This window comes from Novosphingobium sp. HII-3 (assembly GCF_002916655.1).
GTDB lineage: Bacteria > Pseudomonadota > Alphaproteobacteria > Sphingomonadales > Sphingomonadaceae > Novosphingobium > Novosphingobium panipatense.
On record NZ_PPSM01000016.1, the window covers coordinates 1 to 54,157 of the forward strand.

55 protein-coding genes are annotated in these 54,157 nt (G+C 64.9%); 22 read left to right on the forward strand and 33 right to left on the reverse strand.

Annotated elements, in window-relative coordinates:
- The first annotated feature begins 270 nt into the window (after positions 1-270).
- From C2R25_RS07780 to C2R25_RS07790, 3 genes are all read left to right on the forward strand, one after another.
- Positions 271-1,029, forward strand: a complete 759-nt coding sequence (locus C2R25_RS07780; RefSeq protein WP_103728728.1) for a hypothetical protein — start codon at positions 271-273, stop codon at positions 1,027-1,029.
- 112 nt (positions 1,030-1,141) lie between these two features.
- Positions 1,142-3,124 (forward strand): TonB-dependent receptor domain-containing protein, encoded by a 1,983-nt coding sequence (locus C2R25_RS07785; RefSeq protein WP_103728684.1) that lies wholly within the window; start codon positions 1,142-1,144, stop codon positions 3,122-3,124.
- A gap of 35 nt (positions 3,125-3,159) precedes the next feature.
- On the forward strand, positions 3,160-4,155 hold the full coding sequence (locus C2R25_RS07790; protein ID WP_103728685.1) for a siderophore ABC transporter substrate-binding protein: 996 nt from the start codon (positions 3,160-3,162) through the stop codon (positions 4,153-4,155).
- A gap of 130 nt (positions 4,156-4,285) precedes the next feature.
- On the opposite strand, the gene C2R25_RS07795 is transcribed toward C2R25_RS07790, so the two are convergent.
- Positions 4,286-6,931 (reverse strand): bifunctional diguanylate cyclase/phosphodiesterase, encoded by a 2,646-nt coding sequence (locus C2R25_RS07795; protein ID WP_158250626.1) that lies wholly within the window; start codon positions 6,929-6,931, stop codon positions 4,286-4,288.
- Positions 6,932-7,248: 317 nt separating this feature from the next.
- A complete protein-coding gene (locus tag C2R25_RS20370; protein ID WP_158250627.1) occupies positions 7,249-7,422 on the reverse strand; it encodes a hypothetical protein in 174 nt (57 codons plus the stop codon).
- 374 nt (positions 7,423-7,796) lie between these two features.
- Between C2R25_RS20370 and nhaA the strand changes: the two genes are divergently transcribed.
- Positions 7,797-9,008, forward strand: a complete 1,212-nt coding sequence (gene nhaA, locus C2R25_RS07800) for a Na+/H+ antiporter NhaA (protein ID WP_103728687.1) — start codon at positions 7,797-7,799, stop codon at positions 9,006-9,008.
- Between the two features lie 79 nt (positions 9,009-9,087).
- On the opposite strand, the gene C2R25_RS07805 is transcribed toward nhaA, so the two are convergent.
- Positions 9,088-10,602: an acetyl-CoA hydrolase/transferase family protein gene (locus C2R25_RS07805; RefSeq protein WP_103728688.1), complete on the reverse strand. Its 1,515-nt coding sequence runs from the start codon at positions 10,600-10,602 to the stop codon at positions 9,088-9,090.
- A gap of 121 nt (positions 10,603-10,723) precedes the next feature.
- On the opposite strand from C2R25_RS07805, the gene C2R25_RS07810 reads away from it, so the two are divergent.
- Both C2R25_RS07810 and C2R25_RS07815 read left to right on the forward strand, forming a co-directional pair.
- Positions 10,724-11,596 (forward strand): LysR family transcriptional regulator, encoded by an 873-nt coding sequence (locus C2R25_RS07810; protein ID WP_103728729.1) that lies wholly within the window; start codon positions 10,724-10,726, stop codon positions 11,594-11,596.
- Between the two features lie 296 nt (positions 11,597-11,892).
- Positions 11,893-12,231 (forward strand): hypothetical protein, encoded by a 339-nt coding sequence (locus C2R25_RS07815; RefSeq protein WP_103728689.1) that lies wholly within the window; start codon positions 11,893-11,895, stop codon positions 12,229-12,231.
- 8 nt (positions 12,232-12,239) lie between these two features.
- On the opposite strand, the gene C2R25_RS07820 is transcribed toward C2R25_RS07815, so the two are convergent.
- The 8 genes from C2R25_RS07820 to C2R25_RS07855 form a co-directional block, all read right to left on the reverse strand.
- Complete coding sequence (locus C2R25_RS07820) at positions 12,240-12,902, reverse strand: flagellar hook assembly protein FlgD (RefSeq protein ID WP_103728690.1); 663 nt, start codon at positions 12,900-12,902, stop codon at positions 12,240-12,242.
- An 8-nt stretch (positions 12,903-12,910) separates the two neighbouring features.
- A complete protein-coding gene (locus tag C2R25_RS07825; RefSeq protein ID WP_103728691.1) occupies positions 12,911-14,443 on the reverse strand; it encodes a flagellar hook-length control protein FliK in 1,533 nt (510 codons plus the stop codon).
- Positions 14,444-14,494: 51 nt separating this feature from the next.
- Positions 14,495-16,570 (reverse strand): flagellar biosynthesis protein FlhA, encoded by a 2,076-nt coding sequence (gene flhA, locus C2R25_RS07830; protein WP_103728730.1) that lies wholly within the window; start codon positions 16,568-16,570, stop codon positions 14,495-14,497.
- 91 nt (positions 16,571-16,661) lie between these two features.
- The gene (locus tag C2R25_RS07835; RefSeq protein WP_103728692.1) at positions 16,662-17,123 is read right to left on the reverse strand and encodes a helix-turn-helix domain-containing protein; all 462 of its coding nucleotides are present in this window, start codon (positions 17,121-17,123) and stop codon (positions 16,662-16,664) included.
- Positions 17,123-17,485 (reverse strand): flagellar motor switch protein FliN, encoded by a 363-nt coding sequence (fliN, locus tag C2R25_RS07840; protein ID WP_103728693.1) that lies wholly within the window; start codon positions 17,483-17,485, stop codon positions 17,123-17,125. Before fliN ends, C2R25_RS07835 begins: the two co-directional genes overlap by 1 nt.
- 10 nt (positions 17,486-17,495) lie before the next feature.
- Positions 17,496-19,061, reverse strand: a complete 1,566-nt coding sequence (fliF, locus tag C2R25_RS07845; RefSeq protein ID WP_103728694.1) for a flagellar basal-body MS-ring/collar protein FliF — start codon at positions 19,059-19,061, stop codon at positions 17,496-17,498.
- Between the two features lie 123 nt (positions 19,062-19,184).
- Positions 19,185-19,910 (reverse strand): FliH/SctL family protein, encoded by a 726-nt coding sequence (locus C2R25_RS07850; RefSeq protein WP_103728731.1) that lies wholly within the window; start codon positions 19,908-19,910, stop codon positions 19,185-19,187.
- A 4-nt stretch (positions 19,911-19,914) separates the two neighbouring features.
- Positions 19,915-20,943, reverse strand: a complete 1,029-nt coding sequence (locus C2R25_RS07855; RefSeq protein ID WP_103728732.1) for a flagellar motor switch protein FliG — start codon at positions 20,941-20,943, stop codon at positions 19,915-19,917.
- A 149-nt stretch (positions 20,944-21,092) separates the two neighbouring features.
- On the opposite strand from C2R25_RS07855, the gene C2R25_RS07860 reads away from it, so the two are divergent.
- The 3 genes from C2R25_RS07860 to C2R25_RS07870 all read left to right on the forward strand — a co-directional run bounded on the left by C2R25_RS07860 (position 21,093) and on the right by C2R25_RS07870 (position 25,647).
- Positions 21,093-23,768, forward strand: coding sequence for a hypothetical protein (locus C2R25_RS07860; protein WP_233203827.1), 2,676 nt, complete (start codon positions 21,093-21,095; stop codon positions 23,766-23,768).
- Between the two features lie 14 nt (positions 23,769-23,782).
- Entirely contained in the window at positions 23,783-24,208 is a 426-nt protein-coding gene (locus C2R25_RS07865; RefSeq protein ID WP_103728696.1) for a flagellar basal body protein, read from the forward strand.
- Positions 24,209-24,549: 341 nt separating this feature from the next.
- Positions 24,550-25,647: a helix-turn-helix domain-containing protein gene (locus C2R25_RS07870; RefSeq protein WP_233203828.1), complete on the forward strand. Its 1,098-nt coding sequence runs from the start codon at positions 24,550-24,552 to the stop codon at positions 25,645-25,647.
- 43 nt (positions 25,648-25,690) lie between these two features.
- On the opposite strand, the gene C2R25_RS07875 is transcribed toward C2R25_RS07870, so the two are convergent.
- The 8 genes from C2R25_RS07875 to flgC all read right to left on the reverse strand — a co-directional run bounded on the left by C2R25_RS07875 (position 25,691) and on the right by flgC (position 30,493).
- On the reverse strand, positions 25,691-26,089 hold the full coding sequence (locus C2R25_RS07875; protein ID WP_233203831.1) for a flagellar biosynthesis protein FlgN: 399 nt from the start codon (positions 26,087-26,089) through the stop codon (positions 25,691-25,693).
- Between the two features lie 13 nt (positions 26,090-26,102).
- Entirely contained in the window at positions 26,103-26,414 is a 312-nt protein-coding gene (locus C2R25_RS21295; protein ID WP_369825698.1) for a rod-binding protein, read from the reverse strand.
- A 1-nt stretch (position 26,415) separates the two neighbouring features.
- A complete protein-coding gene (locus C2R25_RS07885; protein WP_103728698.1) occupies positions 26,416-27,516 on the reverse strand; it encodes a flagellar basal body P-ring protein FlgI in 1,101 nt (366 codons plus the stop codon).
- Positions 27,517-27,605: 89 nt separating this feature from the next.
- Complete coding sequence (gene flhB, locus C2R25_RS07890) at positions 27,606-28,682, reverse strand: flagellar biosynthesis protein FlhB (protein WP_103728699.1); 1,077 nt, start codon at positions 28,680-28,682, stop codon at positions 27,606-27,608.
- A 1-nt stretch (position 28,683) separates the two neighbouring features.
- Positions 28,684-29,463, reverse strand: coding sequence for a flagellar biosynthetic protein FliR (fliR, locus tag C2R25_RS07895; protein ID WP_103728700.1), 780 nt, complete (start codon positions 29,461-29,463; stop codon positions 28,684-28,686).
- A gap of 4 nt (positions 29,464-29,467) precedes the next feature.
- A complete protein-coding gene (locus tag C2R25_RS07900; RefSeq protein WP_103728701.1) occupies positions 29,468-29,731 on the reverse strand; it encodes a flagellar biosynthetic protein FliQ in 264 nt (87 codons plus the stop codon).
- Positions 29,731-30,072 carry a flagellar hook-basal body complex protein FliE gene (locus tag C2R25_RS07905; protein ID WP_103728702.1) on the reverse strand — a complete coding sequence of 114 codons (342 nt, stop codon included), beginning with the start codon at positions 30,070-30,072 and terminating at the stop codon, positions 29,731-29,733. Before C2R25_RS07905 ends, C2R25_RS07900 begins: the two co-directional genes overlap by 1 nt.
- A gap of 10 nt (positions 30,073-30,082) precedes the next feature.
- Positions 30,083-30,493 (reverse strand): flagellar basal body rod protein FlgC, encoded by a 411-nt coding sequence (gene flgC / locus C2R25_RS07910; protein ID WP_103728703.1) that lies wholly within the window; start codon positions 30,491-30,493, stop codon positions 30,083-30,085.
- Between the two features lie 117 nt (positions 30,494-30,610).
- Here flgC and C2R25_RS07915 point away from each other — a divergent pair, with 117 nt between their 5' ends.
- The 3 genes from C2R25_RS07915 (at position 30,611) to fliP (ending at position 32,119) form a co-directional block, all read left to right on the forward strand.
- Positions 30,611-30,844 carry a FliM/FliN family flagellar motor switch protein gene (locus C2R25_RS07915; protein WP_103728704.1) on the forward strand — a complete coding sequence of 78 codons (234 nt, stop codon included), beginning with the start codon at positions 30,611-30,613 and terminating at the stop codon, positions 30,842-30,844.
- 1 nt (position 30,845) lies between these two features.
- Entirely contained in the window at positions 30,846-31,316 is a 471-nt protein-coding gene (locus C2R25_RS07920) for a flagellar biosynthetic protein FliO (protein ID WP_103728705.1), read from the forward strand.
- A 122-nt stretch (positions 31,317-31,438) separates the two neighbouring features.
- Positions 31,439-32,119: a flagellar type III secretion system pore protein FliP gene (gene fliP, locus C2R25_RS07925; RefSeq protein WP_199183795.1), complete on the forward strand. Its 681-nt coding sequence runs from the start codon at positions 31,439-31,441 to the stop codon at positions 32,117-32,119.
- Positions 32,120-32,132: 13 nt separating this feature from the next.
- Here fliP and C2R25_RS07930 read toward each other — a convergent pair whose 3' ends face one another.
- The 3 genes from C2R25_RS07930 to motA are packed head-to-tail and all read right to left on the reverse strand — an operon-like array spanning position 32,133 to position 34,362.
- The gene (locus C2R25_RS07930; protein ID WP_233203829.1) at positions 32,133-32,573 is read right to left on the reverse strand and encodes a hypothetical protein; all 441 of its coding nucleotides are present in this window, start codon (positions 32,571-32,573) and stop codon (positions 32,133-32,135) included.
- A 12-nt stretch (positions 32,574-32,585) separates the two neighbouring features.
- On the reverse strand, positions 32,586-33,464 hold the full coding sequence (locus tag C2R25_RS07935; protein WP_103728707.1) for a flagellar motor protein MotB: 879 nt from the start codon (positions 33,462-33,464) through the stop codon (positions 32,586-32,588).
- 13 nt (positions 33,465-33,477) lie between these two features.
- A complete protein-coding gene (gene motA / locus C2R25_RS07940; protein WP_103728708.1) occupies positions 33,478-34,362 on the reverse strand; it encodes a flagellar motor stator protein MotA in 885 nt (294 codons plus the stop codon).
- 161 nt (positions 34,363-34,523) lie between these two features.
- Here motA and flaF point away from each other — a divergent pair, with 161 nt between their 5' ends.
- The gene (gene flaF, locus C2R25_RS07945; protein WP_103728709.1) at positions 34,524-34,898 is read left to right on the forward strand and encodes a flagellar biosynthesis regulator FlaF; all 375 of its coding nucleotides are present in this window, start codon (positions 34,524-34,526) and stop codon (positions 34,896-34,898) included.
- Positions 34,899-34,927: 29 nt separating this feature from the next.
- On the opposite strand, the gene C2R25_RS07950 is transcribed toward flaF, so the two are convergent.
- The 5 genes from C2R25_RS07950 to C2R25_RS07970 all read right to left on the reverse strand — a co-directional run bounded on the left by C2R25_RS07950 (position 34,928) and on the right by C2R25_RS07970 (position 39,066).
- Complete coding sequence (locus C2R25_RS07950; protein WP_103728710.1) at positions 34,928-35,782, reverse strand: RNA polymerase subunit sigma-70; 855 nt, start codon at positions 35,780-35,782, stop codon at positions 34,928-34,930.
- Positions 35,783-35,925: 143 nt separating this feature from the next.
- Positions 35,926-36,879, reverse strand: coding sequence for a peptidoglycan-binding protein (locus C2R25_RS07955; RefSeq protein WP_103728711.1), 954 nt, complete (start codon positions 36,877-36,879; stop codon positions 35,926-35,928).
- On the reverse strand, positions 36,872-37,312 hold the full coding sequence (locus C2R25_RS07960) for a hypothetical protein (RefSeq protein WP_103728712.1): 441 nt from the start codon (positions 37,310-37,312) through the stop codon (positions 36,872-36,874). Before C2R25_RS07960 ends, C2R25_RS07955 begins: the two co-directional genes overlap by 8 nt.
- On the reverse strand, positions 37,309-38,634 hold the full coding sequence (gene fliI / locus C2R25_RS07965; protein ID WP_103728713.1) for a flagellar protein export ATPase FliI: 1,326 nt from the start codon (positions 38,632-38,634) through the stop codon (positions 37,309-37,311). The genes C2R25_RS07960 and fliI overlap by 4 nt, the downstream gene beginning before the upstream one ends.
- Positions 38,635-38,649: 15 nt before the next feature.
- Positions 38,650-39,066, reverse strand: coding sequence for a flagellar biosynthesis repressor FlbT (locus C2R25_RS07970; protein WP_103728714.1), 417 nt, complete (start codon positions 39,064-39,066; stop codon positions 38,650-38,652).
- Positions 39,067-39,249: 183 nt separating this feature from the next.
- Between C2R25_RS07970 and flgE the strand changes: the two genes are divergently transcribed.
- Genes flgE through C2R25_RS07985 form a run of 3 tightly spaced genes read left to right on the forward strand, consistent with a single transcriptional unit; the run spans position 39,250 to position 43,645 of the window.
- A complete protein-coding gene (flgE, locus tag C2R25_RS07975) occupies positions 39,250-40,602 on the forward strand; it encodes a flagellar hook protein FlgE (RefSeq protein ID WP_103728715.1) in 1,353 nt (450 codons plus the stop codon).
- 28 nt (positions 40,603-40,630) lie between these two features.
- The gene (locus C2R25_RS07980; protein WP_103728716.1) at positions 40,631-42,724 is read left to right on the forward strand and encodes a flagellar hook-associated protein FlgK; all 2,094 of its coding nucleotides are present in this window, start codon (positions 40,631-40,633) and stop codon (positions 42,722-42,724) included.
- Positions 42,725-42,736: 12 nt separating this feature from the next.
- Positions 42,737-43,645, forward strand: a complete 909-nt coding sequence (locus C2R25_RS07985; RefSeq protein WP_103728717.1) for a flagellin — start codon at positions 42,737-42,739, stop codon at positions 43,643-43,645.
- 19 nt (positions 43,646-43,664) lie between these two features.
- Here C2R25_RS07985 and C2R25_RS07990 read toward each other — a convergent pair whose 3' ends face one another.
- Positions 43,665-45,404: a hypothetical protein gene (locus C2R25_RS07990; protein ID WP_103728718.1), complete on the reverse strand. Its 1,740-nt coding sequence runs from the start codon at positions 45,402-45,404 to the stop codon at positions 43,665-43,667.
- Positions 45,405-45,729: 325 nt separating this feature from the next.
- Here C2R25_RS07990 and C2R25_RS07995 point away from each other — a divergent pair, with 325 nt between their 5' ends.
- Positions 45,730-46,155: a hypothetical protein gene (locus C2R25_RS07995; RefSeq protein WP_103728719.1), complete on the forward strand. Its 426-nt coding sequence runs from the start codon at positions 45,730-45,732 to the stop codon at positions 46,153-46,155.
- A 28-nt stretch (positions 46,156-46,183) separates the two neighbouring features.
- Here C2R25_RS07995 and C2R25_RS08000 read toward each other — a convergent pair whose 3' ends face one another.
- The 4 genes from C2R25_RS08000 to C2R25_RS08015 are packed head-to-tail and all read right to left on the reverse strand — an operon-like array spanning position 46,184 to position 48,727.
- Positions 46,184-46,750 carry a MotE family protein gene (locus C2R25_RS08000; RefSeq protein ID WP_233203830.1) on the reverse strand — a complete coding sequence of 189 codons (567 nt, stop codon included), beginning with the start codon at positions 46,748-46,750 and terminating at the stop codon, positions 46,184-46,186.
- Positions 46,747-47,253 (reverse strand): DUF6468 domain-containing protein, encoded by a 507-nt coding sequence (locus C2R25_RS08005; protein ID WP_103728720.1) that lies wholly within the window; start codon positions 47,251-47,253, stop codon positions 46,747-46,749. Before C2R25_RS08005 ends, C2R25_RS08000 begins: the two co-directional genes overlap by 4 nt.
- Positions 47,250-48,215: a flagellar motor switch protein FliM gene (gene fliM / locus C2R25_RS08010; RefSeq protein WP_103728721.1), complete on the reverse strand. Its 966-nt coding sequence runs from the start codon at positions 48,213-48,215 to the stop codon at positions 47,250-47,252. The genes C2R25_RS08005 and fliM overlap by 4 nt, the downstream gene beginning before the upstream one ends.
- Positions 48,212-48,727 (reverse strand): flagellar basal body-associated FliL family protein, encoded by a 516-nt coding sequence (locus C2R25_RS08015; RefSeq protein WP_103728722.1) that lies wholly within the window; start codon positions 48,725-48,727, stop codon positions 48,212-48,214. The genes fliM and C2R25_RS08015 overlap by 4 nt, the downstream gene beginning before the upstream one ends.
- A gap of 122 nt (positions 48,728-48,849) precedes the next feature.
- On the opposite strand from C2R25_RS08015, the gene C2R25_RS08020 reads away from it, so the two are divergent.
- The 5 genes from C2R25_RS08020 (at position 48,850) to C2R25_RS08040 (ending at position 52,695) form a co-directional block, all read left to right on the forward strand.
- Positions 48,850-49,593 carry a flagellar hook-basal body complex protein gene (locus C2R25_RS08020; protein ID WP_103728737.1) on the forward strand — a complete coding sequence of 248 codons (744 nt, stop codon included), beginning with the start codon at positions 48,850-48,852 and terminating at the stop codon, positions 49,591-49,593.
- Between the two features lie 25 nt (positions 49,594-49,618).
- Positions 49,619-50,404 (forward strand): flagellar basal-body rod protein FlgG, encoded by a 786-nt coding sequence (gene flgG / locus C2R25_RS08025; protein ID WP_103728723.1) that lies wholly within the window; start codon positions 49,619-49,621, stop codon positions 50,402-50,404.
- Between the two features lie 13 nt (positions 50,405-50,417).
- Positions 50,418-50,849, forward strand: coding sequence for a flagellar basal body P-ring formation chaperone FlgA (flgA, locus tag C2R25_RS08030; RefSeq protein WP_103728724.1), 432 nt, complete (start codon positions 50,418-50,420; stop codon positions 50,847-50,849).
- 36 nt (positions 50,850-50,885) lie between these two features.
- Positions 50,886-51,662 carry a flagellar basal body L-ring protein FlgH gene (flgH, locus tag C2R25_RS08035; RefSeq protein ID WP_103728725.1) on the forward strand — a complete coding sequence of 259 codons (777 nt, stop codon included), beginning with the start codon at positions 50,886-50,888 and terminating at the stop codon, positions 51,660-51,662.
- Between the two features lie 157 nt (positions 51,663-51,819).
- Positions 51,820-52,695: a flagellin gene (locus C2R25_RS08040; protein WP_103728726.1), complete on the forward strand. Its 876-nt coding sequence runs from the start codon at positions 51,820-51,822 to the stop codon at positions 52,693-52,695.
- A 120-nt stretch (positions 52,696-52,815) separates the two neighbouring features.
- Here C2R25_RS08040 and C2R25_RS08045 read toward each other — a convergent pair whose 3' ends face one another.
- Positions 52,816-53,712, reverse strand: coding sequence for a pirin family protein (locus tag C2R25_RS08045; protein ID WP_103728727.1), 897 nt, complete (start codon positions 53,710-53,712; stop codon positions 52,816-52,818).
- Between the last annotated feature and the right edge of the window lie 445 nt (positions 53,713-54,157).

Consider the following 54,157-nt stretch of genomic DNA (forward strand, 5'->3'; position numbering starts at 1 on the left):
AACCATCGCCCCCCCCTTTCTTGCGACCGGGGGAAACCAGCTGTCCGTCTCTCTTGGCGACCGCTGCAAAACCGTGTGGTCCGCTGCGGTGAAGCGCCCTCTAAGGTGACCCCGCGATTCGGTCAAACACTAATTTCAAAAATGTTTTCAACAGGGGCAACGGGACATGCGGGCGCCCGTCCGCCCGCCACCGGAGGCGGCGGAACCCTCGCGGAGGCGGCGGAACCCTCGCGGGGGCGGCTTATTTCCTCTACGAAGGAGATGCCGAACGTGGAACAACTTGCGGGAGATTTCTGGTCCATTCGCGGTGATTTCAGGATCGCCGGGATCCTGAACATCGGCACACAGATGTCGCTGGTCCGGCAGTCCAATGGTCGGTTCCTGCTCATCGACAGCTACAGACCCGAGGAAGAGGAACTGTCCGCCGTCCGGGCGCTGACGAACGGCGGCGAGGCGATTGACGCGATCGTCAACGTACACCCATTCCACACTCTGCACTGCCGAGTGCTCCATGAGCTGTTCCCGCGCGCGACGCTGATCGGCACCGAGCGGCATCATCGAGAGTATCCAGACCTTCCCTGGTCGAAGGATCGGATCGAGGTCACGTCGACGCAGGAGCGGTTCGGCGCGGATCTTGAATTTGCCATACCATCAGGCGTGGATTTCGTATGCCGGGATGAGCGGGTGCATGTGGGCTCTGTCCTGGTCCGCCACCGGGCAAGTCGCATCCTTCACGTGGACGACACGATCAACGTCTTCACCCCGCCTGCCTTGCTCAGGCCGTTGCTTCCTTCCCCACGCCTGCGATTCCACCCGATGCTCGCGAGGGCCCTCGGCGACAGGGCCGACGCAGCGGACGCCTTCGAACAATGGGTCCTGGGCCTGGCGGAGGCCTGGGCCGACACAACAGTGGTATGCGCTGCCCACTCGGCGATACATCGGCCGCGCTCCTTTCGAGAGGAGATGAAGGCTGCCCTTGCTGCGGTGAAGCCGGTGCTCGCCCTGCATCGTCGGCGGTTCGCCGGCTGAACGGCCCAAAAAGCCTGTACATAAAAAGACATAATTCTGCTGTTGCGAATTGTTAGCATTAGCCGTAGCTGAGCGCCACTTGGCCCTGGGGGGTCGCCAAAGGGGTGTTTAGATGTCGTTTGCCTATGCCGCGCTCAGAGCTTCTCGTCTGCCGCTCCTCAGCCTTGGCCTAGTTCTCTCCAGCAGTGTCTGCGCCGAAGAAGCCGCCGATGCCGCCGCAGATAGCAATGACATCGTGGTCACAGCCACCGGCTTCGAGATGCAGGCCATCGAGGCTCCGGCTTCCATCAGCGTCATTTCCCGCGAACGGCTGGAGGAGGCGCCTTACCGGCAGATCACCGATGCGCTTCTGGATGTGCCCGGTGTGTCCATCACGCCTGGTGAGGGCAACTCGCGCGATATCTCTATTCGCGGCATGGGTGCGAACTACACCCTGATCCTTGTCGACGGTCGCCGCCTCAACTCACGTCAGTCACGCACCAACGGAGGCAGCATCACCGAAAGCGGCATGCTGCCGCCGCTCGAGCAGATCGAGCGCATCGAAGTTGTACGTGGGCCGATGTCCTCGCTCTACGGCTCGGATGCGATGGGCGGCGTCATCAACGTCATCACCCGTCGCGTCGGCGATAAGTGGAGCGGAAGCGTTCGTGCCAATGGGACAGGGCAGATTTTCGGTGAGTACGGGGATTACTGGGACGCAAGCTTCTCCGCAGGCGGCCCGATCATTTCCGATGTCGTGGGGCTGCAGCTCTCGGGCGGAATGAACCGGCGCAACGAGGACACCGTCTATTACGGCACGCCGCAGCGAAAGGACGATAACCTTACGGGCCGGCTGGGCTTCAAGCTTGGCTCGGATCACGACCTTATCCTGGAAACCTCCTATTACTACCAGGAAACGCAGCAAACGCCGGGCAAGACCCTGCTGGCGACCGATACCGCCTCGCTGCAGAGCCAGGAGAGGTTCGTCTACTCGCTCAACCACACGGGCAAGTATGGTGCCGTGACGTCGCAGTCCTACGTCCAGCTGGAGGACGCCACCCGCCGCGAGACGAACGTCAACATCAAGAACTACGTGGCACAGTCCTCCTGGATCGTGCCGATCGGCCGGCACACGATTAACGCGGGTGGCTATTTCGACTACATCGACCTTTACGCGCCTTCGGGCAACGGACTTACCGTCGACGGCAAGGTCAGGGACGCGGCCGACCGCCTGCAGTGGGCTCTGTTCGGCGAAGCGGAATGGAACTTCATACCCGGCTTCGCCCTGACCACGGGCCTGCGCTTCGACGATCACGATCTCTATGGCAGCCGTCTCTCGCCGCGCATCTACGGCGTGTGGAAAGTGACCGGCGACTTGATCGTCAAGGGCGGCGTGTCCAGCGGCTTCCGCGCTCCCGACATTCGGCAGACACTGGCGGATTGGGGCCAGAACAGCCGCGGCGGCACCGTGTACGGCAACCCCGACCTGAAGGCGGAAACGTCGCTCACCTACGAAGGCAGCGTCATCTACAGCAAGGGGCGCTTCGAGGCGAGCCTGACCGCATACCAGACGGACTTCAACGACAAGATCCTGCGCGTCACGTGCGCACAAGCGGGCGCATGGTGCACCAGCGAGCCCAACAACAGCAGCGGTCGGCCGGGAACTACGTATCTCAATGTGGACAAGGCCCGCATCCGCGGCGTCGAGGCGTCCCTGCGAGCTCCGATCGGCGCGGCCTTCACTCTCAGCGCCAGCGGCACGTTCACGGATTCGAAGCAGCTAACCGGCATCAACGCCGGGGCGGCCCTCAATGAGACACCTGAACTGCAAGGAAGCCTTGCGCTGAACTACCGTCCGGAAGGCTCACGCTTCAGCGGCTTCATCCGCGGCATCTACTACGGCAAGGAACTGCAGGCCGCGACGGCGATCAGCGCCTCCAACATCATCGCTCCGGGGTATGCCACCGTCGATGTCGGCGCTGCCCTCGATGTGACTGAACGCCTCACGCTGCGCCTGGGCATCCAGAATATCCTCGATAAGCAGATGACCTATGAGGAGTATGGCTACGTCAACGATCGTGCTCGTGCGTGGGCAGGGATATCCGCGCGGTTCTGAGCTGCGTCAGGTCTGGAACAGGGAAGGAAGACAGCATGCCGACATTCTCAAGAAAAGCGCTTCTGGGTATCAGCGCCGCCATCGCGGCCCTGACCCTTGCCGGCGCCGCACCCGCCAAGGAGGTCACGATTGCCCATGCCAAGGGCCAGACCCTGCTCGAGCAGGCTCCGAAGAAGGTCGCGGTCTATGATCTCGCAACGCTCGACATCCTTAACGCGCTGGGCGTCGACGCTGTCGCGGGGGTGCCCAAGGGGGCTGACGGCAACGGCAACCTCCCGCCGCACCTGGCCCGGTACGCCGCTCCTCGCTACGCCAACGTGGGCACTCTGTTCGAACCCGATACCGCCGCGTTGGCGGCGCTCAAGCCCGACCTTGTCATCATCGGCGGGCGGTCTGCCAGGAAGTATGTCGAGCTTGCCGGTCTAGCGCCGACGATCGATCTCTCTTCGCAGGGAGGCGATCTGGCGGCGACGGTGATCGACCACACCCGCAAGCTCGGGCACCTGTTCGGCGTCGAGGAGCAGGCTGGCCAACGCGTGACCGAGTTCGAAGCGGCTGTGTCCGAACTGCACGCCGAAGCCGGGCGGCAAGGCACCGGCCTCCTCCTGTTCAGCGCTGGCCAAGGCGTTGCCGTCCATGCGCCTGGCGATCGGTTCGGCCACGTCTATGACTTCATCGGCATCCGTTCAGCCGTGCCTGCTGTCGAAGCCACAGAGCGTAGCGGACGCGCGCCCGCCGGCTCGCCCGAAGCCGAGCTGGCACACCGGCAGCAACAGCAGAAGCTCGAAGCCGGCTTATCCGCCGATCCACACTGGATCTTCGTCATCGACCGCTCTGCCGCCACGGGCACGGCGCCGAGCACTGCGCGGCAAACACTCGCCCAAGATCCGCGCATCAGCGCCACCAGCGCGTGGAAGGCCGGCCGCGTCGTCTATCTCGACCCCAAGACCTGGTACCTCGTCGGCGCCGGTATAGATGCCCTGTCGCAGAGCGCAAAGGCCACCCTCGCGTCGTTCAAGGCGGCGAATTAATCGCCACTTACTTCCTCCTGTCCCACGCAGGCCGGCTCTGCAGCGAGCAGAACCGGCCATGCAGCGGAGCAGAGAACAGGTTCGCTGGCGCAGTGCCGCAGCGGGTCTCCCGTCGGACGGTGACACGCGATCATTGAACGCCGCCCCTGAACGTCTCCAGCGCTGCAGCCGCGTCCCAGTTTTGCAGCAGTCGGGTAGCCGCTTCCGCGTCTGTAGGCCGGCCGAAGAGATAGCCTTGCGCGACATCACAATCCCACTGCGCCAGGGCGCGCGCCTGGGACGCGGTTTCGATGCCCTCGGCCACGGTCAGGATGCCTAGGCGCTTTGCCAGATCAAGGATCGTTCGCACGATCATGGCATCCTCGCTTTCACGCAGGTCGATCTGCTCGATGAACGAGCGGTCGATCTTCAGCACATCCACCGGGAACTGCTTGAGGTGGGTGAGCGAGGCATAACCCGTTCCAAAGTCGTCCAGCGCAATCGTTACACCCGCGTCCGAGAGCGTGCGCAGCGTGCTTTCCACCGAAGTGGAGAGCTGTTCCGTCAGAACGCTTTCCGTCACCTCAAGCTCGATCCTGTGGGCCGCCACCCCCGCCCTCTCCAATCTTGTGAGTATCCGCTCGGCAAAGTCGCCGCGGCTGAAATCATGGGTCGAGGAATTCACCGCGACCCGGCCGAAGCGCAGCCCTTCGGCTTCCCATGCAAGAATGTCCCCGATCACCTTGTCCAGAATGCGGTCGGTGATCTGCGTCGAAGTGCCGGGATCGGACAGGGCTGCCGCTATTTCGTCTGGCGTCCGGAAAACCTGCTCGTGGTGCCACCGCAGCAAAGCCTCGAACCCGACGCATTCGCCCGTGTGGAACGATATCTTTGGCTGATAGAAGGGTACGATCCGGTCGTGGCGCAACGCTTCGCGAGCATCATAGAGCATCTGAATCTCGCGCTCCGCCTCGAAGCCGAGCTCAGCACGATAGCAGCGGATGCGTCCGCCGCCCTCCTTCTTGGCGGCGTAGAGCGCAAGGTCTGCTCTCTTGTGGACATCGCGAGGCGCCTCACCGTGGCCGAAGGCGACCGCAACACCGACGCTGAATCCGAGATCGAGTTGCCTTCCCTTGTAGGAGACGGGCGCACGTGCGGTCGACAGAAGAGCATCGACTGCTCCGACCGGATCGGTCTCGGCGTCGAAGCCTGGTAGGATCGCGGCGAACTCGTCGCCACCGAGCCGGGCGACCGTGCCTTCGGGCGGGATGATCTGACTGAGCCGTACAGCCAGCTGCGACAGCATGGCGTCACCCGCATCGTGTCCGAGATTGTCATTGATCATCTTGAACCGGTCAAGGTCCAGGATTGCCAGGGCGACCCCTTTCCCTTCATCATGAGCTTGAGCAAGGACCGCATCCAGACGTTCCGCAAACAGCGTACGGTTAGGCAGGCCGGTGAGCGCGTCGTAATGCGCCGCACGGCGCAGGCTGCGCTCGAACAGCACCTGCTTGGTGACGTCCTGCAGCGCGCCGATCAGTCTTGTCGCCCGGCCGGAAGGATCGCGCACCACATAGCCTCTGGCATTCAGATGCAGATAGGTTCCGGACCCTGCCAGAAAACGAAAGGCAAGGCTCCAGTGCCGGAGCGAGGCATCGGTTTCCACGTCACGAAACCGTTCCAGCACATGCGGGCGGTCCTCGGGATGGATACGCTCCACCCACCAGTCGCGCGATGTGCCCGCCAGCGCCTCCGGATAGCCCAGAACGGTGGCAACCGCGCTGCTCCATTCCACGTTGCTGCCGTCCATCCGCAGATCCCAGATGACGTCATTGGTAGCAAGCGAGGCAAGCCTGTATCTCTCCTCGCTTTGTTGCAGGGCCTGTTCTGCCAGCATCTGGTCATGAATGTCCTCCAGCGTGCCATACCAGGCAAGAACCTCTCCGTTCTCGTCCCGCCGTGGAAAGCTTCGCGTCCGCATCCAGCGGTATGTGCCATCCGCATGACGCAGGCGGTAGCGTGCATCGAGATGGTCCTCCTCTCCACTCAGCGCGCGCTGCCATCTCTCACGCACCTGTGGCAGGTCGTCCGGGTGAAGGGCTGCGGCGCCTTGCCAACCCAGCCCCTCCTCGACGGAAAGGCCCGTCAGGGTCGACCAGCGAGGGCTGAGCTCGATGGTGCTGCCAGTCCTGTCCGCGATCCAGGGTATCTGAGGATTCAGAGCCACCGATTGCCGGTAGTGCTCCTGGCTGTCCCCCAGCGCGCCCACAAGGTTCCTCATCTCCGCCCGGGAGCGCAGGAGTTCGTCGAATGCGCCCCGATTGTGCGCCAGTGTCCACAGAATGAGCGCCGCCGCCAGCACGAGCGGAATACCGACACCGGCGTCGTAGGGATGGCCCGAAAAGATCAGCACGAACGTGGCCGGCATGGTGCCGAAGGCGAGAACCGCCCAGCCCGCCGCCGGAAGGGCCTGAAGACAATAGCAGCAAGTGATTGAGGAGACGAACAGGTAAAGCACGACCGCCGTGAAACGCGCAGGCTCGATCATCTGCAGCAGCAGAAGACCCCAGGCGCCGAAGGCCACCCCGAGCACCACGGCAGCGGCCAGCGTGCCGAACAGATAGCGCCGGATCCGCGGCGCCGTCGCCGTGTCCTGCCGGCGCAGCAGCCACATGATCGAGCGGAGAGCGATCGCCAGAAGAAGTACCGCCGGGAACCCGAGGCTGTAGAGGGGCGGCACGTCGTGATAAATGGCAGCTGCGAGGAACAGCACATTTATCGACAGGAGAGCGTACATGAGCGGGATCTGAACCCGCAAGAGTGCAAACTGCTCTCTTAAGGCTTCATCAGAGGCTTCCGTAATACCCCGTATGGGATGCAGGATCACCATGCCGCGCCTTCAGGTTTTTACTTGTGCAGAAACGATTTTCCCGCTCACACCCGAAATGCACACGGCAACTCCCTGTTATTATTATTAGACCTCTACCATCATGATCGTGAAATTGTTTCTATCATGGAGACATCTGTACCATCCACATCTTCATTCAACAGTCAAGCTGTTCGGCCGAGGGATACTCCTACGTTAAGGTGACGGAGTTTTTCCGTTCCGCCAGGTTACCGAACCTTCTGCTCCTCCCGGCGCAGCTCCTCGCGCAGTTCACGTGCTGACTCGTCCGAGACGGCATCGAGGCGGCGGTCCCGCCGAAAGTACTGGATCGTCGCGTACGCGATCGCGAGGCCCAGGAGGATGGGTCCGCCGATGATGACGAACGCCCACAAGTTTTCCATTCCACGACTCCTTACACGGCATGTTGCGGTGGTGAATAAGTCAGGAATGAACGGAGCACGGCAGGCGTTCCCTCCGGATGCCTGATTGTGATCCACTATGGTGCTCTTTGACGCGGGGCCACTTCATCGGCGGCAAGCCAGCAACTCGGATGACCGGGTGCCCGCCCCGAAAACCTGGCGCGGCTCGGGAAGAGACGAGCGGCGAGCCGCTTCCCCGTCCACGCTCGGCGCGGGATCTCTCGGTTAAACTGCGCCGCGCCGGTTGCGGGACCCGGGCCACCATGCCTATAAACGCCCCGGGTGCTCGCCAAGGCGGGCAGGTTTCGTAACGCTGGTCGGGCCGCCAGCGATGTTGACCCTCGCCTGGAGTACGCATGGCCATTACTCGTCTCAAGACCCCCAGTGCGCTGCGCCGTTTCCTCAATGGCCAGTCCTCAGCGGGACTTGTCCTCATGGCGACCGCGGCGCTGGCGCTGATCGTGGCAAACTCGCCTTTGGCGGGTACCTACGAGGCGATCCTGCACACCTACGTGGGACCGCTGTCCCTCGGACACTGGATCAATGACGCGCTGATGGCCGTCTTCTTCCTTCTCGTGGGGCTGGAAATCAAGCGCGAGATGCTGGATGGACAACTCTCGACATGGTCGCGGCGGATCCTGCCCGGGGTTGCGGCGCTTGGTGGCATGGTGGTGCCGGCGCTCATATTCTACGCCTTCAACACCGGCCCGACAGCGCGAGGCTGGGCGATACCCGCGGCGACGGACATCGCCTTCGCCCTGGGCGTCATCTCCCTGCTGGGCAAGCGCGCTCCGGCCTCCCTGCGCATCTTCCTGGCCGCTCTCGCGATAATCGACGACCTGGGAGCGGTCATCATCATCGCTCTGTTCTACACGGCTGACCTTTCGCTCGGCAACCTTGCGGGGGCAGGAGCGATCGTAGTCGCCCTCGTTGCGATGAACCGCTTCAAGGTCCACCGCCTCTTGCCGTATCTGCTGCTCGGTGCCGCCCTGTGGTTCTTCGTGTTCCGCTCGGGCATTCACGCCACCCTTGCGGGTGTCGTCCTCGCTCTCACCATTCCTCTCGACAGGACGCCCAGCCGCTCTGACAGCGATGCGGAGAGCCCGCTGCACCGGCTCGAGCACGCCCTGCATCTCCCGGTAGGCTTCCTCATTGTCCCGCTGTTCGCCTTCGCCAACGCCGGCGTCCCCCTGCTCGGCCTGCCCGCCGACGCCTTCACCGCGCCTGTGACGCTTGGCGTTACCCTTGGCCTGCTGCTTGGCAAGCCCATCGGCGTCTTCGGCTTGTCGATGATCGCCATCCGACTTGGACTTGCCGATGCGCCGGCCTACGCCAGCCGCATGCAGATGCTGGGCGTTTCTCTGCTGTGCGGTATTGGCTTTACCATGAGCCTGTTCATCGCGCTGCTGGCCTATCCCGATGCCGCCATCCTTCAGGCGGAGGCGAAAATCGGCATCCTCGCCGGTTCGCTGCTCTCGGGCCTGCTGGGGTACACCCTGCTCCGCATGTCCCGGCCGGAGGTATCCGGCTGCGAGGAACGGAACGTTGAGGCAGAGTTCGTGCGCTGAAAGCGGCTCGGCTCCGCGTGACCTTAAGGAACAGGGGGCGCTTTCGCGCCCCCTGTTCCTTAAGCCTTGGTCCCGTTCCTCAGCTCGGCAGCATCGTGCCGGTGTCGATGAAGCGCTGGTGCCATGACAGAGCCTCCGACGGCAGCGACGGAGCGTGCTTGCCGAACGAGGTGCGGCTGGCGCGGTCATAATAATCGCGAAGGGCATCCCGATACATGGGGTGCGCGCAGTTTTCGATCACGAGGGCGGCCCGCTTGCGCGGTGTGAGGCCGCGCAGGTCCGCCAGACCCTGCTCGGTCACCAGCACGGCCACGTCCTGCATGATATGATCCACATGCGCCGCCTGCGGCACGATGGCGGAAATCGCGCCGCCCTTGGCGATGGAGGGCGTCATGAAGATCGAGATGTAGGCGTTGCGCGCGAAATCGCCCGAACCACCGATGCCATTCTGGATGCGTGACCCCATGACACAGGTGGAGTTGACGGTGCCGTAGATATCCGCCTCAATGAGGCCATTCATGGCGATGCAGCCAAGGCGGCGCACCAGCTCCGGATGATTGCTGATCTCCTGTGGGCGCAGGATCATGCGTGAGCGATAGCGCTCCATCTCCGCGTTGATGCGCAGGGCTGCGTCCGGGCTCAGTGAGAATGCGGTGGCGGAGGCCATCCGCAGCTTCCCGGCATCGATCAGGTCGAGCATGCCGTCCTGGATCACTTCGGTGTAGGCTGTCAGATCGTCGAAGGGGCTGTCGACCAGTCCCGTGAGGACGGCATTGGCGATATTGCCGACGCCCGACTGTATCGGCAGCAAAGAAGCCGGCAGACGCCCCTTCGCCACTTCATGCGACAGGAATTCAATGATGTGATCGGCGATTGCCAGCGCCGCGCTGTCCGGCGGCGTGAACGGCAGATTGCGGTCGGGCGCGTCGGTTTCGACGATGGCGACGATCTTCGACGGATCGCAACGAAAGGCGGCTTCACCGATCCGGTCGTCGGGCCGAACAAGGGGAATCGGCACGCGATGGGGAGGAAGAGCGGTGCCGTAGTAGATGTCATGCATCCCCTCCAGCGCCGGGTTTTGCCAGGAGTTGACCTCAAGGATCACTGCCTCGGCCCGATCGAGCCAGGTCTTGTTGTTCCCGACCGACGAGGATGGCACCAGCGAACCGTCCGGACGAATGGCCGTCACCTCGACGACAGCAACGTCAAGCGGCCCGAGGAACCCCTGCCAGGCCATCGGCGCCACCTGCGACAGGTGCATGTCGAGATAGTCCATCTCGCCATTGTTGATCCGCTCGCGCGCGATCGGGTCGGAGTTGTAGGGCAGCCTCAATTCGATACCGTCCGCCTTGGCCAGCGCACCGTCCAGTTCCGGCCCCGTGGACGCCCCGGTCCAGACTTTCACGCGCATTGCGCGCCCGGCGGCGTGTTCCGCCTCGATACGGGCGGCAAGCGCGACCGGCACGGCCTTCGGGTAGCCCGAGCCGGTAAACCCGCTCATGCCGACGGTCTGCCCGTGCTTGATCAGCGCGGCAGCGTCCGCAGCGGACATGATCTTCGAACGCAGGTCGTCACGGGCGATACGCTTCGTCATGAGTTGCCTCTCAATCTCCTGGCCTTCTCGGGGCCTCGGTCCTCATCGCTTCTCCTTCGATCCGTGCGAAGGCGAAGACAATATAGCAATTCGGCACATCACTTGTGCTATGACCGTTCAAATGAGCGATCTGATCCGATCCTTGCGCCTGTTCGTTCGCCTCACGGAAGAAGGCAGCTTCTCCGCGCTCGGACGCAGCCAGAACTTAAGCCACACCACGATCGCTCGAGCCATCAGTGACCTGGAACTCCATTTCGGTGTCAGGCTGTTCCAACGCACCACCCGCCGTCAGGTTCTTACGACAGACGGCGAACGGTTGCTGGAACACGCGGTGGCGATTCTCGACCAGGTCGGCCTTGCGGAAAGCGACCTTGCGGGCGCCGTGGCAGCCCGGGGTCTGGTACGGATCGGTGTGACGACGGCACTGGGGCTGCACTATGCCGAGCGGCTCGGCCGGCTCTCCGAACAGCATCCCGAGCTGCTGGTCGAATGGCTGATGGCCGATTGGCACGATGCGACCGATCATGGCGGCCTTGATCTGTGGCTCTGGGTGGGGGAAGACGGCGCCGAAGGCACGCTTTTGGGGCACTTGCCCCGGATACTGGCCGCCTCGCCGGGGTACCTTCGCAGGCACGGTGTCCCCGTTTCCGTCAGCGACCTCGCGGGGCACCAGTGCCTGGCCTATGGCTACGCCGCCCGGCCAAGCCCATGGCTCCTTGAGGGGAAGGAATTCAGCGTCACGGGCTTCCTGCGGGCAAACAGCAGTGAAGCGATACTGCGCGCTGCACGCGGCGGTGGCGGCATCGGGCTGCTTCCGCGTATCCAGGTGGAGGAAGACCTCGCACGCGGGCTGCTCACCCACGTCCTGCCGCAGGTTGCAATTCCGCCCGTCGCCGTCCTGATCGCCCACGGCTTTCGAGGCATGAGGATGCCGATGCGAACACGCGTTGCCCTGGACTTCCTGGTCGAGCATTTCCCGCACCCGCCCGGCTGACTGATTCGCCGCCGTACGGAAGCGCCGGCAGGGTTCCAGTAGCCATGAATGCTCAGAAAGGATGGGGCCACGCCCGGTCGTCAGGGTCGATTTGCGCTGAACCGTTGTTCTACTCGCCTTTTATCAACGCTTTGTTGCTGGTGCCCGCTTTCATGCCCTCTAGGGTGATATACAGATAGACCAGACGGCTGACTGGTGAATGCATCGGACATCACTTGGCCGTTGGGGTTGACCTTACGTCGCGGGCCCGGGGGGCGGGCCGCCGTGGACTTGGTCTGAAGTGCTTGAGAGTGCGTATGGCGGATACGACAGGTTGGGGGTTGGGCAGCGGGAACGCTCCAGCCTCGGGGGCGCAGCAGGAATACTGGTTCTCTCTGAAGCTGCGGGTGGATTCACCCGAGCAGCTTTGGCAGGCGGCCGCCCTGCGGTGCCTGAGCCAGTCCAACCTCAGCCCGGCAGAGGTGGAGGAGATAATTGGCCCAATCGAGGACCCGTCCGTCTCCGATTGCCTCATGATCCTGGCTCTGCCGGAACGCATCCCCGGCTGCAGTCGGCTTGATACGATCCTTGCCCACACGAGGCCGGACGGAGACCGAACGTCCCCGGATGTCGAGCCGGTGTCGATTCTCGACTGATTTTGCCATCAATCCTCGCTGCCGGCGGTGAGAGCGACCAGTCCAGTCGCCGAGAAGCGGATGCCGTTGACGCCGAGCATGATGCTGGATCCGTCGGTCACGACATCGTCCACGCGGCCGACCGAGTTGATGGTGGTCGTGAGGCTTGATCCAGACGCGTTCACGGTGCTTATGGACAGCGTATAGGCGCCTGGCTCAGCCTTGCTGCCGTCCGACTTTGTCCCGTCCCACTCGAACGTTCCCTGAGCGTCCGGGTCCAGTGCCACGGTCGCGACCGTGGCGCCCAGCGAGTCCTTCACAGTTGCGGTGATCGTGGAGGGGGAACCGTCGACGTAGTACGTCCAGCGCGCCGGGGCATCGCCCAGACCGGAGACAGGTGAATCGAAGCGGGCCTCCCGGCCGATATAGCTGGAGGCCTGCGCCATCTGCTGGGAGAGGAGCTGGCTCATGATGTCGTCCAGCTTGCCGGTCTGCTGGATCGACTGCTCTACCTGCGAATACTGCACCAGCTGTGCCGTGTACTCCGATGTGTCCATGGGATCGAGCGGGTCCTGGTTCGTCATCTGCGTCGTGAGCAGCTTGAGGAACAGGTTGTAATCGGCCAGGAGGCCCGAGGTGGCTCCGGCCGTCGCGCTGATGCCCTTGGTCGCTGTATCGGTAACGGTGGTCATAGGCTGCCTTATGCCATGAGGTCGACTTGGCCGCTGCCTCGCAACGACGGGAGGATGGGCGCGGCGATCTCCTGCTGGTCAGGATAGACACCCCCGTCGCCTGCGGGAGATGTCGGCACATGCGGGCGAGCGCCATGGCGCTGCTGCCCGCCTGCGCCACTTTCGAAGCGGAGCGACTGCGTGTCGGCACGCACGCCCGCATCGGCCAGGGCACGATCAAGCTGGCCGCTTTCCCGCTTCATCAGGTCCAGAGCCATCGCGTTGTCCGATGAGACGACCGCGCGCAGCGTGCCATCCTCGGAAAAGGAAAGCTCCACGTCCACCCGGCCCAGATGCTGCGGCGCCAGCCGGATCAGCAAGATCTCGCCCGCGCCGCGATCGACACGGTCCACCGCCCTTGCGATCGCAACACCGATGTCATTGCCGAACCGCCCCTCCCGCAGAGCGACGGTCGCCTCGGCCCCGTGACTTGCCGGCGGACGGGCCATTGCCGGAGAGGCCGCAGACGACGAACGCTCCAGAACGGCGTTGATGTGCTGATCGAAAGAAGGCCCATCGGCAGCGGTGCCGGCCCTTGCGCCCTCAGACACCGCCAGGTCGGGGGAAGCCGGAGCAAGCGCGTCAGGTGCGTCCCGCGGCACCGACGCCGGATCGGTGGCGCTCCGCTCGTGGCTGACGGCCGAAGGCTGGATCTGTATCGCCCTTTCGCTCTGCGCGCCTGTCACCGGACGTTCGATTGCCGGTATCACGACTGCTACCGGCAAAGCGCTGGCAGCCGGAGAAGCCGCGCTGTCCTGATCCTCCGTGTGGATGGCGACAGCGTCCTCGTTCGTCGTGGCCCTCACCTCGGGCGACTCCGCAACGAGGTCGGTGGTTCCGGCAGCTTCGGCCCCCTTGCTCACGCCATCTTCACCGGGGAAAACCAGCGGCGGCTGCAACGGCAGGTCAATCGCGACCGCAGGTGTCGCGCGCGGCTCCTCCTCCTGCGAGGCAGGTGAAGCTTGCGGATCCTCCGGTGTCAGCGCCGGGGCCTGCACTGCGGGAAGAGGCTCCGGTTCCGAAACAGCTGCATCGGCAAACGGAGCAGCAAGGAAAGCGGGCGCGTCGCCACTCGATCCCTCCGGCCCAACAGCGGGCACGCTCCCAGCCTCGGCATCGACCGCGACCGGCGCCATGTCCACCCGCAGGGAGCCATCCGCCTGCTCACCGACCTGCGGTGGCCTAGGAATGGAAATAACAGGGTCAGTCACTGAACGTACGGACACCGCCGACACCGTTTCGGCTGCCTTCATCAACAGTGCGCCTGGAACGGATGACCGGGACACCCCCTCGTCCCTCGCAGCCGTCCCTTGCGGTGCCTCAGCGACACCCGGCAGCGGCGACACTGCCACCGCCCCGTCTGGCATGCCCCCTCCGCTCACCGCCTCCAGCACGGCCGCGAAGAGCACGCCCGGCTGGGCCCCGGCTGCCGATGCGGACGCCGGCATCGGCCCGGTGAGAACGGCCGTCGATACAGGAAAAGGAAACGGGGTGAGTGCCATCAGACCTCATCATAGAGGGTGCGCGACCAGAACGGTTGCAGCGCATCATCTTCATCCGATCGCGCCCAGGCTGCGCAGCCGTGCGCGCGGATGGATCTCGTTTTGCGAGAGCACAATCGTGGCGGGACGAACACGCTCGATAATGGAGCGCACGAACGGCCTCAGGCTGGGGCTGGTCAGCAGGCAGGGGATCTCGCCTTGGGCCGCAAGACGGTCGTAGGTTTCGCGAACCGCCGCGATGAACGCCTGCAACTGGGAGGGCGCCATCGCAAGGTGGCGATCGTCGCCCTGGCCGATGATCGCCTCCGAAAACGCTTCGTCCCAGACGAGCCCGAGTGCCACGATCGGTATCGTCCCGTTCAGGGTGTGCTGGGCGGAGATCTGCCGCGCCAGCCGCGCGCGGACATGCTCCGTCACCTGCGTCAGATTGGCTGTGATCGCGCTCGCCTCGGCCACACCTTCGAGAATTGTCGGCAGATCCCGGATCGACACACCCTCGGCCAGCAGATTCTGCAGGATACGCTGCACGCCCGAGATGGAAATGCGCGAGGGCACGATATCCGCGATCAATTTTGCCGATTCCTTGTGAACCTCGTCGAGCAGCTTTTGCGTTTCCGCATAGGATAGCAGATCCGCGATGTTGTCCTTGACGATCTCGGTCAGATGCGTGGTGACCACGGTGCCGCAATCGACCACCGTAAGGCCGCGGAATCCGGCCTCCTGGCGCAGTTCGCGTTCGATCCAAAGCGCGGGCAGCTTGAACACCGGCTCCTGCGTGGCCTCGCCGCTGAGGCCGGTTTCGCCGCCCCCTGCATTGATGACGAGCAGCTTCCCGATGCGCAGTTCGCCGCGCGCGATCTCCGTTTCCTTCACGAAGACGACGTACTCGTTCGGCTGAAGCGCCAGGTTGTCCAGGATGCGGACGGCAGGCAGGACAAACCCGTAGTCGATTGCAAGCTGGCGCCGCAAGGCCCGGACCTGATCGTCCAGGCGAGGCTCTGCGCTGGCGTCGTTGATGAGCGGGAGCAGGGCGTAACCCAATTCGATGCGCAAGGCGTCCATCTGCAGGGTGCGGGCGATCGGCTCCTCGGCCTGTGCGGCGTTCTGCCGCTGCAGGGCCGCCGCTTCCTCCATACGGGCGGCCGCGCTTGCGGTTTCAGCCTTGCGGCTCATCGACCATGCCAGCCAGCCGCAAAGCCCGCCCAGCAGCGCGAACGGCAGAAATGGCAGGCCCGGCATGAGCGCCAGCGCCACCATGAGGGCACCGGCTATGCCGAAGGCCTTGGGATAGCGGCCAAGCTGCTCCCCAAGCGCAGCCCCGGTCTTGCCGACGACGCCACCCTTCGAAACCAGAAGGCCCGCAGCCGTGGAAACGATCAGTGCCGGGATCTGGCTGACGAGCCCGTCGCCTACGGTAAGGATCGTGTAGGTCGTGAACGCCTCACCGAAGGGGACGCCGTGAATGACGGCACCCACGATCAGCCCGACGACAATGTTTATGCCCGTGATGAGCAAGCCGGCGACCGCATCCCCCTTCACGAACTTCGAGGCGCCGTCCATCGCGCCGTAGAAGCCGCTTTCCGCCTCGATCTCGGCCCGGCGTTCCCGGGCCTGTTCCTCGGTTATCATGCCGGCGTTCAGGTCGGCGTCGATGGCCATCTGCTTGCCGGGCATCGCGTCGAGGCTGAAGCGGGCGGCGACTTCGGCGATGCGGCCGGCGCCCTTGGTGATGACCACGAAGTTGATGACGATAAGGATCGCGAAGATGGTGAGGCCGATGACCGTCTCGCCCCCCATCAGGAATTCGCCGAAGGCGGCGATCACGCCTCCGGCAGCCTCGTGCCCCTCATGGCCGTGGCCGAGGATCAGCCGGGTCGAGGCCAGGTTGAGGCCGAGGCGCAGCATCGTCGTGATGAGGAGAATGGTCGGAAAGCTCGACAGCTGAAGCGGCTTTTCGATGAAGAGCGCCGTCATCAGGATCAGCACCGAAGCGGTAATCGACAGGGCCAGCCCCATGTCGAGCAACCAGGCCGGCATCGGCAGGATGAGCATCGCGATGATCGCGCCCACACCGAGCGCCAGCGCAAGGTCGCGGCCAGGGCCCAACCGCGCTACGAACAGGCCCAGTCTTTCAGGAAGCTGGAATTTCGAGGATGCCGTGGACGCCACAGTCAGGCCCTGCCCCTCGGCGAAGGCTGCACCGCTTCCCGCTCACCCTTCACGTCACGGCCCCATCTTGCTGCCGGGGGGCGTTGGCGGACGACGGCGGCACCTCCATTCCCTCCGCGCTGAAGGACCGGAGTTTGTTGCGCATGGTCCGCACCGAAATACCCAGCATCGCCGCCGCCGCGCTGCGATTGCCCCCGCAGTGGTGCAGCGTCTGGAGTATAAGCTCCCGCTCGACGTCGGCGATGTTCTGCCCGACGAGGCCGGAGACCGAAGCCGTCACCGAACCTCCGACGCCTCGGAGGCGGGATAGAACGTCCTTCAGGTTGACTGAAAGATCGACCACGACGACGTCCGTGCCGGAGCCGGCCCAATCGTCCAGAGTCGCCTGGTTCGCCGCACCGACGCCGATCCTGGTGGCGGACCCGCGCACCATTTCGGCCGCAAGGCGCGTCGCCTCGGTCAGTTCCCCCACCAGCCGCAGGCGCGTGGGATGAGGAGAAGGGCCGATCATCAGCCCTCCTTGCGAACGATCTCGGTCAGCGTGACGCCGAGAGTGGCATCGATCAGCACGACCTCGCCCCGCGCAATGAGGCGGTTGTTCACGAAGATGTCGACCGGCTCTCCCACACGGCGGTCCAGTTCGACGACCATGCCAGGCTTGAGGCGGAGCAGGTCGCCGATGTCCATCTTGGACCGGCCAAGCACCGCCTGCACCTTGACGGGAACATCGAAGACGGCTTGCAGATCGTCGGGCGTGGGAGGCGTTGACGGCCGGGGCGGCAGCGTGGTCGTCGCCTGATCCGCTGTATCGCCGTCCGGCTCGTCCGGCAGATGCGCAGGGGCGAGTTGCCGAGGTTCAAGCTCGTCGCTCATCGGTTACCTTTCACGTGTTCATCCACTGGCGAATGACGGAGGCGGACTCCGCCGGATTGGAGGCGATGGTTTCTCCGATCCGATTGATGGCCGAGAGCTTCACCCGCCCGTCGACATGTGCGAGCGCGATTTCCTGGTCGAGCAGGGTTTCCGGATCGGTTACCGGTTCCAGTTGGCCGAGCGTGACGAAGCCCTCGGAAGCGCCGTTGCCACCGTCCTCGGGCGCCGGCGCGGGTAACAGGGCCGGTGCATTGGGCCGCCGCAACATGCGGATAGCGAAGAGCACGATACCGCCCACCAGCAGGATCTTCAGGATGTCGAGAATGCGATCCACCGTCAGCCCGAACGGCAGGCCGCCTTCGAAGCTGTCGAGTTCCTGTGCGGCGAAGGGCATATTCTCGACGACGACGCTGTCGCCACGCTCGCTGTCGAAGCCGACGGCGTTCTCGACAAGCCGCTGAAGGCGTTCCAACTGGGGCTGGGGCAATCCTTTTTCGCCGCCGTCCACCATGACCGCCACGGTGAGGCGCTTCACCTGGCCCGGGGTGCGCACCGCCACCTTCTGCACGCGGCTGTTCTGGTACGTGACGTCCTCCGAGGTCTCGTTCTGCGCCGAGCGACGGCTGTCCCCGCCGCCGCCTGCGACGGCGCCCTCGTTCTCGGGAAGCTGCGCGGCGACGGTGGCGCCTTGCGCCCCGGCAGCGTTCTCGTTGCTCTGGTTGTTGGATTCGACCGTGACCTGGTGCTGGACGACCTGCTTGTCGGGATCGAAGGTTTCGGATTCCTCGCGCACCTGATCCCGCTCAAGAACCGCGGAAACTTCGGCACGCACCTTGCCCTGGCCGACGATCGGCTCGACCATCGTTTCGATCTGGTCGCGCAGACGCGCCTCGACGGCGGCCTGCCGGTCCTCGATGTCGCTGGCCCCGCCCTCACCCTCTCCGGCCCGTGCGAGCAGAGCCCCGGTCTGGTCCACGACGGAAACCGCTTCGGGGGACAGGTCGGGCACCGCGGAGGAAACGAGATAGCGGATCGCCTGCACGGCCTCCCCGGGAAGACGGCCGCTGGTCTTCACCGTCACCGCAGCGCTCGCCTCGCGCGGCTCCGTCTCGAACATTGCGCGCTCGGGCATGACGACATGGACGCGCGCGCGGCTGACCCGATCGAGGCTTTCAATGGAACGGACAAGTTCGCCCTCTACCGCGCGTGTCTCGTTCAGCTTGGCGCGGGACGAGGAAATGCCGAACGGCTCCTCCTCATCCAGCACTTCATAGCCGATCTTGCCGCCCAGCTTTTCGGAAGCCATGGCCATGCGCAGTTCCGGCAGCTTGTCTACAGGCGCCATGATGGCGGTCCCATCGGCTGAAAGCTGGAAGGGCACCGCCTGCGCCTTCAGCTTTTCAGTGATGGTTGCCGCCGCTGCCGGGTCGAGATCGGTGTAGAGGTAGCCCATCGCGCTTTGCGGCGTGCGCATGGCAACCCAGCCGAGCCCCGCGAGCAGGGCAAGCGCGACGGCCGCCATGGCAGCCGCCCGGCGCACGCCGATCTGCCCTACGAAATTGCGCAACGCGTCCAAGTGCCGCCTTCCTCGATGAACGGCACCGCTGCGCGACGCCTTCGAGGGTATTATAGGATAAGACTAGGCAAGACTTGCCGGGTTCATGGAAATTTGTGTCGCGGCGTCGCCCTGCAAAGGCGATCAAGCCTCGCGCGGCACCCGGCCATCTGGCATGCCGCGCTGGGTGGCAGGTCGCAGCACCCCGTCGAGTTCGGCCAGCACGGCGGCGCGGCGGGCCTGCGCGTCCACATCCAGGCCGCCCGCGTTCCAGTCGATACGCGCGTCTCCCGGTGCCACCTCCTCGTCGCTGACGACGGTAATGGACAGCGCACGACCGGCACGGCCTTCGCGGGCCTCGATCAGCGCCGCGATATCCTCGCACATCTCGGGATTGGCGCGCACGACCAGCGCGGTCCCGCGCACCACCTGATCGAGCGCACGGCCCAGAGCCTCGTCAATGGCCCTTGCCGGAGCCTCATCAATGGCATGGCCGGCCAGCATTTCCGCCGCATGAAAGGCCACGGCCCCGGCTTCACCCACCATCCGCTGCGCCGCTTCGTCAAAGCGGCACTCGACGAGATCCAAGGAGGCGTAAAGCGCGTCCGTTGCTGCAAGCAGCGCCTCGCCGCGTTCCGTCCGCGCCTGCGCGGCTCCGGCCTCAAAGCCGTCGGCGCGAGCGCGGGCAAGCTCCGCGGCATGTTCAGCCTTCATCCGCTCGACAAGCGCCTGCAGATCCTCCACCTGCTCCTGAAGCGCTTCAAAGGAAGGCTCATCCGGCAGCTGCGGCGGTGCGACCGGCGTGTCGACCTTGTGAAAGAACACCCGGTCGAAGCCGAAGGGCTGTATGGTGGCCGCAGCGTCCATCATCACCTCAGTAGATCATCGCGTCGTCGCTCTTCGGATCGGCGAGCAGGATTTCTCCCTTCTCGCCGAGATCCTTTGCGAGCGCCACGAGATTGCCCTGCGCAGCCTCGCACTCGCGCGCGCGGACGGGCCCCATGGCAGCCATGTCGTCGCGCAGAAGCTTTGCAGCACGTTCCGTCATCGCCCCAAAGAACAGGCGCCGCATATCTTCCGGCGCCCCCTTGAGGGCCAGCGCCAGCTCGCGCTTGTTGCAATTGCGCACAACGACCTGGATGGCGCTCGGCAGGAGGTTGCCCAGATCCTCGAACGTGAACATGAGCCCGCGGATGCGCTCGGCGGATTCCGGCGCGCGGTCGTCCAGCGCGCCCAGCATGGCTTCCTCGGTCGCGCGGTCCATGGCGTTGAACAGATCCGCCATGGATTCGTGCGGATCCCGACGTTGCGCGCGCGAAAGATTAGTCATGAACTCGGTTTTGAGTGTCTGCTCGACCTGAACGATCACGTCCTTCTGAACCGTCTCGGTCTTCAGCATCCGCAGGACGACTTCGGTGCTGAACTCACGGGGAAGTGCCGCCAGTACCCTCGCCGCATGGTCAGACTTCAGCTTCTGCAGGATCACGGCCACTGTCTGCGGGTGTTCGCTCTTGAGGTATCCGGCCAGCACGCCTTCGCTGACGTTCGAAAGCTTGTCCCACATGGTCCGCCCGGAAGGACCACGGATGTCTTCCATGATATCCTTCACCCTGTCGGGCGAGAGCACGCCCTCCAGCAGGCGCTCGGTGGTTTCATAGGAGCCATGCAGCGTGGTGATCGAGGAGACTTCCCCGACGAACTGCCCCAGCAGGTATTCGACCACGGGCGCCGGTACCCGGCCGAGCTGCGCGATGCTCGCCGACAGTTCCTTGATCTCGTCGTCGTTGAGTTGCTGCCAGATGGGGATGCCATGCTCCTGGCCCAGTGCCAGCAGCAGCGCAGCCGCCCGCTGCGTGCCCGAGTACTTCTTCAGCTCGGGCGGCTCACCCACCGCAGTCATCATGTTCACTGTGAGTTTCCCTGAAACGTCATGGCAATTTCGAAGCGATCCCATCCGATTCCGGCGACTCTCTTCTATTAATAGGAGAGACCCCCGCGCAACCGGCTTACGAGGCACAATTGACGATAAGTCTGAATAATGGGTTGATCGGGTTGTCCATCCTGGGCGGAACGTCCTCCTACTCCTCCTATCTCAGCACGGCGGCATCGACGGAGAGCCCGGCTGTCATCGCAGCGAAGAAGGCGTTCTCCACGCCGACCGTGACACCCCCGTGGCAGGGGCTTGGGGAGATGAGCGGAGCGACCAGCGCGCAGGTGGCCGCAGTCAAGCGCTTGGCCTCGATCATCGACACCTCCGGGGACAGCTCCCTTGACGGCTTGCCCGATGTGCAGACGGCCTTCACCGCTTACAAGGCCTTGGAGAACCTGCGGATTCTTGCCGAAGCGGGGACATCGAAAACCCTTCAGGAGGCGGAGCGCGCATCCCTTCAGAAGGCCTTCGCCAGAGGGCTGAGCGATCTTCAGTCCTATTTAGCGTCGGCGGAGACCGATCTGCTGACGCTTGCCTTCGGGTCCGCCTCCAGCACCAGCCGGACAGTGGGCCTGCCCTCGGTCTACGCTCTTGGGGCGGTGGTCGGTGCCGGCGTCTCGGCCACGCGCGCGGCATCTCTGGAGGGCCTGAGCGGGTCGGAAATTTTTTCCGTTTCCCTCACTAAGGGCAGCCTGACGGAGGTCGTGACAGTCGATCTTTCGCAGAGCAGCCAGCCGCCGACGCTCGATTCGGTGGCGGGGGCGCTCAACGCGGCCATCGCCGCAAGGCCTCTTCTCGATGCGAACGGCAGGCCGGTTCTCGATGCCGACGGAAACCCGACGAGCAAGTGGACATCGAATTTCACGGTCGAGAAGTCCGGCGGGAAATGGGGTCTTGTGTTCAACCCATCCGGCAGCGAGCAAGTATCTCTCGATCAGGTGGGCACGGCCGACGCCCTGATGATCGCCAGCGGTGAGACACGGCAGATCTCCGGCCAGGACAGCCCGGTCAGCGCGAACGTGTATCGTATTGAGGACCGCGCGGGATCGCTGAGTTGGGAGCGGTTGAATACGATAAGCGCCGTAGACGCGGCCGCCACCGCGAGAGCGCAAGCGGCCGCGATCGACAGCACGGAAGATGACGCTGCCAACCTCACGGTCAATGCCGGTACGACCACACAGGGGCTCGTCACGGATGCGCAGGGGTACAGCTACATCGTGGGCACGACCGCCGGGGACCTGGGGACGCACCTCGGGGACGGCACCGACGATCTGTTCCTCACCAAGGTGGATAGCGAAGGCAACCTCGTGTGGCAGCGCAGTCTGGGGACCGCTGGCAGCGCCCGGGGTGCGGCCGTCACCCTCGCCCCCAATGGCGAAATCGTGGTTGCGGGAACCGCCAGCAGCGGAGACGAGATCCAGGGCGACATGCTGGTGGCTCGCTTCAACGCCAAGGGGCAGGAACTTTCGAATACAGTCATCCGGCAGGTAGGAGCCGAAACAGCCAGTGCGGTCACCGTGGGCCGTGATGGTTCCATCTTCGTGGCCGGCCGCGCGTCCTCGGGCGGGGGTGACGCGGTGATCGTCAAGCTGGACAGCGCCGGCAAGCTCATCGAGCGGCGCACGATCGACAGCGGAGGATCAGATTCAGTGGCCGCGCTGGCCATCGATGGCGAGGGGCGCCTTCTTGCCCTTACGCACGAGCAGGGCATTGCTACGCTGCGCCGCTTCGGCTCCTCGCTGGGGGAGGATGCAGGCAGCCTTGAACTGGGTGCGGCCTCAGCGCGCGCGATAGCGGTATCGGAGACAGGGCAGATCGCGGTGGCGGGAACGTCCAGCAGCAGCCTGCTCGGCGACCAGGTCAACGCCCCCAGTGGGGGAATGGACGCCTTCGTCACGCTCATCGACGCTGACTTCTCCAGCCGGTCCACGACGTACATAGGAACGGCAGAGGCCGACCAGGCGGACAGCCTCACTTTTCTGAACGGCTCCCTGTATGTCGGCGGACGAACGGCCGGCACTCTGGAAGGCGAAAGGTCCGGCCGGGTGGACGGCTTTGTCGCTCGCATTGATCCGGGCAGCGGCTCGGTCCAGACCGTTTCGCAGTGGGGGCGCCTCGCCACCTCTATCGAGCCGGTGCGTCTGTCCGCCGTGTCCGGAGGCTCGACGGCGCTCGGGGCCCTTGGCCTGCACCGCGGCGTGCTCAACCAGCAGGCGACCGGCGATCTGGTCACGGAAACCTCTCTGCGGGTGGGAGACAATTTCAAGATCAGGCTCGACGGCGGGGCGGCGCGGACGGTCACCATCGAGAAAGGTGAGACCATGGCCTCTCTCGCCCAGAAGATTCGCCGGATAACCGGAACTGACGCCACGATCAGCACCCCGTTCACGGATGGTCTGTCCAGCCTCAAGATCGAGGTGAAGTCGGGCCATACCCTTGAGCTCGTTGCCGGCGTGACAGGGACCGATGCGCTGCCGAAGCTGGGCCTCGAGCCCATCCGGCTCATCCCCCCAAAGGTTGCCGCCAGAAACGAACCCAAGGTCACACCGGGCGGCCGTTACAACCTTGCCCTCGATGGCACATTGACCCTGCTTGACGTGAAAACCGCGGCGGCTGCGCTGGCAGCGGTCACTTCGGCCATATCCATGACTCAGTCCGCCTATCGCTCGCTCTACTGGGACTCAGCCAAGGCCGCTCTGGTCGACGGCGTGATGTCGGCGGGCTCGGGTTCACCGTACCAGCAGGCACAACTCGCCAACTACCAGGCCGCCCTCGCCCGGCTGACCGGCACAGCGTGACAGGAAAGCCCCTGATGTCCTCCTTGCCCGCCATATTCGACAGCATGAGCCGCGCCATGAAATCCATGGCCGAGCACCAGCGTGTTATCGCCGAGAACGTCGCCAACAGCGAAACTCCCGGGTACAAGGCACGGACGGTGGAGGCGCCGGATTTCGCCTCCCTCCTCGACGGACAGCTTGGAGCCGGCGCCCCCCCCCACGTGTCCCGGCCCAGAGTGGAGCTGTCGGGCGGCATGGCCGCTCTCGGTGCACGACCTCCGCAGACGGGCGGACGCGTGGTGCTGGACAGCGAGACGAGCGAAACCAAGCCCGACGGCAACAATGTGACGCTCGAGGACCAGCTTCTGGCGCTTGGCGAGGTGCAGCAGGACTACGCGGCGCTGACCAACCTCTATCGCAAACAGATGGCCCTGATGAAGACGGCGACCGGCAAGGGCTGAACGCCGGGCCAGTTCGACGGTCCCATTTCAAGCTCCGGATCGGATCCTTCAGGCGCCGCCTCCGTGAGGCTCCTGAAGTAAGTTCAAGGCTCAAGCGCAACCGGCGCGGGCTTTAAGGATATTTAAGGAGGGGCGCCCCAGACCCGTCTGGAACTGCACCAATGAGTAATGGTCGCGGAAAAGAACCGATTCGGCGGTTCACCCGAAAGGGTGCATTGACGCTGTCGGAGAGGCATGAAAAAGCCTGTATGGGCTTCGATCGGATACGGACAGCGATGAACGACAAGTCGCCTGGAACAAGCCTCCGGGCAGAACAACGGCACATTAAAGGAAGTGAACTGATGGAAATTGATTTCCATCGCGCTCTGGTGTTCCCGAACCGCATTCGCAAGTTCCGCAAGCAGATGAACATCGGCTCACTGCTTGAACTCTCCGAAAGACTTCCGGCGATTACCTATATTCGTCTTTCCAAGATCGAACGGGGGGAGGTCTTCGCCCGAGCCGATGAACTGCGTCTGATCGCACGTGCTCTGGGCATCACGGCCGACGAACTCCTGATCGACGTCAACGATCCTTCCTTCGACATCGCGGCATGGGCCGAACCGCTTCACGGCACCATACCGGCAGACCCGGAGGGTGAACGAGCGGCCGTCCTCCTGGCCGCTGCCTTGCGCGCTCGTCGCGGAAGCGATCCCGCCCTTACAATCGCCGCGCTGGAACAGGAATACGGCATCGCGCCCGTCGTCCTTTCACGGATCGAGAATGCACTCAAGCCGCTGGAGCGCTGGAACGAGGATGTCCGCAGCGCCCTGCGCCGCCTGTTCGGCATGGCAGACGATGCAGCGCTCGCCGCGCACCTCGAAAGATTGGCCAGCAGTGGAGCATTGGACCCGGTACTGCCGCTGGTAGCCAATCCGCAGGCGCGCCTGACGAAGTCCCGTACCCGCATCGCGGCGTTGAGGGAGGAGCTTGCCGCCGGGGATGCGCTGCGGGAGAAGCCTGCATCGAAGCCGCCGGCTCCGGTCCGCAGGGACGCGCCTCCACCGCACGGCGTCTCGGACGGGCAAACGGCTCTGGTGAGGCTCTTGCCGGTCTACGGCACCCCGCTGCCTGATGGCCTGATCGCCCGGACCCTTTCGCACGCCATTGTAGAAGCGCCCCGCTCTGCAGGCCCCCGCGCGTACGGGCTGCGCGTCGGCAGGCCCACCCTTGGTGCCGGCCTGCCCGGACGTGCGACGCTGGTCGTTGATCCCGACCGTTTCCCCGTGGCCGGCGGATTGGCTGTTGTGCGGGAGGAAGGCGGTCTGCGCGTCGTCTCCGTTGCGGTGGACCGTAATGGCCGTATGCTCGGGTACAGCCAGGTTCCTGATGTGGAGGTGGCACTTGACGCGCTGGATCCGGACGCGGTTGCCGCCGTCATTTCCGCCGTGTTCGAGTAGCAGGCCTGGCCATCTTCGCAGCCGCAGCCCGGCAGCCCGCGCGTCAGAATTCCCCGTTGACAGCGATGGGCGTGGTGAGATCCGACCGTGCCAAGGTTCCACTCGCCCCATACCCGTAGGCGCGGTTGCCGGTGAGACGCTTCGCCTCGGCCGAAATCGCCCCCATCATGTCCACGGACAGTTCGATGTGCCGCTCCAGCAGGGCCGCGTTGACCATGGAGGCAGCGCGAAGCTCGCCAAGAGCTTCCGCGAATGTGTGACGCAGTTCGGCGCCCATCCCGGTGGCCCAGCCCGGCTCCTGCCGTGTCAGGCGCGCGAGTCGTTCCTCCAGCGCCCCGGCCAGACGGGCCTTTGCTTCTGCAAGTTCACCAAGGTCCAGCGCTCGCTGGCTGGAGTCCAGCCTGGCGGTCTCCTCCCGCATGACCGCAGACAGCGAGGTCATGATGGCTATCACTTCATCGGGCACCCGGTTCATCTCCCTGCAGCCGGATGATCTGCGCCTCGACCGCCGAAGCGATGCCGAGGCCTCTACCCTGAGCAATCTGGTTGCCGATCTGCTCGGCCAGGATGCCGCGGAACATATCTTCGCCGTGCCCGCCGGAAAACTGCGGATCCTGCTCGACCGTCTCCATCAGGATCTTCGTGATCTGACCGGCGAAGACACCCTCGAACTGTCTGGCGACAGCGCCGGGGCTGCGATCCGGGTGCACAGTCGCGGGGCGCGGCGGGGGCTGCGCCCCTAAGGCTGTGACTTTCTGCTCGCTCATATCACTGCACCGCTATCTCGGCCTGAAGCGCGCCTGCGGTACGCAGCGCCTGCAGGATGGTGATCAGGTCGCGCGGGCTGACGCCCAGAGCGTTGAGGCCACCGACGAGCGTCTGAAGAGACGTTCCGCTCGTCAGCATCGCCAGCGCGGCGCCATTTCCGTCGTTGGCCTCTATCCGTGTCCGGGGGAGAACGGCGGTCTGACCCGCTGACAAGGGGCCGGGCTGCGATGCGACCGGCGTCTCGGTGACGCTGATCGTCAAGCCTCCCTGAGCGATCGCCACAGGGCTTACGCGGACGTCGGCGCCCATGACGACGGTCCCTGCCGCTTCGTTGATGACGATCCGCGCCGGCTGATCCACCGCGACGGGAAGGTTCTCCACGCGCGTAAGCAGATCGATGAGCGAGCCGCTTCCATAGGGCCGCAGTTCGACGGTTCCGGGATCGAGAACTTCGGCCGAGCCGGGCGCTTGCCGGTTCACGGTCAGCGCGATCTGCCGCGCAGTCGTGAAGTCCGGGTTCTTCAGCGCAAGCTTCAGCGTAGTGGCCGAACGCAGGTCATAAGGCACTTCCCGCTCGATGATGGCACCTCCTGCGATCCGGGCCGTGGTCATCACGCCCCGGCTCAGCCTGGCGCCGGCGCCCTGGGCCTTGAAACCCGAAACCGCCACCGGCCCTTGTGCGACCGCGTAGATTTCCCCGTCGAGAGCACGCAGCGAGGACACGAGCAGGATGCCACCTTGCAGGCTGCTCGCATCGCCGAGCGCCGAAACTTGCACATCTATGGTCGAGCCTGCACGCGCGAAAGGCGGCATCGTGGCCGTCACGGTCACGGCGGCAACGTTCTGCGTCAACATCTGGCTACCCCGGATGTTGACGCCCATACGCTCGAGCATGGCCTGCAGCGTTTCCTCGGTGAACGGCACGTTGCGGGTGCGATCCCCTGTCCCCTGCAGGCCCACGACCAGACCGTAGCCGACCAGTTGGTTTGGCCGCACGTTCTCGATGTTGACGATGTCCTTGATACGCGGCTGCGGCCCGGCCATGGCCGGCACGGGGGCAAGCAGCAGGGCCGCCAGCAGGAAGAACAGAAGCCTCGGCATTCCCGTACTTATAGGAAGGGGATGGCCAGAACCGTCGCGGCGTGACCGATTTCTTGCCACTGGTGGTGAGCCCCTCTTGAGCGCTGCCCTCACTGTGCGCGGCCCCGGGCCAGGCGCATCACGTAGCCGATGATCTCTGCGACGGCGGAATAGTGTTCGATGGGTATCGGCTGATCAATTTCCACCGCGGCGAAGAGGGCCCGCGCCAACGCAGGGCTTTCGAAGATCGGCACGCCTGCTTCCTGCGCGATCTCGCGGATGCGCAGCGCCACCGCGTCCGTGCCTTTCGCGAGGACGGACGGTGCCGCCATGGCGCCATGTTCGTACTTCAGTGCAACGGCGTAGTGGGTCGGGTTGGTGATGATCACGCTGGCGGCAGGCACGGCCGCCATCATCCGTTTTCGGGCGCGCTGCATCTGGATCTGGCGGATCTTCGCCTTGATCTTGGGATCGCCTTCGCTCTGTTTGTGTTCGTCCTTCACCTCCTGAAGCGTCATGCGCATGCGTTGAAGGAACGAACGCCGTTGCCAGAGGAAATCCAGCAGCGCCAAGACGACGATCAGCACTACCACCGCGCGCAGGACGCGGAAGGCAAGTCCTGCCGCTACGGCTCCCACGGCGCCCGGGGAGCGCCCGACGAGGCCATCGACCCCCTGCAGGCCGGGCGCAAGGACCAGCCACACGACCAGCCCTATGGCGCTGATCTTGGCCAGCGTCTTCGTGAACTCCACCAGCGCCCTTGTGCCGAAAAGCCTTTTCACGCCTGCGGCCGGAGACAGCTTCGACCATTTCGGACTAACGCGGGACCAACTCAGCGAGGGACGGCCCTGCAGGAACGCCGTGCCCACCGCGCAGGCCAGCAGCACGGCGAAGACGGGAAGCAGTGAGACGAACGTGTGCCAGACCACGCCGGTCGCAAGGTTCTGCGCGCCGTCTGGCTCGATCCGGAAGGTCTGGGCATCGCCCCACAGGCGGGTCAGCATGGTGCCGAGCCGCTCCATGGCCGAGAGCCCCAGCCACCCCGTGACCGCGAGCGCGCCAGCCATCATCGTGGCATGACGAACCTCCGGAGCCATCGGCACTTCACCGCGACGGCGGGCGTCCTCCAGCTTCTTGGGAGTCGGCTCGTGAGTCCGCTGATCTTTGTCGGATGGATCGTCGGCCATATCAGTACGTCCAGCCGTTCTGCATGAATGTGGCCATGGCGCGCGCGAAAGTCGTCAGCACCGCACCGATCGTCATGGCCAGCACGGAAAGGCCGAGCAGGAGGTTGAGGGGCTGCGCTATGAAGAAGACCTGGATCGCCGGCGCGACGCGGGCGGCAAGACCCAAACCGAGGTTGAACAACAAGCCGTAAAGCATGAGCGGCGCACACAGGCTGACGCCCAGCGCCATGGCCTGCCCCATGACGGAGACCGCGAGGTGTGCGAAGTCTGCCGCCGGTGGTAGCCCGCCGGTGGGGAAACTCGCGTAGGACGTGAAGATGGACGCGATCCATAGATGATGGACACCCAACCCCAGGCACACCACGATAGCGCCCAGCCCCACGAACCGGGACAGCAGCGGCGCCTGACCGCCCATCGCGGGGTCGAAGACCAGGGCGGAGGAGAGCCCGACCTGTTGCGATGCGATCGCGCCTGCCATGGCGGCGGCGCTGAACATGATCCGCACGATCATACCAAGGGACAGCCCGACCATGACTTCGCTCATCACCAGCAAGGGCATCGACACGCCCGATGTCGTGGCTGGAAGCACGCGCGCTTCCAGCATGCCGTACATGCCGAAAGTGAAAGCGAGGGCCATGACGAGACGGATCTGAGGCGGGATGGCGTTATCCGAAAACGCCGGCAACAGCATCACCACTGCGCCCACCCGGCAGAACAGCAACAGGAAGCATGCCACATCAATCGGCAGCCGGAGCAATGTCGCCACGTCGACGGCGTTCACAGCCTCACCGCGCGATGATCGCGTCAGCCACACGATCCATGAAGGCCCCTAACGCATGCCCCATCATCGGCAGGCTCACCAGCATGACCAATCCCAGGACCAGCAGCTTGGGAACGAAGGTCAGCGTCATCTCCTGAACTTGCGTAAGGGCCTGCAGCAGACCGATCAGGACACCCACGATCAAGGCCGCGATCAGCATCGGCCCTGAGATCGTGAGCATAAGCATCAGCGCGGCACGGGCCACTTCGATCGCTTGGTCCGGGGTCATCAGATCTGCATTCGCATGATCTCGGAGTAGGCCGACACCACCCGATCCCGCACCGCGACGACAGTGTCGAGGGCCGTTTCCGCCGCCCCTATCGCTGTCACGACATCGATCAGGTCACCCTTGCCGCTGATCTGCTTGATGCTTTGCGCTTCTGCGCTGCGCAGGGCGCCTGCGGTTTCCGACACCATGTTCTCGACCATGGTGCCAAAGCCGCTTCCCCCGGAAGCCATGCCAGCCGACGCGGCCGCGCCGGCCGGAGGCGAAGCGGGAGTGGCCAGAGGCGCGGTCGCTCGCATCGCCCGCGCGTAGGCCGAGACGCCATCAAGGGCTCCGATCGACATCCGCCTTCCCTTACTTCAGCAGATCGACGGTGCGCATGGTCATGCCACGTGCCGCCTCGATGGCATTGAGATTCGCTTCGTAAGAACGCTGCGCCGCCTTCATGTCCGCCGCTTCGATCAACGGATTGACGTTCGGCTGCTCGACATAGCCCTGCGCATCCGCTGCCGGATTCCCAGGCTGGTAGATCCGTCCAAAGGCGCTGCGATCGGCTTCGATGGCCTTGACGGCCACTTGTGTCGCACCGCTTGCACGATCGACTTCGGCAGCGAAGGTTGCCACCCGGCGCCGGTAGGGATCTCCATCGGCCGTCGTCGCAACGGAGTTCGAATTGGCAAGGTTTTCGGCAATGACGCGCATGCGCAAGGCCTGGGCGCGCAGCCCCGACGCCGACACCTCGATTGAATTGCCCAGTTCCGCCACGGCTGCCTCACGCTCCCGGCCACACCGGGCCTCCTTGTCCTCTTATAGGCAACTTTTTCCTAGTGGGACTCCGATCCTATAAATTTTCCTATAAGGCTTGCTGAAAGGAGACCTGCCGTGTCGGTTCTTGAAGGCATACCCATCGATCTCTCGATCGTGCTGGGCTCGACCCGCATTCCGATCCGGCAGGTCCTCAAGATGAGCCGCGGCGCCATGATCCCGCTCGACTGCGGACAGGACGATCCCACGCGCCTTTACGTGAACGACCGCCTCGTCGCCGAAGGGCGCATCCTGGTCAACGGAGAGTCCATGTCGCTCGAAATCACCCGTGTCATGGAACGCGAGGGCTGAGTTGGACGCGCTTTCTCTTCTTCGGATGCTCGGTGCGCTGCTGCTGGTGCTGGGCCTCCTCGCCGCCGCCTTGTGGACCGTGCGCCGTTATGATCTCACCCTGCCTCAGGCCTGGCTGGGCCGCTTGGCGGGGCCTGCATCCGACAAGCGCCTTCACGTGGTGGAACGGCTGGCCATCGATCAGAAGCGTTCCTTGCTGCTGGTTCGGCGTGATGAGACCGAATTCAGCCTGGTGATCGGCCCCGAAGGCGTAACTGTTCTCGAAACCGGCATGAAAGTGAAGCGTATCGGCGATGCCGCGGCCCCTCATCCGGTAGAAACGCCGCAGCCGCAATCGCGTCCAGCCCCCCTGCCGGAGCCGCCGAACTCCTTTGCGGAGCGGATTCCCGTGCTGCCCGAGGTCTGGTTTACACAGGACGGCAACATGGCCGACCTTTCCAGAAGCACGCGCGCAGGCCCGGACTTCCACTGATGCAATCTAACGCAATGCGGGCGGGCTCCGTGCGACGTGATTATCGCTTCCTGAAGTTCTGCGCCGTCACCCTTGGCTTCGCCCTGGGGATTGGTGTCCTCGCCGCCTGCCCGCAAGCCGCCATGGCCCAGAGCGAAGGCGCGGCAGCGGCCCTGACCGGCGGTGGTTCGATGTCGGGGCGCGTGCTGCAATTGGTGATGATCCTGACGGTGCTGAGCCTCGCGCCCGGCATCCTCATGACGATCACGTCCTTCACCCGCATCGTCGTCGCGCTGTCGCTGCTTCGTTCGGGCCTGGGTGTCCAGGGCGTCCCTCCCAATCCCATCGTCATCAGTCTTGCGCTCTTCCTCAGCTTCTTCGTCATGGCGCCGACCTTCGATGCCGCCTGGAAGCAGGGAATGGAGCCCTACAGCGCGGGTCAGATCACCGAAACCCAGGCACTCGAAAGCGCGAGCAGGCCGTTCCACTCCTTCATGCTCAGCCAGGTTCGCGAAGACGACGTGAAGCTTTTCGTGCAGTTGTCCGGCAAGACGCCCCGGACCCGCGCGGATCTCACGATGACGACATTGATGCCCGCCTTCATGATTTCGGAGCTGCGGCGCGCCTTCGAGATCGGCTTCCTGCTGCTTCTCCCGTTCCTGGTGATCGACCTTGCGGTGGCAGCGGTTCTGATGGCCATGGGCATGATGATGCTGCCGCCCGCGACCGTGTCGCTGCCGATGAAGATCATCTTCTTCGTTCTGGTCGATGGGTGGGCTCTGGTCGCCGGGTCACTCGTCAAGAGTTTCGGCGCGGGAGGGTAGCCAGCGTTGACCGTCAGCCCGGCGATGCCCGGGTCACGGCAACGCTGCGCACCACATCCTTGCCATAGACCTCGGCGGCCGCTTCCATCACCACCCGCCGAAAGGGCTCCAGACCCGGTACGAGCCCGTCCTTGCCGCTCGCCAGGGGCGTACGGTACGTCCGCAGATTCACCGCGTTCATGAGCAGGGGCATGGTCGTTCCGACGTCCTCGCCAGCGCCTTCGCTGACCTCAAGCTGGATCTCGAAGTTCGCATAGCCCGCGAGCCTGCCATCCGGAAAGACAAGCGGCGCCAGCATCTGCACCGGCGGCACGAACTCCGTCGGGCCTTTGCGACTGGCCTTGTGGTGAGGCAACTGCTGGGGAAAGTACTGCAGCACGCCCCATGCGCCACCTGCACCGATGCCGAGCCCGGCCACAATGGCGACAAGGCCGAACGCTGCCCGCTTCATCATGGCCGGCACTCCTCAGAACTTGAAGCTGGCGTCATGGGGCAGCGCCCCCGGCGCCGCCATGACGACGATCGTGATACGCCGGTTTTCGGGTCTGTCCGGATCGTCGGGATAAACCGGCTCGGTACCGGCTTTGGCGACGATTTCCGCAAACCGGTCAGGACGCAGACCGGCCGCGACCAGTGCCGCGCGCGCAGCCAGCGCTCGCTGTGCAGACAGCTGCCAGTTCGCCTCGCTGTCGCCACCGGCACCGTCCGTGTGCCCTTCGATGGCAATGCGGGCATCCATCGCGCCCAGTTTGTGCGCCGCACGCGCAAGCATGGCGCGCGCGAAGTCGTTCAGCTCCGCCGTACCGCCCTTGAACATCGATCGCTGCGGGCTGTCGACAAGGTGGATACGCATGCCTTCGCGACTTGGCCGGACGTCTATGTTGCCAGCGCCCTCATTCCCTTTTTCGCCTGAATCCAGCGGAGGTTCGAGCGCGACGCGCATCTCCTGTGCCATCACCCGCAGCGCCGCTTCAGGTATGTTCGCCGTCCCGCCACGCGAGACACCCACGGTTCCGGCTTCCGCTGCAGGCTGGCCGCGCGGCTCCTGATCATCCGACTGGTTGTTCCGCCCGTTGCCCCCTGTTCCCGGTTGCATGCCCGGCTGATTTGTCAGCGTGGTGGACAGGTTGGCCTTTGCACTGTCGGCGGAAAAATACTCGGCAAGACCCTTCAGCTGGACCTCATCGGGGTTGGCGAGAAGCCAGAGGAGCATGAAGAAGGCCATCATCGCCGTCACGAAGTCCGCGTAGGCGACCTTCCAGGCGCCGCCATGATGCCCTCCACCGGTCACCTTCTTGACCTTGCGGATGACGATCGGACGCTTTTCGTTGCCCCTTGTTGCCACTGCCCGTTCTCCGTCAGGCCGGAGCGCCGTTAAGCTGCTGCTTCACCGCCTCCAGCGCCGTTTCCATTTCCTGAAAGCTTGGTGCGTAGGGGGACGGGGTCATGCGGCGGGCAAGCTCGATGGCGATCTCGGTGGGCTGCTCCTGCGCATGGCCGACGATGGCGGTCTTGACGATAAGGTAGGGCTTGAAGTCCGCGTCGATGATCTGCTGCAATTTTTGGGCGATCGGCCCGACGAGACAGTATGCCAGCAGAACCCCGAGGAACGTGCCTACCAGAGCGCCACCAATCATCGCTCCCAGCACTTCGGTGGGCTGGTCAATCGAACTCATGGTCTTGATGACGCCCAGAACCGCAGCGACGATGCCGATGGCAGGAAGGCCATCGGCCATCATCTGGATGGCGTGCTGAGGTGCCAGTTCCTCATGGTGATGGCGCTCCATGTCCCCTTCCATGGCCTCGGCGATCTGGTGCGGATCCTCGAAGTTGACGGTCATCATCCTCAGATAATCGCAGATGAACTCGATCAGTTCATGATCGGCCAGAAGACGGGGGTAGCGCGAGAAGATCGAGCTTTCGGCGGGCGCGTCCAGATGAGGCTCGATGGCATTGGCGCCGCCCTTCCTGAAGGTCGCGAGCAGAGTAAAGAGGAGCGCCAGCAGGTCGCGGTAGTCCGCCTCCTTCCAGCGGTCGCCCTTGAAAACACGCGCAATACCGGAACCGGCCTTCTTCAGCGTGGTCATCGAATTGCCGAGGGCGAAAGCCCCCAGCGCCGCCCCGCCGATCGCCATCAGTTCGTGCGGAAGGGCATGGAGAATGACCCCGAGGCTTCCGCCCGACATCAGGAAGCTCCCGAATACGCACAGCAGAATGACGACGAGGCCGATGACGTTTAGCATTAAAGGTCCGCAATAATGGCACCCGCGCGTGCGGGCTGTGACCGAATTATAGAACGTCGCCGCCCGCCGCGGTGTGTCCGCGCACAATTTCCCGACGCGCGACCACCCCTCCGGCTTTCATCCTATATGGTCTGAGCGACACGCCCAAAGCCGGAGCCCCAATGTCCGTCAACGCCTACGTCCGCGCCCAGAAGGTCGCCGCGACGCCACGCAGCACCGAATACCGGTTGATGAGCGAAATCACCGGTGAGATGCTGGCTGCACACGAGGCCGGCCTGTCCGGCGTGAAGCTGGCGCCCGTCCTTCACCGCAACCGGCAGGTCTGGAGCGCCTTTCGCAATCTGTGCATCGACCCTGCGAACGCCCTGCCCGAAGAACTGCGCGCGGGCATCATCTCGCTGGGCCTGTGGGTGGACCGGTATACCTCGCTCGTCATCACCGGGCGCGAAAGCGTGGATCAGCTGATCGAGGTAAACCGGACCGTCATGAGCGGCCTCGCCAATGAAAACGGCACCGCGGCCCACGAACCTGCGTGAAAGGTGACGCGGCGGCAACGTCACCTCACTCAGCAGGCGAGCATGGTCTGCCGGTACTCTGCCATAAGCGCGAACCGTGGGTCGATGCACGCCAGGTCGCCCATGGCCTTGGCGGCACGCTTCGCCACCTGCCGCATGCGTTCGCGCGCACCCTCGTCATGGTCTCCGTCAAGAGGAGCCATGTCGAAGAGCCGGCCCTCCACCACCTGACGGTTGTGCTCAAGACGCTGCTCAAGCTCGGTGATTTCGCTGGGGTCAAGCGAGGGGCGTCGAGGCACAACGACACCGGCGGCGCGCTCGGCGCGGGTCAACTTCCGGGGTTGCGCGCGCCGTCGGATGCGGTCGAGACCCGCGTTGCGCAGGTGTTCGACATAGCTGTCCGTCAGCGCGCTCATGGCGGCGCGGGCCAGATACTCGCTCGCCCCTGCTTCCGTGCGGCCCAGCGCATCCTCGTCGGCAATTGCCGCAAGGATGGATAGGCCCTCGCCATCATCACCGCCGGCAATCGCGTCCAGCGACACCGTGGTCGCCTCCACCTTCTTCGCCGAAGGCCGCTGGTCCGTCATCACCCGGAAGCGCAGGCTCTGCAGCTCACCGCGAATCTGCCAGTTCACGAACGTCGTGAACTGGGCCTTTTCCGGCTCGTAAGCAAGGATGGCGCGATGGACGGCGATTGCGCAGACTTGCTCGGCATCGTCCCAGTGCCCGACAAGCCCGTACTGGCGGATGAAGTGCCGGATGCGCGGCGCGATCAGCTTGAGGATCCGCGCAAAAGCGCGGTCGATTTCCGCCCTCTGCCGCCGCGTCTGCGGAGCATCATCGGACGGCGTATTTGCCCGTACAGTCGCGACTGCGGACTCCAGGGCAGCAGTGATTTTCGACATGGCGAACCCCCGTGGCGCAGGCGGCTTTTTGCCACTGCTCCATGAAAGGCAAAATATTCCTATAATGCGGGAACCATCAATCCTATATGGAAGTTATCCACTGACGGGTAGCTGGGCGCCCTTCGCGCAGGCTCTGGGCGGCCCTAGCCGAACCGTTCGGGCCTGATATGCTCCCCGACATAGCCAAGGAGCCATGTGCGATGCGCCGCCACGGCTCCGCCCGCCTGGGCGATTCGGCGCTCCGCCGCCGCTGCCCCGACCTGCGCACCAAGCAGCTTGCGGGCCCGGTCAGGAGCGAGACCGCCAGCCAGAAAACGCCGGGCATCTCCAAGTCCGAGATGATGGCCGAGGTAAGCCGCGCGCGCGATATCGGCCACGCCGCTCTCGATCGGCACTCCGGCCTTCCGCAGCGACTGCACGTTCGCGGATGCGTAGTCGGCTACAGCCTCGATCGAAGCGCGGGGATCATAGCGCAGAGCGAGGAGGGCACCCCTCTTGTCGCCGCGCACCCGCCCATCCGAATCAAGCCAGCCGTTCTCCCGCGCCCGGCCGTTAAGCCAGGTGCCTGCCCGCTCAGCCTCCCCTTCCCAGGTTCCGTTGAGGAACTGGCCCAGCCCCGCCGCACTGGAGCGAGGGTTTCGCGAATAAGGCTGCCACGCGCCGCCCGGCCCCTTCGCCGCTTCCGCGTCGATGATCGCCGCGAGCGCAGGGGCGGGAATGCCGCTGCGCGCAGCCGCGTCGTTGAGCATAGGGGTGTAGCGTGCGTTGGCCCCATCCCCATCCACATCCACAGTGCGCAGGGCAGCGGGCGCCGGGCCCGGCTTCTCGACAGCGTTTTCGCCTGTAGCACCCGAAGGCGGTGACGGGCTGGCGTCTTCCGTACTGAGGAGAGACAGAAGGCGTTCGAGCCCGATGGAATGAGCCTCTTCGGGCATAGCCGCCGTGGAGGCCGGAACATCGGCGTTCTCTGTCGAGCCAAGCGCCGCGCGCCACAGCCGACCCGCCATCTGCGAACGCGCCTCATCATAGATCAGACGCGACTTCTGCGTCGCATCCAGGCGAGAGAGCCCCGCCGTAGCGGACGTGCGGTCAATCACCGCTTGCCCTGCGGCGCTGGATGCGGAGGGTCTTCAGGAACGCCGCCGCGCTCATATCATCACTGGTCGCCTGCTCGGCTGCCGCCACTTTTCGGCCCAGATCCGCACGATAGTCCTGGGCCGCCGTTTCGATGCCGCGCAGAACGCCATATCCATCGATGGCGACTTCTCGCAGCGCCTCAAGCCGATGCTGGAGTTCGGCCTGGCGGTCGGAAAGGGACTGCTGCGCGTTCTGCACCCGCCGCTGCCAGCCCGGCGATATCAGGGTCACGTCCGCAGTGGCAAGGAGCGCCTCATCGCGCACTGCAGCACGCATCCGCACCTGCTCGCGCTCCACCTGCCCCAGTTCCCTGGCCTCCCGGCGAATAGCGGCGCTGACTTCGTCAAGGTCGCGCTGGCGCACACGCATGGCCGTATCATACGGTGTTTTCATGAAGTCCCTTCCAGGATTGCCCGCAAGGCTGCGAAGTCAGCCGCGACAAAGCTACGGTCACGCTGGTCCTGCGGGAGAAGATCCTCAATGCGCGGGGCAAGGGCCACGGCGCGATCGACTTCGGCGTTGGCACCGGGGCGGTAGGCGCCCAGCCGCACCATCTCCTCCATGTCCTTCCACATCGCCAATTCCCGCCGCGCCGCGAGGCGTGTGCCATTGTCCTCCGCGGGCAGGCAATGCGGCAAAGTGCGGGAAACGGACCGGAGCACGTCGATAGCAGGATAACGCCCCCGCTCGGCGATCTGGCGCGTGATCACCACGTGCCCGTCAAGGATACCGCGAACGGCATCCGCCACCGGCTCGTTGTGATCGTCGCCATCGACAAGAACGGTAAACAGGCCCGTTATCGCCCCCTGGCCCGGCAAACCCGGTCCCGCGCGCTCCAGCAGACGCGGCAGTTCGGCAAAGACTGTCGGGGTGTACCCCTTGGTGGCGGGGGGCTCGCCCGCCGCCAGGCCGATCTCGCGCTGCGCCATGGCAAAGCGCGTCACCGAATCCATCAGACACAGAACGTCGAGCCCGGCGTCACGGAAATGCTCGGCTATGGCGAGCGTGGTCCACGCAGCCTGCCGCCGCAACAACGCCGGCTCGTCGGACGTCGCGACGACGACGACGCTGCGGGCAAGCCCCTCCTCGCCAAGGTCATCCTGAATGAATTCCTGAACCTCGCGGCCGCGTTCGCCGATGAGGCCGATGACGGCCACGTCACACTCCGTCCACCGCGCGAGCATCGACAGCAACGTCGACTTACCGACACCCGAGCCGGCGAAAAGGCCGAGGCGCTGTCCCCGGCACAGCGGCGCAAAGAGGTCGAGCGCACGCACGCCCGTTTCAATGCGGGCGCCCACCCGGGCGCGGGCGGAGGCGGCGGGCGGAGCGGCCTTCATGCGTCGGTGCTCCGGTCCCTGCACGAGAGGGCCCTTCCCGTCGACGGGACGGCCGAGGCCATCAACAACGCGGCCCAGCCACTGCGGCGCCACTCTCAAGCCCAGCTGACCGGCGGACAGGTCCGCTCTTGAACCCGAAGCAATGCCTTCGGGTTCATGGAACGGCATGCAATGCGCGATGCCGTGATCGAGACCGACGACCTCCGCCTCGATCGCGCCGGTCGTTGACTGCAGACTTATGCGTGAACCGATGCGCGCGGCACCGGCGAGGCCATCCACCTCAATGAGAGCGCCGCGAACCGCCACCACCCGGCCATACCGCCGGTCGGGGGCCAGCATGCGCAACCCCGCAGCGGCAGCGGCCAGACTCGACATCCGCGAACGCCCCCGTCAGCCTGCGGCTTCGGCGCCAGCGGGAACGAGACGGGCGATCGCTTCCGCCTCGTAAGCGATAAGCCAGCGGCAATCTGCAAGCGCCTGATAGAATTCGCCCATTGCGACCTTTTCGGCGAAGGTGACGCATACTGCCTTCGCCTCGGCGGAGACGAGTGCCCCCATCAGCGCTTCCAGCTTCTCCAGCAGCACATGCTGGTGTCGCGCGATATCGGCGGGATCGATATAGGCCATCATGCAGGCGAAATAGAGCTGCTTCGCCGGCGTAACTGCGTCCTGCGGCTTCATGACATCGCGCCCGCGCAGGATCGTGGCACTGTTCTCCAGCACAAGATCAGTGCGGCCCACCGAGCGCAGGACCGCGCCGTTGACGATGACAGGCTCGCCGTTGCGGAGCGATATGCGAAGGGTCATGTGGAGATCAGCCTGCTAGGTGTGCCCCTATTATAGGATGAAAGCCGGTGGGCAGGCACCACGCCTTCCGAATTTTTCGTCCGCGAGTCGCGACCGTCACCCGTTTCTTTATCCTACAATGCCTGTGTCCGGTGCGAGAGGTGCGCCGCCCAAGGTACGACCGTTGCACCACAGGAGATTGTCATGAGCCTTTATTCCGCTCTCTATGCCGGTGTGTCGGGCCTTAACGCGCAGTCGAGCGCGATGGCGACGGTGGCCGACAACATCACGAACGTGAACACGGTCGGCTACAAGGGCACCTCGGCCCAGTTCCAGTCGTTGGTGACTGGCGGCAGCATGACCAGCAACTATTCCGCAGGCGGCGTCACAGCCACGCCCAAGGCGCTCATCTCCAAGCAGGGCATGCTTCAGGCGTCTTCCAGCCTGACCGACGTGGGCATCGACGGCGCGGGCTTCTTCGTCGTACGCTCCAGCGCGGATTCCAGCGGTGCCATCGCCTATACCCGCGCCGGTTCCTTCACCACGGATTCCTCGGGGTACCTACGCAACACCGCCGGCTTCTACCTGATGGGCTGGCCGCTCGACGAAGCGGGGAAGTACGTCAACAACGGCAGCCTGACCTCGCTCCAGCCGATCCGTCCCAATGCACTGACGGGGGCCGCTGCGGCCACCACCTCCGTCCAGCTTCGCGCCAACCTTGACGCCACTGCGGCCCCGGTGGCCAGCTACGGGGCAGGCGACATGGCGAGCGGAAAGGTCCTGCCTCAGTTCGCCCGCAGCGTCGAAGTCTTCGACGCACAAGGCGGCGCCCACACGCTGACCTTCAACTTCGTCAAGACGGACGGGAATACGTGGCACGCCGAAATCACTGCGGATCCGAACGATTTGGCGAGCTTCGTCGATCCCCAGAACATCGGCAAGGAAGCGGCCGCTCTTCAGGCGGCCAGGGACGCAGGCACCCCCGTCACGCTGCGCAGCGGCATGGTTGAATTCAACGGCGACGGCAGCCTGAAAACCGCAGGCAGCGATCTTTTCAGCGCGCTCGATCTCAGCTGGGGCAATGGCGCGGAAGCGCCGCTCATCAAGCTCGACCTCGGCTCACCTGACGGCTTCGCCGGTCTGACGCAGTTCGGCAGCGATTCAGCGCTGCTCTCCTCGACCGTCGATGGCGGCATGCTGGGCACGGTCGCATCGGTCAGCATCTCCGACAACGGGATCGTCAGCGCGGTCTTCGATGACGGCACGTCGCGGCCGATCTACCAGTTGCCCCTGGCCACGTTCCAGAACCCGGATGGCCTGACCCGCATCAGCGGCAACGCCTACATCGTTTCGGAGCAGTCGGGTAACGTCGCCATCAACGAGCCCGGCCTCGTCGGCGGCGGAAAGATCTCGGCCAGCATGCTGGAAACCTCCAACGTCGATCTCGCCGCCGAGTTCTCCAACATGATCCTCTTTCAGCGTGCCTACAGCGCTTCGTCGAAGATCATCACCACGGTGGACGACATGCTTCAGGAAGTGGGCAACCTGAAGCGCTGATACAACAGCAAGCCGGACGGTCTGATCCATGTCCCTCAGTTCAATCCTGAACTCCGCCAAGTCGGGGCTTGCCGCCTCGCAGGCGGGGATGCAGACCGTCTCCACCAATATCGCCAACGTCGGCACGGCGGGCTATGCGCGCCAGACGGTCTCGCAGAGCGCGTCGATAGCCGGCGGGAACGTCACCGGCGTCGTGGTGGGGGAGCCCGCCCGCGTAGCCGACAAGTTCCTCGAGAACACCGTCTATCAGCGAGGCGGCGAAGCCGGCCGGACGGAGGCCGTTTCAACGTACCTGGATCGCCTGCAGTCGCTGCTCGGCACGCCTGGCGCTGACAGCGGGCTGTCAGCCCGTCTGACCGCCATCTCGACATCGATCTCCGAAGTCGGCGGCCTGCAGGGCTCGCCGGAAGCGATCGCGATGTTCACCGGCAACGTAGCGGACGCGATCTACGCGCTCGATGCCCTTCAATCCGATGTCGGCGCCCTCCGGGCCGATGTGGAGAGCGAGGTTTCAGACACCGTGGAGCGGGTCAACGTCCTGCTGCGCAAGGTCCACGGCCTCAACGCCGAGGTGTCGCGCCTGCAGGGCCTCGGTCTGAGCGCCTCCGGCCCAGCCGACGAGCGGATGAACGCGCTGCAGGAACTCAGCGGGCTCGTCGAGGTGAAGGTGCGCGAGCAGCCGGACGGGCGCGTCACGATCGACACGGCCTCCGGCCAGGTCCTTCTGGACAAGCGCCTGCGCCAGCTGAATTATGCGTCCGGCGCCGGGGCCTCGGCGGGGATGTACAAAGGCATCAGCATTCACTTCGCCGCAGACAACGGGGCGCTGGGCGCCTCGGCGGGGGAGACCATCGAGACCAGCGGCGTCGGAGGCAAGCTGGGTGGCCTCATCGACATGCGCGACCGCGTGCTGCCCGGCTTCACCGACCAGCTGGGCCAGTTGTTTGGCGGTCTGGCGGGCACGCTCAACAAGGTCGCTAACGAAGGGACCGCATCTCCACCGCCGCAGACGCTTACCGGTCAGCCCAATGGCCTTGTCGCTGCCGACCGGCTCGGCTTCACCGGCAAGGTGACATTCGCCGTCGTCGGGCAGGACGGTATCCTTGTCGCGAAGACAACGCTCGACTTCGACAGTCCTCCGCCGCTTTCGACCGTCGCCGACGCTGTGGCGGCCATCAACGACGGGCTGGCCCCGGCCGGATCGGCGTCCTTCGAGAACGGCGTCCTGTCCATCAGCGCCGCCTCGGGCAAGAACGGCATCGCCATCGGGCAGGACCCCGATAGCCCAAGCGACCGGGCGGGCATCGGTTTCTCGCAGTTCTTCGGCCTGAACAATCTGATCCGTTCGGATCGGAACGCCCTGGCACCCTCCGGCTTCGCGTCCGACGACCCCCACGGGTTCAGCGCGGATGACGCAGCGCAGATCGTCCTGCGCGATCCGTCCGGCAAGTTGCTCGCCAGCCATGAACTCGACGTCTCCGCCGGAGGCACCTGGGGCGACCTTGTCGATGGCCTGAACGGAAGCGACCTGGGCAGCTTCGGGCGTTTTGCCCTCGACGATACCGGCCGCATCACCTTTACCGCCAATACGGCAAACGCGGGGGCGGCGATCACCATCCCCTCCGACGCGACGGACCGCTTCGACACGGGGCTTTCGTTCTCGGCCCTTTCGGGTCTCGGCGGCGCAAGTGCCGCGCTCGCGACCGCCCATGTCTCGTCCGAGATGGCGACGGACACATCGCGCCTTCCGCTGGCGCGGCTCCAGCTCGATGCCACCCCCGGCCAACAGGCGATCGGCGCCGCGGATATCCGAGGGGCAAACGCTTTCGTCGATGCGCTTGCCTCCACGATCGACTTTGGCAAGGACGGTCGTTCCACCATCGACATGTTCGCAAGCCGCTTGCTTGGCGGGGCCGGCGCGCAGGCGTCACTCGCCAAGACCTCGGCCCTCGATGCAAGCGCGCGGCTCGGGGATGCGGTGAACCGTCGGGACTCCTTCTCCGGCGTCAACATCGACGAGGAACTGGCCCAGATGGTCGTCCTGCAGAACAGCTACTCCGCCTCCGCACGGGTAATCAGCACCGCCTCGCAGATGTACGACACTCTGCTCAACATGGTCTAAGGACGACGCTCGATGACCCGCGTAGCCACCATTCCGCTGCAGCAGACACTTTCGAGCGCCATCCAGCGCACACAGCAGAACCTTGCCGAAAGCCAACTGCAGCTGGCGACGGAAAAGAAGGTCAACGACTACGCCGGGCTCGGTCTCGATGCCGTGAGGACCCTTTCGGCGCGTTCGATGGTCGCCACGCAGGAGGCGTACAAGAACAACATCAAGCGGGTCTCCACCACCCTCTCGATGTACCAGGGACACCTCGAGCAGATCGACGCGTCCTTGCTGGACCTGCGGGAAGAACTGTTCAGCGCGGTCGGCACCGGAAATGCGCCGGGGCTGCAAGGTATGATCGAGGAGGCGTTCCTTCAGATCCGCTCCTCGCTCAACGCGCAGGAATCCGGCGTCCCGATGTTCGCCGGCTCGCGGACCACTCCCCTGCCATTTGTGCCTGAAACGCTGCAGGACACGATCGGCCTCGATGCCGACGCTGCCTTCGCGAACGACACGGTGCGCCAGGCCGTCCGGGCAGGAGACGGGATGGACGTGCAGTATGGCCTCGTCGCGAGCGATATCGCGACGGGTCTTGTCCCGGCTTTCCGCGCCCTTGCCGAGGCGGGACCCTTCGGGGAAACGCTGACCGAGGAGCAGGCCGAGGCCATCACCGCGGCCCTGGCACTGCTGGATGAAGGGATCACCGGCGTTCGTTCGGTCAATGGAGCGAACGGCCGGCGCCAAGCGCAGGTTGAAGCGCTGGAAACGCGGGCGGATGAGCGCATCAAGCTTCTCAGTCAGGCGATTGGCGAGGTGGAGGACGCCGACCTTGGCCAGATCGCAATCGACATAACGCAGCGCCAGACGATCCTGCAGGCCAGTTACTCGGTGTTCTCGCAGTTGAACGCCATGTCGCTGGCCAATTATCTGGACTGAGGCCGGTCCTGTCGGGGGACTACGGCGTCTTCCTCGCTCCCAGAAGGTCCGCGAAGGTGCCGGCCGGGCTCGCGGAGGGGATCGCTGCCATCGCCCGTGCGAGTTTCGCCGCATCGACGGCGCCCGGCGCACCGGTCAGCATCTCGAAGACGGGCGCCGAAGGCAGGCCCTTGAAGGCGGCGGCATAACGCGAATGAAGCCAGGCAAGCGCGTCCTCCCGCCCGAGCATCGCCTGGGAGATGGCATGCCGCAGGACCTGCGCCTGAGCGACGGCGTCCAGCGACTTGCCTTTCGGCAGACTTTCTCCCGTCGCCTGGGCATAGCGGCCCCAATCCCGGCGTTGCCAGAGTATCTCCGCCTGCAGGGGAGCGGAACCAGGCAGATCCTGCAGCACAGCCAGCGCCTCTTCGGCCCGTCCGACCTGTGCGAGAGCGGCGGCCTCCACCCGCTTGCGGTCACCGACCATGCTGTCCGGCAGGCCTGGATCCTCTGTTTCCCGCAGCGTCCTGAGCGCACGTTCCGGCCGGCCCGCGAGGATGTAGAGGCTCGCGACGCGAGCCGATAGCGGCCCTCGGGCAAGGTCGCCCGCACGTTGCATCAACTGGTGCGACAGAAGATCCGCGGCACGCTCGTAGAGGCCTGCCTGCTGCAACCGCGCCGCAAGGCGGCTTACCAGGAGGTCGCCCTGAGCACCTGATGGCGCGACGTCCCGATAGTCCCAGTAGAGGCTTGCCGCCCGCTCCAGCGGCAACTTTCTTTCCGGATCGAGGGCCGCCGCCAGCTTCGCCTGCACGTCCGGGAGAAGCGCTGCGGCACCTTGTGTATCGTGGTAGCGCACCAGCGCCGCCCCTGCCGAGAGGGCTCCGGCCAGATCGTTCCGTCCGTCCGCGAGGCTGTACGACAACCGCAGGGCACGTTCCTCGATCGCATCGCCCCGCCAGGAGTAGCGTATCTCCGCCAGCTTCCCAAGCGCCTCCTCCGGACGCATCGCCTTGCGGGCGACATCGCCTTCGATACGGCTGAGCCGGGCGTCCATCCGCTGCGCCGCAGTGCCCGATTGCTCCACCCTCGCGAGGCGAAGACGCGCCGCGTCGTGGCGACCCAAAGCCAGATCCGCCCTGCCTCGCAGCAGGTTCGCCGCCGGGTCTCGGTCCGGCAGCCAAGACAGCCAGTGCAGTGCCTTCTGCGGTGCACCGCCCTCTATACCGGCGCGGGCCGCCGCCAGCACGAATGGAGCCGCACGCGGCTTGGCCAAGGCAGGTGCGGCGCATTCCAGCTGCTGTAGCGCCTGCTCTGCCAGACCTTCGCCCGCAAGCGCCCGCGAACGCCACAGGCAGGCCTCCGGATTGATGCGCAGGCCCGGCATATCCAACTCAGTGAGCGCAGCGTCGGCGCGGCCTACCAGGGTCAGTGCTGCGCCATGGGCCAGGCGCCAGGCATCCACCATGCCGAGGTCCGGATCATCCTGGCGCATCACTTCCAGCACGCCCAGGGCATCCGGGCCCCGTTCCTGCGCGATCAGGCTGCGCGCGTAATCCCAGCGAGCAGACTGTCGCCCTGCCGCCTCGACCGTCGAGAGCTGAAGCCAGGCGCTCTTGTCCGGCATCGCCTTCCACGCGTTCCCGTCGACCAGCGGCGGGCGTTGCGCCAGTTCCGCCGCAAAACCGGGAAGCCGCGCTGTGTACGCACCGTCGGTCGCGGAAAGAAGCGAGGCGCTGGCGGCGAGCACGACACCGCAAGGAAGGCGAACACGGCTCATGCCGCCCCCGCGCCGACAACGCCGCTCAGGACCAGCAGGGCTCCGCCGAGAAGGCAACTCACAAGGAAGAGCAGAAACCCCAGAAGGGGCCATAGCAGACTCGCCCCCCGCGGCCGGACGGCTGGCGCAGCCTTGGCGCTGTCTGAGGGCTGATCGGTACGCCGGCGGGCAGGTGCCGCACCCGGAGCCGGTGCCTGTGCCGGGCCTGAGGCCACGACACGGACCTTGCCCGGTTTCCGATCACTGCTCATTCCGACGCGACTCCTCGAATTTCATCCTATTATAGAACCACCCAGCCTTGTGCGGACCGCTCACCGGAGTTCCCATGCTTTCGCTGCGCCCCTGTCGCGCCGTTTTTTCTGCCCTGATGTTGTTGTGGACTGCGCCCGCGTTTGCAGCCAACACCGAACCGCGCCAGGCGGAGGAACTGCCGCCGCCTGATCCTATTTTCGTCAGTCTCGAGCCGATCGCGGCGCCTATCGTCGATGGAGGACGAGTGGACGGGGTCCTCCACCTGTCCATCGTCATCAAGGCCAAGTCTGCGGATGATGCCGCCGCCCTGGGCAAGAACATCCCGAAACTTCGTGCGGCCGCGCTTTCAGCCGCCATCGAGTTTGCTCGCCTCTGGACGTCGCGCTTCACGCCTGTGAATGTCGGACGGTTGGCCGCGATGCTGAAGACCTCGGTGAAGCGAGCGGACAACGCTGTCGACACGGTGCTGATCGTCAAGGTATCTGCAAGGGAGCAATAGCCGCTGTTTCCCGATCGAGGCGCGCTGCTTATTTAGGCGCGACCGGGCGGCCAGCGCCGGGCCTGGTCGCCGCAGGAGCCGGCATGACCTTGCGTCCGGCCATCGCCATCGACAGTGCCACCGCGCCATTGGGTGACATGTTGGCCATGATTTGCGCCGTTGCCTGTTCGCGCATGCGGGCCGCTACCTCCCGCTGGACGTCAAGATCGAGCTTCTCGAAGATCGGTCCCGCGCGGTTGGGCTTCATCCGCTGATAGATACGGGCGAGGTTATCGTAGGGCACAGCCGGAGCCTGCGCGCCGGCAGCACCCTTCGCCGTCCCGGCGGCCGCCTCTTCCTGCTGCTGCTTCAACTGGCTGGCGAGCCGCGCCTCGCTGGCCCGAACCGCCTGCTCGCGCATGTCGAGCCTGCGCTTGTCGGCGGCGGAAACCCGGTCCCTCTGCGCGGTCGCATCGCGAAGCGAGGCACCCAGACGCCCGGTGTCCGGCCCGCCGGCAAGGTCAGCGGACGCTGCGAAGGCAATCGCATTGGCAACAGCCGCGGCGGCTGCCACCCCGAGCATCAGGCGGGTAGGCCGGGTCAACGCCTTGATCATGCGACCGCGCTACCTCGCGACCCTCGGGCGGCTGTAAGGTCAAGCACGATGCTGCTGAGATCCCGCTTCGCGGCCGGCTCTCCACCCGCGGGCGAGCTTTCACGGCGCACGGCCTCGTCGGCGCGAAGCGCGGCGTCCGCCTCTTCCCGCCATCGGGCGGGGCGGCGGCGTGCGCCGGCCTCGGCGGCCCGCGCCTTGTCTGCGGCATCCACAATGCGCTCCGCCACCGAATTGCCGACGCCGACCATCACGGAGAGCTCGTCGCGCAATTCACGCGCGGCGAGAAGGATTTCCCCCTGCGCCGCGACATCGCTGGACAAAACGCGCTTGAGATCGGCCAGCACGATACGCGCCTGCTGAGTTGCGTTATCGAGCTTCTCGACGGCCTGATCGAGATGCCCGTCGCGCAAAGCCCGGATGCGGCGGTCCATCCGGATGGCCTGGACCATCACGCACAGACACAGGAGAACCAGAGCGAAATTGATTGCCGTCGCAACAGTCATTTCGAGTATCCCTTCGCGATGTCAGTTGCCATGCGGATGGCGATATTGCTTGAACGCTGGCCGATATGCGCACGCCCGAGCGGCACGCCGCCACATTGCAGATGCAGCGGATCCTCAGGGCTGTGGCTGAGGGCGATCGTATGGCCCACCTTCAGATCGCGCACGTCCCGCAGCGACATCATCTTTTCGCCCAGGACCACATCCACGGTGACTTCGGTGTTGTAGAGCTCCGAAGCCATGTGCTGCGACCATATGCGATCACGGCCGAGTTTCTCGCCCATGAAGCGCTGCAGGAGCTTGTCGCGCACCGGTTCGAGCGTGGCGTAGGGCAGCAGGATCGAGAACACGCCGCCGCGCCCCTCCATCGACACGCGGTAGGTTGCGACTGCAGCCGCGTTGCTGGGTTCCGCGATCGCGGCGAACCGCGGGCTCAATTCCATCCGTTCCAGGCCCATCGCCACAGAAGCGATTTCCTCGAAGGCAGCGGCGAGCTCGTCCAGAGCCATCTGGACGACCCGAGACACCAGGCTGGACTCGATCGTGGTGAACGTGCGGCCCTCCGGCGGCAGCGCCCGGCTTCCGCCACGGCCGCCCAGCAGCGCGTCGACGATGCCATAGATCAGCCCGGCGTCCACCGTGACCACGCCGTAGCTTTCCCAGGGCTTCACCTGGAACACCCCGAACATGGCCGGCAGCGCCACGTGGTCCATGAAATCGCCGAACCGCACGGAGGTGATCGCCTCAAGGTTCACTTCGATCGCATCCGAAGTGAGGTTGCGCATCGAGGTTGCGAACGTGCGAACCATGCGCTCACAGACCACCTCGAGCATCGGGAGACGCTCATGGCTGATGACGTTCGATTCCAGCACCGCCTTGAGCCCCCGGCGCGGCAGCGCCTCACCATCTACGGCCGCCAGCCGCACGGTCTCCGGACGAGACGGATCCTCGCGGTCCATGCTCATTGCTGGATGAGATCCTGAATCAGCACGTCACGAACCATGCCCTTGCCTAGAGCTTCGGTGGAGCGCCGCATCATCTCTTCCTTTATGCGGAATACGGCGGCCGAGCCGTTGAGGTCGTCCGGGCGCAATTCGCGCAGGAACGGCTGCAAGGCGTCGAGAACCACGGGGAGGCGTGCCTTCACCGCATCCGTCTTGCCCGGCGCCGCGACGATCACGAACCGCAGCTTCACGAATTTCGACTGCGCCCCGCCTCCACGCAGGTTCACCATCATCGGCGGCACTTCGATGTAGGAGGCCGACACATCGCCTTCCTCCGCCTCCGCCTCTTCGGAAGATGCCTCTGCCTGCTTCTCCTCGGCATGCTCCTCCGCCGGGCGCATGTACCAGTAGACGCCTCCGGCGCCTGCAAGCAGCCCGACCACGACGACGGCGATGGCAATCAGGCGGCCCTTGCCCGCCTTTTTCGCCACATCGGCCCCGTCCGGCGGGGTTTCGCCTGTCGTCTCGCTCACGCCTTGTCCCTCAAAATTCCGCACCAGAATCCATGCGCGGGATTTCTTCCTATATATAGGATTGTAGCCGGCAGGGGTGCGCCTTGCGGGTTTATGCCGAGTTTTTTTGCAAGGGCCTGAAGATGGACGTCTCCTCCTTCGTGCTGCTGAGCCACGAGCAGGCCCTGCGTCGTCAGCTCGACGTGGCCGCCAACAACATGGCGAACGTCTCCACGCCAGGCTACAAGCGCGAACAGGCGCTCTTTCATGAATACGTCGAGGCGGCCCAGGAGGGACCGGTCGAGGACGCCCGCAGGACATCCTACGTCCTCGATTACGGTGCCGTTCACGATATCTCCCAGGGCGCATTCCAGGCGACCGGCAACCCTCTCGACATCATGATCGAAGGGCCGGGTTACCTTAACGTGGAGATGGCGGACGGCTCGACCGGCTACACGCGTGTCGGCTTCGTCAAGGTGCTGGAAAGCGGCGAACTCGCAACCTCCGGCGGCCAGCGGCTGCTGGATGAGAATGGCCGGCCGCTCGCCGTCGCCGTAGACCAGCTGGCGCTGGTGAAAATCACAAGCGACGGCACCGTCATGGCCGGTGAGGAGCCGGTCGGCCGGCTAGCGGTGACCGGTTTCGCGGATGAGAACCTGCTGGAGGTCCGGGGCGACGGGCTTCTGACCGGCGCGGGCGGTACGGTGCTTACCGCTGCGCAGACGAAGCTGCGCACGGGCGGCGTCGAAGCGTCGAACGTGGAGCCGATCTCGGAAACCACGCACATGGTGGAGATCCTGCGCTCCTACCAGACCAGTCAGCGCCTCTCCGCCGACCTCGCCGACATGCGCCGCCGCGCGATCGACCGTCTCAGCAAGCTGGGCTGAGCCCTCTTACGTCAAGGAACCCTGCATGCGTTCTCTTTCCATCGCTTCCACCGGCATGCTGGCCCAGCAGACCAATGTCGATGTCACCTCCAACAACATTGCCAACATGAACACAACCGGGTTCAAGCGGCAGCGTGCGGAGTTTCAGGACCTCCTGTACCAGCAGGTATCCCGCCCCGGCGCGGCCACCAGTGCTGACGGCACGAAAGTGCCCTCGGGCATCCAGATCGGTGCAGGCGTGAAAACCGGCGGCGTCTACCGCATCACCGAACAGGGCGCCCTCACCAGCACCGGCAATCCCTATGACCTCGCGATCGACGGCCCCGGCTACTTCCAGGTAATGCTGCCGAGCGGTGATCTCGGCTACACCCGCGCCGGATCGTTCCAGCTGTCGGACCAGGGCGAACTCGTCACGGCCGACGGCTACCGCGTGCAGCCCGACATCACCGTGCCGCAGGGAGCGCTCAGCGTTTCAGTTTCAAAGACGGGCGAAGTGCAGGTGAAGCTGGCGGGCCAGGCCGAACTGCAGACGGTGGGCCAACTCGAACTGGCGACCTTCATCAACGAGGCGGGACTCGAGGCGATCGGCGATAGTCTGTTCATCGAAACCGGCGCATCGGGCCAGCCAATGGTCTCCACCCCCGGTCAGCCCGCATACGGGACGCTGAGTCAGGGCTTCATCGAAGCCTCCAACGTCAATCCGGTCTCGGAAATCACCTCGCTCATCACCGCGCAGCGCGCTTACGAAATGAACAGCCGCGTGCTGAAGACGGCAGACGAAATGCTGCAGACTTCAACCCAGACGGTCTGAGGCGACCGAAAGGATGCTGACCGCCGCCCTTCTCATGTTGACGGCAGCCGCGCCGCAGCCCGCGAACGCGCCGGTGCCGGTTCTCGCGCGCGCAGTGGAGCGCGGCGACGTGCTGTCCAGCGCCGACTTCGAGACGGCGCGTGTGGCACCCGCCGTCGCGCGGGGCGCTCTTTCTCCCTCGGAAGCAGCGGGGCAGGAAACGACCCGTCGCCTCTCGGCCGGCAGCCCCGTTCGCGCCAACGACGTCGCCCCGCCGCGAATGGTACGCCGGGGAGAGACGGTGACGATCGCCCTCATTTCCGGAGCCCTGCGCATCACCTCGCCGGGCCGGGCCCTGGCCGATGCGGGTCGGGGCGATCCGGTGCGAGTGTTGAACCTTGCCACGAACCGGACACTCGAAGGCGTCGCCACATCGAGCGGCGAAGTGCAAATAGCTGCACCTTGACCACCGCCACCGCGCCTGCCGCGTAGGATATTCAGCATGAACAACCGTTTCCTCATCGTTGCCGCGGCTCTTGCCTGCTCCTCGGTCCTTACCGGCTGCGGCGCTGTCGGCCGACTTCAGAACGTCGGCAAAGCGCCCCGGATGAGCGACCCTGGCGCCCCTGTCGCGCCCCGTGTGGAGCCCTCGCTCGGCAACCATGCAAGGGCCGAGCACGGCCCCGACGGAAGCGATCCGCAGATCGCCGAGGGTTCGCGCGGGGCCTCCCTGTTCCGAACAGGAGGCGGCGCCTTCTTCCGTGACCAGCGTGCCTCCCGCGTGGGTGACATCGTCACGATCCGCATCAACATCGCCGACAGCGCCCGCGTGGATAACGCCACGACCCGCACCCGCACCGGCAGCGAGAACAGCGGTATCGCCGCCCTGCTCGGCCTCGAAAGCCAGATCGGGAAGATCCTGCCGGGCGATCCGGACCCGGGCAATCTCACCAGCACAAGCTCGAAGTCGAGCTCGGTCGGCGCCGGGAACACCGCACGCTCGGAACAGATCAACATGACAATCGCGGCCACCGTCGTCGGCGTGCTGCCCAACGGCAACCTGGCCATTCGCGGCAAGCAGGAAGTTCGCGTCAACTTCGAGCTGCGCGAACTGGTCGTCTCCGGCGTGATCCGGCCCGAGGATATCGCACGCGACAACTCGATCCGGCACAGCCAGATCGCGGAAGCGCGGATCAGCTATGGCGGGCGTGGGCAGCTCACCGATGCGCAGCAGGCCCGCTGGGGTCAGCAGATCTACGACGCGCTGTTTCCGTTCTGACGTCATGCCGGCTGCGTAGTTTTTCCACAGGCTGCGACCGAGGGCGGCGCCTGCCTTCTAGAATGATCCTGCACCCGGAATTGTCGGGAGTACGGGCGGCAGCGTTTCCTGCCGTCGAGGCCGCAGAATCGGCCGGTAACCTAGAAGGGAAATTGAAATGGCGTTTTCGGTAAACACCAACGCTGGTGCCATGGCAGCTCTCCAGAGCCTCAATGCCACCAACCGTTCGATGGAAACCACCCAGAGCCGTATCACCACGGGTCTGAACGTGGCATCCACGAAGGACGACTCGGCGAAGTACACTGTCGCCCAGACGCTCCGCGGCGACCTTGGCAAGTTGAACGCAGTCACCAGCTCGCTCAACAACGCCAAGAGCGTCACGGACGTTGCTGTTGCCGGTGCCGAACAGATCTCCGACCTCGTCAACCAGATGAAGTCGAAGGCTCTCGAAGCATCGGACGAAGGTCTGGACGTAGAAAGCCGCACCGCGATCTCCAACGACCTGCTTGCTCTTAAGAAGCAGATCTTCACGGTCATCGACGGTTCGGATTTCAACGACGTCAACCTGCTGAAGAGCGGCGCTACCGCTCCTGCCACCGACGGCAAGGTCAGCGCTCTGCAGTCGATCGCGGGCGACACGCTCACGGTCGCCAACCAGGGCTTGACCACCAAGGCCGGCACGGCAATGGGCGCTTCGGGAACCGACACCAGCATCACCGATCTTGCCGGTGATACGTCGGCAACTGCGGCGGCTGCAGCCAAGGCGCTGGGCACCAAGCTCGACGCCTTCTTCAAGGAAGTGAAGACCAGCCTTTCCGATCTCGGCGCAGCTTCGCGTCAGATCGAAGGGCAGCTTAACTTCAACAGCAACCTGAACGACGTGATCACGACCGGCGTCGGCAACCTTGTCGATGCCGATCTCGCCAAGGAGTCCGCGAACCTTCAGGCCCTGCAGGTCCAGCAGCAGCTGGGTGTGCAGGCCCTGTCGATCGCCAACCAGGCACCGCAAACGCTCCTGTCGCTCTTCCGTTAAGCGGTATCGGCAGGTTTCCCGGCTCGCCGGGGGCATTTTGGAAAGGCCGGTGCGGTTCGCCGCTCCGGCCTTTTTCCTTGCGCAGTCAGCCGAGGAACCTCAATCGCGTTTCCCGGGGTATCAGGACATTGCGGGTGGCTTGAGAAAGGGATCGTCAGGCAGAGGAATGAACTCCGCGTCATCGGCGTCGGGAAGTTTCATCCGCCCCGCCCTCCAGTCCTCCGCAGCCTGGCGGAGGCGCTCCTGAGAGGACGAGACGAAATTCCAGTAGAGGAAGCGCTCACCCACGGGTTCCCCGCCCAGCACCATCACCGTCGACGGCGCCAAAGCTTTCAGGCTGGATGTCCCGGCACCCAGAACAAGCATCTGTCCGGGACCGTAGGGCGTCCCGTTTACCTCGACGAGCCCGGTGGCGATGTACGCCGCTCGCTCCGGATGGTCGTCCGGAACTTCCGCGCGTGCATTGGCTTCCAGATCAAGATGAGCGTAGAACAGCGGTGAATGGGTCCGCACGCCTGCGGTCAGGCCATAGGCACGGCCGGCGATCAGGTGGCCGCTCACGCCTCCTTCGCGCCATTGCGGCAGATCGGCCCCTTCATGATGGGAAAAGGCAGGGCCGACCTCCTCGGCGCCGTCCGGAAGAGCCACCCAGGCTTGGATGCCGTGCAGGTGATCTCCCTCGGCCCGCGCCTTTTCGAAGCGCTCGCTATGGGTGATGCCGCTGCCTGCGGTCATCCAGTTCACTTCCCTCGGACGCACGGGCTGGTGCGAGCCAACGCTGTCGCGATGGACGATCTCCCCGGAGAACAGGTACGTCACGGTGGACAAGCCAATGTGCGGGTGCGGCCGCACATCCAGGCTGCGATCGACCCCAGCCTGCACGTCAAGCGGCCCCATGTGATCGAAGAACACGAATGGGCCTATCATTCGCCGCTTGGCGAACGGCAGGACCCGGCCCACATCAAGTCCTCCCCCCAGACTGCGGCGGCGTTGCTCGATCACCATCTCGACGGTCATGGTGGCCCTTTCCCGAATTACGACCCGTGATAGAGCATTCCCTCCAAGCTGCACGGACCCTGCGCGACAAGAACGCGTGAAGCGGACGAAAGCTGCACTTAGCAGAGCTGCCTGACCCGGCCTTCCCCTGGATGCTATCGGCTGGCGATGATCTCGCTCGTGCAAGTTGCGCGGCGGGACGCTAAACGCCTGCCATGACGCAGAGTCCTCTCGCCACAAGACTGGGCATCGTCGGCACCGGCCGCGTGGCCCGCGTGCTCGCCGCCGCCCTCGCCCCGTGCTCGGCAGCGCCGCCCCTCCTGTGGGGCCGAAATCCGGCGCGTGTGGATGGCTCCCGCGTTGCGGTGCGATTTTCTGACGTTCTGACATGCCATATCGAGTGCAGTCGCGTGTCCGGCCTTTATGTGCAGCCTTTATACGGCTGCTGGCCTTGAAGGATTCCGCC

What these genes read in the sequence shown, in the direction of transcription:
- C2R25_RS07785 (WP_103728684.1), top strand. Translation starts at nt 1,142, where the DNA reads ATGTCGTTTGCCTATGCCGCGCTCAGAGCTTCTCGTCTGCCGCTCCTC.
- C2R25_RS07790 (WP_103728685.1), top strand. Translation starts at nt 3,160, where the DNA reads ATGCCGACATTCTCAAGAAAAGCGCTTCTGGGTATCAGCGCCGCCATC.
- C2R25_RS07795 (WP_158250626.1), bottom strand. Translation starts at nt 6,931, where the DNA reads ATGTACGCTCTCCTGTCGATAAATGTGCTGTTCCTCGCAGCTGCCATT.
- C2R25_RS20370 (WP_158250627.1), bottom strand. Translation starts at nt 7,422, where the DNA reads ATGGAAAACTTGTGGGCGTTCGTCATCATCGGCGGACCCATCCTCCTG.
- nhaA (WP_103728687.1), top strand. Translation starts at nt 7,797, where the DNA reads ATGGCCATTACTCGTCTCAAGACCCCCAGTGCGCTGCGCCGTTTCCTC.
- C2R25_RS07805 (WP_103728688.1), bottom strand. Translation starts at nt 10,602, where the DNA reads ATGACGAAGCGTATCGCCCGTGACGACCTGCGTTCGAAGATCATGTCC.
- C2R25_RS07810 (WP_103728729.1), top strand. Translation starts at nt 10,724, where the DNA reads ATGAGCGATCTGATCCGATCCTTGCGCCTGTTCGTTCGCCTCACGGAA.
- C2R25_RS07815 (WP_103728689.1), top strand. Translation starts at nt 11,893, where the DNA reads ATGGCGGATACGACAGGTTGGGGGTTGGGCAGCGGGAACGCTCCAGCC.
- C2R25_RS07820 (WP_103728690.1), bottom strand. Translation starts at nt 12,902, where the DNA reads ATGACCACCGTTACCGATACAGCGACCAAGGGCATCAGCGCGACGGCC.
- C2R25_RS07825 (WP_103728691.1), bottom strand. Translation starts at nt 14,443, where the DNA reads ATGGCACTCACCCCGTTTCCTTTTCCTGTATCGACGGCCGTTCTCACC.
- C2R25_RS07835 (WP_103728692.1), bottom strand. Translation starts at nt 17,123, where the DNA reads ATGATCGGCCCTTCTCCTCATCCCACGCGCCTGCGGCTGGTGGGGGAA.
- fliN (WP_103728693.1), bottom strand. Translation starts at nt 17,485, where the DNA reads ATGAGCGACGAGCTTGAACCTCGGCAACTCGCCCCTGCGCATCTGCCG.
- C2R25_RS07850 (WP_103728731.1), bottom strand. Translation starts at nt 19,910, where the DNA reads ATGATGGACGCTGCGGCCACCATACAGCCCTTCGGCTTCGACCGGGTG.
- C2R25_RS07855 (WP_103728732.1), bottom strand. Translation starts at nt 20,943, where the DNA reads ATGATGACTGCGGTGGGTGAGCCGCCCGAGCTGAAGAAGTACTCGGGC.
- C2R25_RS07865 (WP_103728696.1), top strand. Translation starts at nt 23,783, where the DNA reads ATGTCCTCCTTGCCCGCCATATTCGACAGCATGAGCCGCGCCATGAAA.
- C2R25_RS07870 (WP_233203828.1), top strand. Translation starts at nt 24,550, where the DNA reads ATGGAAATTGATTTCCATCGCGCTCTGGTGTTCCCGAACCGCATTCGC.
- C2R25_RS07875 (WP_233203831.1), bottom strand. Translation starts at nt 26,089, where the DNA reads ATGACCTCGCTGTCTGCGGTCATGCGGGAGGAGACCGCCAGGCTGGAC.
- C2R25_RS21295 (WP_369825698.1), bottom strand. Translation starts at nt 26,414, where the DNA reads ATGAGCGAGCAGAAAGTCACAGCCTTAGGGGCGCAGCCCCCGCCGCGC.
- C2R25_RS07885 (WP_103728698.1), bottom strand. Translation starts at nt 27,516, where the DNA reads ATGCCGAGGCTTCTGTTCTTCCTGCTGGCGGCCCTGCTGCTTGCCCCC.
- flhB (WP_103728699.1), bottom strand. Translation starts at nt 28,682, where the DNA reads ATGGCCGACGATCCATCCGACAAAGATCAGCGGACTCACGAGCCGACT.
- C2R25_RS07900 (WP_103728701.1), bottom strand. Translation starts at nt 29,731, where the DNA reads ATGACCCCGGACCAAGCGATCGAAGTGGCCCGTGCCGCGCTGATGCTT.
- C2R25_RS07905 (WP_103728702.1), bottom strand. Translation starts at nt 30,072, where the DNA reads ATGTCGATCGGAGCCCTTGATGGCGTCTCGGCCTACGCGCGGGCGATG.
- fliP (WP_199183795.1), top strand. Translation starts at nt 31,439, where the DNA reads ATGGCCCAGAGCGAAGGCGCGGCAGCGGCCCTGACCGGCGGTGGTTCG.
- C2R25_RS07930 (WP_233203829.1), bottom strand. Translation starts at nt 32,573, where the DNA reads ATGATGAAGCGGGCAGCGTTCGGCCTTGTCGCCATTGTGGCCGGGCTC.
- motA (WP_103728708.1), bottom strand. Translation starts at nt 34,362, where the DNA reads ATGCTAAACGTCATCGGCCTCGTCGTCATTCTGCTGTGCGTATTCGGG.
- flaF (WP_103728709.1), top strand. Translation starts at nt 34,524, where the DNA reads ATGTCCGTCAACGCCTACGTCCGCGCCCAGAAGGTCGCCGCGACGCCA.
- C2R25_RS07950 (WP_103728710.1), bottom strand. Translation starts at nt 35,782, where the DNA reads ATGTCGAAAATCACTGCTGCCCTGGAGTCCGCAGTCGCGACTGTACGG.
- C2R25_RS07960 (WP_103728712.1), bottom strand. Translation starts at nt 37,312, where the DNA reads ATGAAAACACCGTATGATACGGCCATGCGTGTGCGCCAGCGCGACCTT.
- fliI (WP_103728713.1), bottom strand. Translation starts at nt 38,634, where the DNA reads ATGTCGAGTCTGGCCGCTGCCGCTGCGGGGTTGCGCATGCTGGCCCCC.
- C2R25_RS07970 (WP_103728714.1), bottom strand. Translation starts at nt 39,066, where the DNA reads ATGACCCTTCGCATATCGCTCCGCAACGGCGAGCCTGTCATCGTCAAC.
- flgE (WP_103728715.1), top strand. Translation starts at nt 39,250, where the DNA reads ATGAGCCTTTATTCCGCTCTCTATGCCGGTGTGTCGGGCCTTAACGCG.
- C2R25_RS07980 (WP_103728716.1), top strand. Translation starts at nt 40,631, where the DNA reads ATGTCCCTCAGTTCAATCCTGAACTCCGCCAAGTCGGGGCTTGCCGCC.
- C2R25_RS07985 (WP_103728717.1), top strand. Translation starts at nt 42,737, where the DNA reads ATGACCCGCGTAGCCACCATTCCGCTGCAGCAGACACTTTCGAGCGCC.
- C2R25_RS07990 (WP_103728718.1), bottom strand. Translation starts at nt 45,404, where the DNA reads ATGAGCCGTGTTCGCCTTCCTTGCGGTGTCGTGCTCGCCGCCAGCGCC.
- C2R25_RS07995 (WP_103728719.1), top strand. Translation starts at nt 45,730, where the DNA reads ATGCTTTCGCTGCGCCCCTGTCGCGCCGTTTTTTCTGCCCTGATGTTG.
- C2R25_RS08000 (WP_233203830.1), bottom strand. Translation starts at nt 46,750, where the DNA reads ATGATCAAGGCGTTGACCCGGCCTACCCGCCTGATGCTCGGGGTGGCA.
- C2R25_RS08005 (WP_103728720.1), bottom strand. Translation starts at nt 47,253, where the DNA reads ATGACTGTTGCGACGGCAATCAATTTCGCTCTGGTTCTCCTGTGTCTG.
- fliM (WP_103728721.1), bottom strand. Translation starts at nt 48,215, where the DNA reads ATGAGCATGGACCGCGAGGATCCGTCTCGTCCGGAGACCGTGCGGCTG.
- C2R25_RS08020 (WP_103728737.1), top strand. Translation starts at nt 48,850, where the DNA reads ATGGACGTCTCCTCCTTCGTGCTGCTGAGCCACGAGCAGGCCCTGCGT.
- flgG (WP_103728723.1), top strand. Translation starts at nt 49,619, where the DNA reads ATGCGTTCTCTTTCCATCGCTTCCACCGGCATGCTGGCCCAGCAGACC.
- flgA (WP_103728724.1), top strand. Translation starts at nt 50,418, where the DNA reads ATGCTGACCGCCGCCCTTCTCATGTTGACGGCAGCCGCGCCGCAGCCC.
- flgH (WP_103728725.1), top strand. Translation starts at nt 50,886, where the DNA reads ATGAACAACCGTTTCCTCATCGTTGCCGCGGCTCTTGCCTGCTCCTCG.
- C2R25_RS08040 (WP_103728726.1), top strand. Translation starts at nt 51,820, where the DNA reads ATGGCGTTTTCGGTAAACACCAACGCTGGTGCCATGGCAGCTCTCCAG.
- C2R25_RS08045 (WP_103728727.1), bottom strand. Translation starts at nt 53,712, where the DNA reads ATGACCGTCGAGATGGTGATCGAGCAACGCCGCCGCAGTCTGGGGGGA.